The organism is Enterobacter sp. JMULE2 (assembly GCF_013337145.1).
Taxonomy (GTDB): Bacteria; Pseudomonadota; Gammaproteobacteria; order Enterobacterales; family Enterobacteriaceae; genus Enterobacter; species Enterobacter mori.
Genome location: NZ_SGWD01000011.1, coordinates 396532 through 453046, shown reverse-complemented (window position 1 = coordinate 453046; position 56515 = coordinate 396532). Strand labels below are relative to the sequence as shown.

The 56515-nt window shown below is 54.4% G+C and carries 57 protein-coding genes and 2 tRNA genes (2 of these 59 running past the window's edge); 24 read left to right on the top strand and 35 right to left on the bottom strand.

Annotated features, from left to right (window positions below):
* The 3 genes from EXW94_RS10835 to EXW94_RS10825 all read left to right on the top strand — a co-directional run.
* Positions 1-377, top strand: partial view of a peptidase U32 family protein gene (locus tag EXW94_RS10835; RefSeq protein WP_174340076.1) — the 3' end only. It extends 619 nt beyond the left edge of the window; 377 of the gene's 996 nt are visible here — the last part of the coding sequence; the start codon falls outside the window, past its left edge; it ends in the stop codon at positions 375-377.
* Positions 378-384: 7 nt separating this feature from the next.
* Complete coding sequence (locus EXW94_RS10830) at positions 385-1263, top strand: U32 family peptidase (RefSeq protein ID WP_042715089.1); 879 nt, start codon at positions 385-387, stop codon at positions 1261-1263.
* A gap of 78 nt (positions 1264-1341) precedes the next feature.
* Positions 1342-2349 carry a luciferase-like monooxygenase gene (locus EXW94_RS10825; RefSeq protein ID WP_174340075.1) on the top strand — a complete coding sequence of 336 codons (1008 nt, stop codon included), beginning with the start codon at positions 1342-1344 and terminating at the stop codon, positions 2347-2349.
* A gap of 85 nt (positions 2350-2434) precedes the next feature.
* On the opposite strand, the gene mtr is transcribed toward EXW94_RS10825, so the two are convergent.
* From mtr to EXW94_RS10765, 12 genes are all read right to left on the bottom strand, one after another.
* On the bottom strand, positions 2435-3679 hold the full coding sequence (gene mtr, locus EXW94_RS10820) for a tryptophan permease (protein WP_174340074.1): 1245 nt from the start codon (positions 3677-3679) through the stop codon (positions 2435-2437).
* A 141-nt stretch (positions 3680-3820) separates the two neighbouring features.
* On the bottom strand, positions 3821-5716 hold the full coding sequence (locus EXW94_RS10815; RefSeq protein WP_174340073.1) for a DEAD/DEAH family ATP-dependent RNA helicase: 1896 nt from the start codon (positions 5714-5716) through the stop codon (positions 3821-3823).
* Positions 5709-5789 (bottom strand): protein YrbN, encoded by an 81-nt coding sequence (gene yrbN, locus EXW94_RS10810; protein WP_098946273.1) that lies wholly within the window; start codon positions 5787-5789, stop codon positions 5709-5711. Before yrbN ends, EXW94_RS10815 begins: the two co-directional genes overlap by 8 nt.
* Positions 5790-5895: 106 nt before the next feature.
* On the bottom strand, positions 5896-6780 hold the full coding sequence (gene nlpI, locus EXW94_RS10805) for a lipoprotein NlpI (protein WP_003861782.1): 885 nt from the start codon (positions 6778-6780) through the stop codon (positions 5896-5898).
* A 109-nt stretch (positions 6781-6889) separates the two neighbouring features.
* Positions 6890-9022, bottom strand: coding sequence for a polyribonucleotide nucleotidyltransferase (pnp, locus tag EXW94_RS10800; RefSeq protein WP_089599830.1), 2133 nt, complete (start codon positions 9020-9022; stop codon positions 6890-6892).
* Between the two features lie 242 nt (positions 9023-9264).
* Positions 9265-9534, bottom strand: a complete 270-nt coding sequence (rpsO, locus tag EXW94_RS10795) for a 30S ribosomal protein S15 (protein ID WP_003861789.1) — start codon at positions 9532-9534, stop codon at positions 9265-9267.
* Positions 9535-9689: 155 nt separating this feature from the next.
* Positions 9690-10640 (bottom strand): tRNA pseudouridine(55) synthase TruB, encoded by a 951-nt coding sequence (gene truB / locus EXW94_RS10790; protein ID WP_174340072.1) that lies wholly within the window; start codon positions 10638-10640, stop codon positions 9690-9692.
* Entirely contained in the window at positions 10640-11044 is a 405-nt protein-coding gene (gene rbfA, locus EXW94_RS10785; protein ID WP_010435986.1) for a 30S ribosome-binding factor RbfA, read from the bottom strand. Before rbfA ends, truB begins: the two co-directional genes overlap by 1 nt.
* A gap of 89 nt (positions 11045-11133) precedes the next feature.
* Positions 11134-13821 carry a translation initiation factor IF-2 gene (gene infB, locus EXW94_RS10780; protein ID WP_174340071.1) on the bottom strand — a complete coding sequence of 896 codons (2688 nt, stop codon included), beginning with the start codon at positions 13819-13821 and terminating at the stop codon, positions 11134-11136.
* Positions 13822-13845: 24 nt separating this feature from the next.
* Positions 13846-15348, bottom strand: a complete 1503-nt coding sequence (gene nusA, locus EXW94_RS10775; RefSeq protein ID WP_063143573.1) for a transcription termination factor NusA — start codon at positions 15346-15348, stop codon at positions 13846-13848.
* A 28-nt stretch (positions 15349-15376) separates the two neighbouring features.
* Positions 15377-15829, bottom strand: a complete 453-nt coding sequence (rimP, locus tag EXW94_RS10770) for a ribosome maturation factor RimP (RefSeq protein ID WP_032639709.1) — start codon at positions 15827-15829, stop codon at positions 15377-15379.
* Between the two features lie 207 nt (positions 15830-16036).
* Positions 16037-16113: transfer RNA gene (locus EXW94_RS10765), tRNA-Met, on the bottom strand.
* A 287-nt stretch (positions 16114-16400) separates the two neighbouring features.
* Between EXW94_RS10765 and argG the strand changes: the two genes are divergently transcribed.
* The gene (gene argG, locus EXW94_RS10760) at positions 16401-17747 is read left to right on the top strand and encodes an argininosuccinate synthase (protein WP_006178761.1); all 1347 of its coding nucleotides are present in this window, start codon (positions 16401-16403) and stop codon (positions 17745-17747) included.
* Between the two features lie 153 nt (positions 17748-17900).
* Here the strand turns inward: argG and EXW94_RS10755 are convergent.
* The 6 genes from EXW94_RS10755 to rlmE all read right to left on the bottom strand — a co-directional run bounded on the left by EXW94_RS10755 (position 17901) and on the right by rlmE (position 23494).
* A tRNA-Leu gene (locus EXW94_RS10755) sits at positions 17901-17987 on the bottom strand.
* A gap of 9 nt (positions 17988-17996) precedes the next feature.
* A complete protein-coding gene (gene secG, locus EXW94_RS10750; protein ID WP_003861803.1) occupies positions 17997-18329 on the bottom strand; it encodes a preprotein translocase subunit SecG in 333 nt (110 codons plus the stop codon).
* 223 nt (positions 18330-18552) lie between these two features.
* Complete coding sequence (glmM, locus tag EXW94_RS10745) at positions 18553-19890, bottom strand: phosphoglucosamine mutase (RefSeq protein WP_010436000.1); 1338 nt, start codon at positions 19888-19890, stop codon at positions 18553-18555.
* Positions 19883-20731, bottom strand: coding sequence for a dihydropteroate synthase (gene folP / locus EXW94_RS10740; RefSeq protein WP_010436001.1), 849 nt, complete (start codon positions 20729-20731; stop codon positions 19883-19885). Before folP ends, glmM begins: the two co-directional genes overlap by 8 nt.
* Positions 20732-20830: 99 nt before the next feature.
* Entirely contained in the window at positions 20831-22765 is a 1935-nt protein-coding gene (gene ftsH / locus EXW94_RS10735; RefSeq protein ID WP_010436002.1) for an ATP-dependent zinc metalloprotease FtsH, read from the bottom strand.
* Positions 22766-22867: 102 nt separating this feature from the next.
* Positions 22868-23494, bottom strand: a complete 627-nt coding sequence (gene rlmE / locus EXW94_RS10730; protein WP_010436004.1) for a 23S rRNA (uridine(2552)-2'-O)-methyltransferase RlmE — start codon at positions 23492-23494, stop codon at positions 22868-22870.
* A gap of 127 nt (positions 23495-23621) precedes the next feature.
* Here rlmE and yhbY point away from each other — a divergent pair, with 127 nt between their 5' ends.
* Complete coding sequence (gene yhbY / locus EXW94_RS10725; protein WP_003861814.1) at positions 23622-23915, top strand: ribosome assembly RNA-binding protein YhbY; 294 nt, start codon at positions 23622-23624, stop codon at positions 23913-23915.
* A gap of 151 nt (positions 23916-24066) precedes the next feature.
* Here the strand turns inward: yhbY and greA are convergent, their stop codons facing one another.
* Positions 24067-24543, bottom strand: coding sequence for a transcription elongation factor GreA (gene greA, locus EXW94_RS10720; RefSeq protein ID WP_010436008.1), 477 nt, complete (start codon positions 24541-24543; stop codon positions 24067-24069).
* A 228-nt stretch (positions 24544-24771) separates the two neighbouring features.
* Between greA and dacB the strand changes: the two genes are divergently transcribed.
* The 3 genes from dacB to pmrB are packed head-to-tail and all read left to right on the top strand — an operon-like array spanning position 24772 to position 27910.
* Positions 24772-26205 carry a serine-type D-Ala-D-Ala carboxypeptidase gene (gene dacB / locus EXW94_RS10715; protein WP_100166519.1) on the top strand — a complete coding sequence of 478 codons (1434 nt, stop codon included), beginning with the start codon at positions 24772-24774 and terminating at the stop codon, positions 26203-26205.
* A gap of 2 nt (positions 26206-26207) precedes the next feature.
* The gene (gene pmrA / locus EXW94_RS10710) at positions 26208-26870 is read left to right on the top strand and encodes a two-component system response regulator PmrA (RefSeq protein ID WP_042714459.1); all 663 of its coding nucleotides are present in this window, start codon (positions 26208-26210) and stop codon (positions 26868-26870) included.
* Complete coding sequence (gene pmrB, locus EXW94_RS10705; RefSeq protein WP_108416130.1) at positions 26867-27910, top strand: two-component system sensor histidine kinase PmrB; 1044 nt, start codon at positions 26867-26869, stop codon at positions 27908-27910. The genes pmrA and pmrB overlap by 4 nt, the downstream gene beginning before the upstream one ends.
* 33 nt (positions 27911-27943) lie before the next feature.
* Here pmrB and cgtA read toward each other — a convergent pair whose 3' ends face one another.
* From cgtA to rplU, 4 genes are all read right to left on the bottom strand, one after another.
* Positions 27944-29119 (bottom strand): Obg family GTPase CgtA, encoded by a 1176-nt coding sequence (gene cgtA, locus EXW94_RS10700; RefSeq protein ID WP_029739622.1) that lies wholly within the window; start codon positions 29117-29119, stop codon positions 27944-27946.
* A gap of 15 nt (positions 29120-29134) precedes the next feature.
* A complete protein-coding gene (locus EXW94_RS10695; RefSeq protein WP_010436020.1) occupies positions 29135-30100 on the bottom strand; it encodes a DMT family transporter in 966 nt (321 codons plus the stop codon).
* Positions 30101-30195: 95 nt separating this feature from the next.
* Complete coding sequence (gene rpmA, locus EXW94_RS10690) at positions 30196-30453, bottom strand: 50S ribosomal protein L27 (RefSeq protein ID WP_004385076.1); 258 nt, start codon at positions 30451-30453, stop codon at positions 30196-30198.
* A gap of 19 nt (positions 30454-30472) precedes the next feature.
* Entirely contained in the window at positions 30473-30784 is a 312-nt protein-coding gene (rplU, locus tag EXW94_RS10685; RefSeq protein WP_010436026.1) for a 50S ribosomal protein L21, read from the bottom strand.
* Positions 30785-31041: 257 nt separating this feature from the next.
* On the opposite strand from rplU, the gene ispB reads away from it, so the two are divergent.
* Together ispB and sfsB are read left to right on the top strand one after the other, a co-directional pair.
* Entirely contained in the window at positions 31042-32013 is a 972-nt protein-coding gene (gene ispB, locus EXW94_RS10680; protein WP_108416129.1) for an octaprenyl diphosphate synthase, read from the top strand.
* Between the two features lie 229 nt (positions 32014-32242).
* Positions 32243-32530, top strand: coding sequence for a DNA-binding transcriptional regulator SfsB (gene sfsB / locus EXW94_RS10675; RefSeq protein WP_010436030.1), 288 nt, complete (start codon positions 32243-32245; stop codon positions 32528-32530).
* A gap of 64 nt (positions 32531-32594) precedes the next feature.
* Here sfsB and murA read toward each other — a convergent pair whose 3' ends face one another.
* The 7 genes from murA to mlaF all read right to left on the bottom strand — a co-directional run bounded on the left by murA (position 32595) and on the right by mlaF (position 37389).
* Positions 32595-33854 carry a UDP-N-acetylglucosamine 1-carboxyvinyltransferase gene (murA, locus tag EXW94_RS10670; protein ID WP_089597743.1) on the bottom strand — a complete coding sequence of 420 codons (1260 nt, stop codon included), beginning with the start codon at positions 33852-33854 and terminating at the stop codon, positions 32595-32597.
* 51 nt (positions 33855-33905) lie between these two features.
* On the bottom strand, positions 33906-34160 hold the full coding sequence (gene ibaG / locus EXW94_RS10665; RefSeq protein WP_108416128.1) for a BolA family iron metabolism protein IbaG: 255 nt from the start codon (positions 34158-34160) through the stop codon (positions 33906-33908).
* A gap of 126 nt (positions 34161-34286) precedes the next feature.
* Positions 34287-34580 (bottom strand): lipid asymmetry maintenance protein MlaB, encoded by a 294-nt coding sequence (gene mlaB, locus EXW94_RS10660; protein WP_108416127.1) that lies wholly within the window; start codon positions 34578-34580, stop codon positions 34287-34289.
* Positions 34580-35215 carry a phospholipid-binding protein MlaC gene (mlaC, locus tag EXW94_RS10655; RefSeq protein ID WP_010436040.1) on the bottom strand — a complete coding sequence of 212 codons (636 nt, stop codon included), beginning with the start codon at positions 35213-35215 and terminating at the stop codon, positions 34580-34582. Before mlaC ends, mlaB begins: the two co-directional genes overlap by 1 nt.
* Before the next feature lie 18 nt (positions 35216-35233).
* Positions 35234-35782, bottom strand: a complete 549-nt coding sequence (gene mlaD, locus EXW94_RS10650) for an outer membrane lipid asymmetry maintenance protein MlaD (protein ID WP_010436042.1) — start codon at positions 35780-35782, stop codon at positions 35234-35236.
* 4 nt (positions 35783-35786) lie between these two features.
* Positions 35787-36569, bottom strand: a complete 783-nt coding sequence (gene mlaE, locus EXW94_RS10645; protein WP_010436044.1) for a lipid asymmetry maintenance ABC transporter permease subunit MlaE — start codon at positions 36567-36569, stop codon at positions 35787-35789.
* 7 nt (positions 36570-36576) lie between these two features.
* Entirely contained in the window at positions 36577-37389 is an 813-nt protein-coding gene (gene mlaF, locus EXW94_RS10640) for a phospholipid ABC transporter ATP-binding protein MlaF (RefSeq protein ID WP_010436047.1), read from the bottom strand.
* 228 nt (positions 37390-37617) lie between these two features.
* Here mlaF and EXW94_RS10635 point away from each other — a divergent pair, with 228 nt between their 5' ends.
* From EXW94_RS10635 to npr, 11 genes are all read left to right on the top strand, one after another.
* Complete coding sequence (locus EXW94_RS10635) at positions 37618-38595, top strand: calcium/sodium antiporter (protein ID WP_089597745.1); 978 nt, start codon at positions 37618-37620, stop codon at positions 38593-38595.
* Between the two features lie 13 nt (positions 38596-38608).
* The gene (kdsD, locus tag EXW94_RS10630) at positions 38609-39595 is read left to right on the top strand and encodes an arabinose-5-phosphate isomerase KdsD (RefSeq protein WP_010436053.1); all 987 of its coding nucleotides are present in this window, start codon (positions 38609-38611) and stop codon (positions 39593-39595) included.
* 14 nt (positions 39596-39609) lie between these two features.
* Positions 39610-40176, top strand: a complete 567-nt coding sequence (gene kdsC, locus EXW94_RS10625) for a 3-deoxy-manno-octulosonate-8-phosphatase KdsC (protein ID WP_120159693.1) — start codon at positions 39610-39612, stop codon at positions 40174-40176.
* Complete coding sequence (lptC, locus tag EXW94_RS10620; protein WP_148401074.1) at positions 40173-40748, top strand: LPS export ABC transporter periplasmic protein LptC; 576 nt, start codon at positions 40173-40175, stop codon at positions 40746-40748. The genes kdsC and lptC overlap by 4 nt, the downstream gene beginning before the upstream one ends.
* Positions 40717-41271: a lipopolysaccharide ABC transporter substrate-binding protein LptA gene (gene lptA / locus EXW94_RS10615; protein ID WP_010436059.1), complete on the top strand. Its 555-nt coding sequence runs from the start codon at positions 40717-40719 to the stop codon at positions 41269-41271. Before lptC ends, lptA begins: the two co-directional genes overlap by 32 nt.
* Positions 41272-41277: 6 nt before the next feature.
* Entirely contained in the window at positions 41278-42003 is a 726-nt protein-coding gene (gene lptB, locus EXW94_RS10610; protein ID WP_010436061.1) for an LPS export ABC transporter ATP-binding protein, read from the top strand.
* Between the two features lie 47 nt (positions 42004-42050).
* The gene (gene rpoN / locus EXW94_RS10605) at positions 42051-43484 is read left to right on the top strand and encodes an RNA polymerase factor sigma-54 (protein ID WP_042717706.1); all 1434 of its coding nucleotides are present in this window, start codon (positions 42051-42053) and stop codon (positions 43482-43484) included.
* A gap of 22 nt (positions 43485-43506) precedes the next feature.
* Positions 43507-43794, top strand: a complete 288-nt coding sequence (gene hpf, locus EXW94_RS10600; RefSeq protein ID WP_010436063.1) for a ribosome hibernation promoting factor — start codon at positions 43507-43509, stop codon at positions 43792-43794.
* A gap of 82 nt (positions 43795-43876) precedes the next feature.
* Positions 43877-44368: a PTS IIA-like nitrogen regulatory protein PtsN gene (ptsN, locus tag EXW94_RS10595; RefSeq protein WP_010436064.1), complete on the top strand. Its 492-nt coding sequence runs from the start codon at positions 43877-43879 to the stop codon at positions 44366-44368.
* Between the two features lie 45 nt (positions 44369-44413).
* Positions 44414-45268: an RNase adapter RapZ gene (gene rapZ, locus EXW94_RS10590; protein WP_010436066.1), complete on the top strand. Its 855-nt coding sequence runs from the start codon at positions 44414-44416 to the stop codon at positions 45266-45268.
* Complete coding sequence (gene npr / locus EXW94_RS10585; protein ID WP_003861872.1) at positions 45265-45537, top strand: PTS phosphocarrier protein NPr; 273 nt, start codon at positions 45265-45267, stop codon at positions 45535-45537. The genes rapZ and npr overlap by 4 nt, the downstream gene beginning before the upstream one ends.
* 39 nt (positions 45538-45576) lie before the next feature.
* Here the strand turns inward: npr and mtgA are convergent, their stop codons facing one another.
* The 5 genes from mtgA to lptF form a co-directional block, all read right to left on the bottom strand.
* A complete protein-coding gene (mtgA, locus tag EXW94_RS10580; RefSeq protein WP_089597749.1) occupies positions 45577-46302 on the bottom strand; it encodes a monofunctional biosynthetic peptidoglycan transglycosylase in 726 nt (241 codons plus the stop codon).
* Positions 46299-46952, bottom strand: a complete 654-nt coding sequence (gene elbB / locus EXW94_RS10575) for an isoprenoid biosynthesis glyoxalase ElbB (RefSeq protein WP_120159695.1) — start codon at positions 46950-46952, stop codon at positions 46299-46301. Before elbB ends, mtgA begins: the two co-directional genes overlap by 4 nt.
* 231 nt (positions 46953-47183) lie before the next feature.
* Positions 47184-49517 (bottom strand): aerobic respiration two-component sensor histidine kinase ArcB, encoded by a 2334-nt coding sequence (gene arcB / locus EXW94_RS10570; protein ID WP_100166525.1) that lies wholly within the window; start codon positions 49515-49517, stop codon positions 47184-47186.
* 135 nt (positions 49518-49652) lie between these two features.
* Entirely contained in the window at positions 49653-50735 is a 1083-nt protein-coding gene (gene lptG, locus EXW94_RS10565) for an LPS export ABC transporter permease LptG (protein WP_010436079.1), read from the bottom strand.
* Positions 50735-51835, bottom strand: coding sequence for an LPS export ABC transporter permease LptF (lptF, locus tag EXW94_RS10560; protein WP_089597752.1), 1101 nt, complete (start codon positions 51833-51835; stop codon positions 50735-50737). Before lptF ends, lptG begins: the two co-directional genes overlap by 1 nt.
* A gap of 265 nt (positions 51836-52100) precedes the next feature.
* Here lptF and pepA point away from each other — a divergent pair, with 265 nt between their 5' ends.
* The 3 genes from pepA to EXW94_RS10545 form a co-directional block, all read left to right on the top strand.
* The gene (pepA, locus tag EXW94_RS10555; protein ID WP_010436084.1) at positions 52101-53612 is read left to right on the top strand and encodes a leucyl aminopeptidase; all 1512 of its coding nucleotides are present in this window, start codon (positions 52101-52103) and stop codon (positions 53610-53612) included.
* A 118-nt stretch (positions 53613-53730) separates the two neighbouring features.
* Positions 53731-54174, top strand: a complete 444-nt coding sequence (gene holC / locus EXW94_RS10550; RefSeq protein WP_010436086.1) for a DNA polymerase III subunit chi — start codon at positions 53731-53733, stop codon at positions 54172-54174.
* On the top strand, positions 54174-56515 hold the 5' portion of the coding sequence (locus tag EXW94_RS10545) for a valine--tRNA ligase (RefSeq protein WP_174340070.1). 514 nt of this gene lie beyond the right edge of the window; only the first 2342 of its 2856 coding nucleotides appear in the window; the start codon lies at positions 54174-54176; the stop codon falls past the right edge of the window. Before holC ends, EXW94_RS10545 begins: the two co-directional genes overlap by 1 nt.

The following is a 56515-nucleotide window of genomic DNA, read 5'->3' as shown; positions in this document are numbered from 1 at the left end:
GGCTGGAGTCTCGCCTGAATGAGGTGCTGATTGACCGCTATCAGGACGGTGAAAACGCCGGTTATCCAACCCTATGCAAAGGCCGCTACCTGGTCGACGGCGAGCGCTACCACGCGCTGGAGGAGCCAACCAGCCTCAACACGCTGGAACTGCTGCCGGAACTGCTGGCGGCCAATATTGCCTCGGTGAAAATCGAAGGTCGCCAACGCAGCCCAGCCTACGTGAGCCAGGTGGCGAAAGTATGGCGTCAGGCCATCGACCGCTGCATGGCGGACCCGCAGAGCTACGCTCCGCAGGCGGCCTGGATGGAGACGCTCGGTTCGATGTCCGAAGGCACGCAAACCACCCTTGGCGCGTATCACCGTAAATGGCAGTGAGATAACCATGAAATATTCATTAGGACCGGTGCTCTACTACTGGTCAAAAGAGACGCTGGAAGATTTTTACCAACAGGCCGCCGCCAGCAGCGCCGATGTGATTTACCTCGGCGAAGCGGTGTGCAGCAAGCGCCGCGCCACCAAAGTGGGCGACTGGCTGGATATGGCGAAAAGCCTGGCCGGAAGCGGCAAGCAGGTGGTGCTCTCGACGCTTGCGCTGGTGCAGGCGTCTTCCGAACTGGGCGAGCTTAAGCGCTATGTCGAAAACGGCGAATTCCTGCTGGAAGCGAGCGATCTCGGCGTGGTGAACATGTGCGCTGAACGCAAGCTGCCGTTTGTCGCGGGCCATGCCCTGAACTGCTATAACGCCGTGACCCTGCGCCTGCTGCTTAAGCAGGGGATGACGCGCTGGTGCATGCCGGTTGAACTCTCCCGCGACTGGCTGGCAAACCTGCTGAATCAGTGCGACGAGCTGGGCATTCGCAATCAGTTTGAAGTGGAAGTGCTGAGCTACGGGCATCTGCCGCTGGCCTACTCCGCCCGCTGCTTTACCGCGCGCTCGGAAGACCGCCCGAAAGACGAATGCGAAACCTGCTGCATCAAGTACCCGAACGGTCGCAGCATGCTGTCGCAGGAAAACCAACAGGTGTTTGTCCTCAACGGCATTCAGACCATGAGCGGCTATGTCTATAACCTCGGTAACGAGCTGGCGTCGATGGACGGGCTGGTGGATATGGTGCGTTTGTCGCCGCTGGATACCGGCGTGTTCGCGATGCTGGATGCCTTCCGCGCCAATGAAAACGGCGCCGCTCCGCTGCCGCTGACGGCAAACAGCGACTGCAACGGTTACTGGAAACGTCTCGCCGGGCTGGAACTTCAGGCGTAAAAAAGGCTCACTTTGTTAACAACGGTTATCATTTTTTAATGCAGTATTAAAGATTCACCGTCGACAAAGTGAGCTGTTATGACTGACAAAACCATTCCGTTTTCGGTGCTGGATCTGGCGCCGATCCCTCAGGGTTCCTCGGCTCGAGAAGCCTTTTCGCACTCTCTCGATCTCGCTCAGCTGGCCGAAAAGCGTGGCTATCACCGCTACTGGCTGGCCGAGCACCACAACATGGTGGGCATCGCCAGCGCCGCCACCTCGGTACTGATTGGCTATCTGGCAGCCAATACCACTACCCTGCACCTGGGCTCCGGCGGCGTGATGCTGCCAAACCACGCCCCGCTGGTGATTGCCGAGCAGTTTGGCACCCTGAACACTCTCTATCCGGGGCGTATTGATTTGGGCCTTGGTCGTGCGCCGGGCAGCGACCAGCCGACCATGCGTGCCCTGCGCCGCCATATGAGCGGCGATATCGACAACTTCCCGCGCGACGTGGCCGAGCTGGTGGACTGGTTCGACGCGCGCGATCCTAACCCGCACGTGCGCCCGGTCCCGGGCTACGGTGAGAAGATCCCGGTTTGGTTGTTGGGATCAAGCCTGTATAGCGCTCAGCTCGCCGCGCAGCTTGGGCTGCCGTTTGCCTTCGCCTCGCACTTCGCACCGGATATGCTGCATCAGGCGTTGCATCTTTACCGCACGAACTTCAAACCGTCCGAGCGTCTGGAGAAGCCGTACGCGATGGTCTGTATCAACATCATTGCCGCCGACAGCAATCGCGACGCGGAATTCCTGTTTACCTCCATGCAGCAGGCATTTGTGAAGCTGCGTCGCGGTGAGACGGGCCAGCTGCCGCCGCCGGTGGAGAATATGCATCAGCTGTGGTCAGCCTCCGAACAGTATGGCGTTCAGCAGGCGCTGAGCATGTCGCTGGTGGGTGATAAAGCGAAAGTGCGTCACGGGCTGGACGAGGTGCTGCGCGAAACGCAGGCGGATGAAATTATGGTTAACGGCCAGATTTTCGATCACCAGGCGCGTTTGCATTCGTTTGATTTGGCGATGCAGGTTAAAGAAGAGTTGGTGGGGTAGCCTTTTTGCCGGATGGCGGCTTCGCCTTATCCGGCCTACGCGATCCCTGTAGGCCCGGTAAGCGTAGCGCCACCGGGCAATGTATTTACTGGTAAACAGGCAACAGGTTAAAACTCGACAGCACGTGTACCAGCGCGTTGCCAACGCCAAACACCAGAATCAGCACAATCATTGGCTTGCCGCCCCAGACGCGGAATTTAGGGCTGCCGAAGCGTTTACGTGATTTACGCGCCAGCAGCGCTGGCACAATCGCCGCCCAGATGGTTGCCGCCAGTCCGGCATAGCCGATGGCGTACAGGAAACCGTTCGGCCACAGCAGACCACCCACAATCGGCGGCAGGAAGGTCAGCAGCGCGGTTTTGAAGCGCCCCATCGCAGAATCATCAAAGCCAAACAGATCCGCCAGGTAGTCAAACAGCCCCAGGGTCACGCCGAGGAATGAACTCGCCACCGCAAAGTTAGAGAAGACCACCAGCAGCAGATCCAGGCTGCGGCTGTTCAGCACGCCGCTCAGGGCCTGCACCAGCACGTCGATGTTACCGCCCTTCTGTGCAATGCCGATAAATTCTGGACGTGGGATGTTGCCCATCGTCCCCAGCAGCCAAATCACGTACAGCCCCAGCGCCAGCAGCGTACCGTAGACCAGACACTTCACAATGGTGCGCGGATCTTTGCCGTAGTACTTCATCAGGCTCGGCACGTTGCCGTGATAACCAAACGACGCCAGACAGAACGGCAGCGTCATCAGCAGGTACGGCGTGTAGGAGGTGTTCACTTCGGCGACGTTAAACAGCGTGGCGGGCGTCACGTGCCCCAGCAGGCTGCCGAAGGTCAGGAAGAAGGTGATGACCTTAGCGCCCAACACGATCGCCGTCATGCGGCTCACCGCCCTGGTACTCATCCAGACGATAAACGCCACGCCCAGTGCAAAGCAGAGCCCCGCCAGACGCGCCGGAACGTTCAGCGACATCTCAGCAAAAGTGTGATGCAGAATCGAGCCGCTCGCGGAGATATACGCATAGGTCAGGATGTAGAGCACAAACGCGATGGACAGCCCGTTCACCAGGTTCCAGCCTTTGCCCAGCAGATCTTTGGTGATGGTGTCGAAGCTGGAGCCAATGCGATAGTTCAGGTTCGCCTCAAGGATCATCAGCCCGGAGTGGAGCATGCAAAACCAGGTGAACACCAGCGCCGCCAGCGACCAGAAGAACCACGCACCGGACATGACCACTGGCAGGGAGAACATCCCAGCACCAATGATGGTACCGCCGATGATCACCACGCCGCCAAGCAGCGAGGGTGACGTTTGGGTGGTGGTTAGTGTCGCCATACAGCCATTACTCCAGTCAAAAATGTGGTATGCAGTTTAATGTGCAGCACTGTACCAGTACAAGAGTACAAAGGGAATAAAAAAAGCCCCGATAGCAATTATCGGGGCTGTATATATTACTTTACGTCAGTGGCGTAAGGCTTACGCGTCACGGCGACGGCTTGAGCTGTCGTCACGACGTGGGCCACGGCTTTCACGGCGTTCGCCGGAGAAACGACGTGGTTCACCACGACCTTCGCTACGACCGCCTTCACGACGCTCTCCACCGAAGCTGCGGCCACCGCCACGACGTTCGCCACCGCGGTCAGAGCGAGGCTGTGCATCACCCATCAGCTGCATGTTCATCGGCTTGTTCAGGATGCGAGTACGCGTAAAGTGCTGCAGTACTTCGCCCGGCATGCCTTTTGGCAGTTCGATGGTGGAGTGAGTGCCGAACAGCTTGATGTTACCAATGTAACGGCTGCTGATGTCGCCTTCGTTAGCGATCGCGCCAACGATATGACGAACTTCAACACCGTCATCACGGCCAACTTCAATGCGGTACAGTTCCATTTCGCCAGCGTCACGACGCTCGCGACGTGGACGGTCTTCACCACCACGCTCTGGACGGTCACCGCGTGGGCCACGGTCATTGCGGTCATTACGGTCGCCACGACGTTCGAAACGATCGTCACGGTCACGGAATTCACGCTTAGGACGCATTGGCGCATCTGGTGGCACGATCAGGCTACGTTCGCCCTGAGCCATTTTCAGCAGTGCTGCAGCCAGGGTTTCCATATCCAGCTCTTCGCCTTCAGCGGTAGGCTGAATCTGCGACAGCAGCGCACGGTACTGATCCAGATCGCTGCTTTCCAGCTGCTGCTGGACTTTCGCGGCGAATTTTTCCAGACGGCGTTTGCCCAGCAGATCTGCGTTTGGCAGGTCAGCTTCTGGAATGGTCAGCTTCATAGTGCGTTCAATGTTACGCAGCAGACGACGCTCGCGGTTCTCAACGAACAGCAGCGCACGGCCAGCACGGCCCGCACGACCGGTACGACCGATACGGTGAACGTAAGACTCAGAATCCATTGGGATGTCGTAGTTTACAACCAGGCTGATACGCTCAACGTCCAGACCACGTGCTGCCACGTCGGTTGCAATCAGGATATCCAGACGACCGTCTTTCAGACGCTCCAGAGTCTGCTCACGCAGGGCCTGGTTCATGTCGCCGTTCAGCGCTGCGCTGTTGTAGCCGCTACGCTCCAGGGCTTCAGCCACTTCCAGGGTCGCGTTTTTGGTACGAACGAAGATGATCGCCGCATCAAAATCTTCTGCTTCCAGGAAACGTACCAGCGCTTCGTTTTTGCGCATGCCGTACACAGACCAGTAGCTCTGGCTGATGTCCGGGCGAGTGGTCACGCTGGACTGAATACGCACTTCCTGCGGCTCTTTCATGAAGCGGCGGGTAATGCGACGGATAGCTTCTGGCATGGTTGCAGAGAACAGAGCGGTCTGATGACCTTCCGGGATCTGCGCCATGATGGTTTCGACGTCTTCGATGAAGCCCATACGCAGCATTTCATCTGCTTCATCCAGTACCAGGCCGCTCAGTTTAGAGAGGTCCAGAGTACCGCGCTTCAGGTGATCCAGCAGACGGCCCGGCGTACCGACGACAATCTGTGGGCCCTGGCGCAGGGCGCGTAACTGCACGTCATAACGCTGGCCGCCGTACAGGGCTACCACGTTTACGCCGCGCATATGTTTAGAGAATTCCGTCATTGCTTCAGCAACCTGAACAGCCAGTTCACGGGTTGGAGCCAGGACGAGGATCTGCGGAGCACGCAGGTCCGGATCGATGTTGTTCAGCAGCGGCAGCGAGAACGCTGCGGTTTTTCCGCTACCAGTCTGGGCCATGCCCAGCACGTCACGACCGGCGAGTAAATGCGGTATGCATTCTGCCTGGATCGGAGATGGTTTTTCGTAACCCAGATCGTTAAGGGATTCAAGGATAGGAGCCTTCAGGCCCAGATCTGCAAAAGTGGTTTCGAATTCAGCCATGTAGTACAAGTGCCTCGATATTAATGGCGGCCAGTCTACATAACTCATCGTGAAAATTTTCGGTAATTTTCATTGAAAGTGTGAACCGGCTCAAAGTAGGTGTATTGACGAACAACAACGCCCTCACCAGTTAAGGTGATGGCAATCAAAAGATTACGGGCTGATGTTTATGTCGTCAGCTATTGCTGGTCCGATTCTGCCAGGTCGTCTTGCTCCTGGCCCAAGAGCGATAATTCCAACAATGCATAACGGTGCTCAACGAAGTTGTGTACGTTGTTAGCAACCGCTAATTTGAACAGTGCCGTAGCGCTGTCCATATCCCCCAGACTTAGGTAGTACTTACCTAAATAGAAGTTGGTTTCACTGAGATGCTCAGCGAGCGAGGTGTTATCCGTTGCGTCCGCCTTGAGGCGTTCCATTAGCGTTGCTTCGCTAATGTTGCCCAGGTAGAACTCGACAATGTTCCATCCCCATTGTTCCTTGTCCGATTTCTCGAAGCGCTGTTTCAGTGCTTCTTTGGCCTGCTTCTCATCGAGCTTCTGCTCAACGATGTAAAGCCACAGGCTGCGGAAAGGATCATTAGGATCGTCTTGATAAAACGCCAGCAGATCATCTTGCGCTAACTTATCACGACCGCCGTAATACAATGCGATACCGCGATTCAAGTGCGCGTAGTTGTAAGTTGGATCAAGCTCAAGTACAGAATCAAACGCTTCATAGGCAGCATCAAAATTGCCTGCCTGCGTTAAGTAAATGCCTAAGTAATTGAATACTTCAGGCATATCAGGTCGAATTGCCAGCGCTTGTGAAAAATCATTCCGCGCTAATGCCCTCAGACCGAGACTATCATACAACACTCCGCGCTCATATAAAAGCTGTGCGCGTTCGTCATCGGTTAAAGCCCGACTGGCAAGAATTTGTTCCATGCGTGCCAGAATCACTTCCTGCTGCAAAGTCGGTTGCAATGGCACTGCGAGGACTTCGCTCTTACGCCAGGCAGAGTTGCTGCATCCTGCCAGCGTTAAAGCTGTCGCAACGAAACACCAGCGCAAAAAAGGCTTCATTTCCCACTCCCGAAGACAACTATTGGATGAACGTCCTGTCCCCCGGCGGCTTAACAAGGCGTCCTGCCTGATAATAAACCCTCCGCCGAAGCGGAGGGCAAATGCTACCTTACTCGCCTTGTTCTGCGGCTGGCGCTTCTGGCGCAGCGGCAGGAGACTGCTCGGTTGCTTCTTTAATGCTCAGACGGATACGGCCCTGACGGTCAACTTCCAGAACCTTAACCGGCACTTCCTGACCCATCTGCAGGTAATCGGTCACTTTCTCAACACGCTTGTCAGCGATCTGAGAGATGTGAACCAGACCTTCTTTACCGCCACCGATGGCAACGAATGCGCCAAAGTCAACGATACGGGTCACTTTACCGGCATAGATACGGCCCACTTCGATCTCTGCAGTGATCTCTTCGATGCGGCGGATAGCGAATTTCGCTTTTTCGCCGTCGGTTGCTGCGATCTTCACAGTACCGTCATCTTCGATTTCGATCGTGGTGCCAGTCTCTTCGGTCAGCGCACGGATTACGGAACCGCCCTTACCGATAACGTCTTTGATCTTGTCTGGATTGATCTTGATGGTGTGGATACGCGGAGCGAACTGAGAAATGTCGCCACGTGGCGCGTTAATCGCCTGTTCCATCACGCCCAGGATGTGCAGACGCGCACCTTTAGCCTGGTTCAGAGCAACCTGCATGATCTCTTTGGTGATACCTTCAATTTTGATATCCATCTGCAGCGCAGAGATACCTTCGCGGGAACCCGCGACTTTGAAGTCCATATCGCCCAGGTGGTCTTCGTCGCCCAGGATGTCAGACAGAACAACAAAGTTGTCGCCTTCTTTCACCAGACCCATAGCGATACCAGCCACAGCGGCTTTGATTGGTACGCCTGCATCCATCAGCGCCAGAGAGGCACCACACACGGAAGCCATGGAAGAAGAACCGTTAGATTCGGTGATTTCAGAAACCACACGAACGGTGTACGGGAATTTGTCAGCTTCTGGCATCACTGCCAGTACGCCGCGCTTCGCCAGACGACCGTGACCAATTTCACGACGCTTCGGCGAGCCAACCATACCGGTCTCACCTACGGAGTACGGAGGGAAGTTGTAGTGGAACAGGAAGCTGTCAGTACGCTCGCCCATCAGTTCGTCGATGTTCTGTGCGTCACGTGCGGTACCCAGGGTCGCGGTAACCAGCGCCTGCGTTTCGCCACGGGTGAACAGTGCGGAACCGTGAGTACGTGGCAGTACGCCAGTACGAACGTCCAGACCACGGATCATGTCTTTTTCGCGGCCATCGATACGCGGTTCGCCTGCCAGTACGCGGCTACGAACGGTGTTTTTCTCGATAGCGTGCAGAATTTCGCTCAGCTCGTTAGCATCCAGGGATTCATCTTCAGCCAACAGCGTCGCGATGGTTTCAGATTTGATGACGTCAACCTGAGCGTAACGCTCTTGTTTGTCGGTGATGCGGTATGCATCGCTCAGACGTGCGCCTGCCAGTGCAGCAACGCGAGCATTCAGCGCGTCGTTAACCGCTTCTGGCTGCCAGTCCCAACGTGGTTTACCGGCTTCTTTCACCAGGTCGTTGATGTTCTGGATAACGATCTGCTGCTGGTCGTGGCCAAATACCACAGCGCCCAGCATCTGGTCTTCGCTCAGCAGTTCAGCTTCGGATTCAACCATCAGAACCGCTGCTTCAGTACCGGCAACCACCAGGTCCAGCTTACTTTCTTTCAGCTCTTCCTGGGTTGGGTTCAGCACGTACTGGTCATTGATGTAGCCAACGCGCGCGGCACCGATTGGGCCATTGAATGGAATACCAGACAGTGACAGGGCAGCAGATGCGCCGATCATCGCAACGATGTCCGGGTTAACCTGTGGGTTAACGGAAACAACGGTCGCGATAACCTGTACTTCGTTAACGAAGCCTTCCGGGAACAGTGGACGAACCGGGCGGTCAATCAGACGCGCGATCAGGGTTTCGCCTTCGCTTGGACGGCCTTCACGACGGAAGAAACCACCCGGGATTTTACCGGCAGCGTAGGTACGCTCCTGGTAGTTAACGGTCAGCGGGAAGAAGTCCTGACCTGGTTTAGCTTTTTTCTGGCCAACAACGGTAACGAATACCGCGGTGTCATCCATGCTTACCATAACGGCAGCAGTAGCCTGACGTGCCATCATGCCGGTTTCCAGCGTGACGGTATGTTGACCATACTGGAATTTACGAACGATCGGATTCAGCAAAGTTCTGTCCTTTCTTAAATGTATGACAGCACACCACAGGTGTGCTGACGATTTAACCCGACCTTCTTCGCATCCTCGCGACTAATGACAACCGACACCCCCATGGGTGAAGCCTCTCATTAGCCGCGCGAACCTCTGCAATGAAGATCATTTATAGCAACAATACAATAGTTTCCAGTGAATTGCTGCCGTCTGGTTGAAAAAAGGGGCCATCAGGCCCCCTTTTCTGAAACTCGCAAGACTTAGCGACGCAGACCCAGACGCTCGATCAGCGCGGTGTAACGTGCAACATCTTTACGTTTCAGGTAGTCGAGCAGTTTACGACGCTGAGAAACCATACGCAGCAGACCACGACGGCTGTGGTGATCTTTTTTGTGCTCTGCAAAGTGACCCTGCAGGTGGTTAATCTGTGCAGTCAGCAGTGCAACCTGAACTTCGGTAGAACCGCTGTCGTTAGTACCACGACCAAACTCAGAAACGATTTTAGCTTTAGCTTCAACGCTTAGAGACATTTTCAAACTCCAGAATATAAAGAATGTAAGGATGCCGATCTCTAATTCAGCAATCCCAGTATACGACCAACAAATTGTTAAACAATTTGCAGATCGTTAAGCGGCGATATTCTACTCGTCTCCCCTGCTTATCGCAAGGTGAGGTGTTATCGCCGTCACGCTTCGATCGGATACTCGACGACCAGACGACGCGGCGCAACGCGCCCTTCACCGTCCATTTCGCCCATACCGATGAATTTCCCGTCGTCACCTTCCGTCACGCGTACCAGCCCTTCAAGCGGCGCATCCGCCGTACGAACCGGGTTGCCGTTCTTAAAGTAAACGGACGATGTTAAAGGAAGATTAACGATCGGGAAGTCCGCCGCCGGACTGTCCATTGGCATCAGCAAGGAATCGAGCAAATCTGCCGGCGCGATCCCCTGCGCTTCCGCCTGTTCAACCAGCGCGTGCAGATGTTCCAGGGTCACCATCCGCTCCACCGGGTACTTGCTCACCGCCAGACGACGCAAGTAAATCACATGCGCCCCGCAGCCCAGCTTTTCACCGAGGTCATCGATGATGGTACGAATATAGGTGCCTTTCGAACAGTGTACTTCCAGCTCCAGCTCATCGCCTTCATGGCGAATGAACAGCAGTTCATACACGGTAATCGGACGGGCTTCACGCGGAACGTCGATGCCCTGGCGCGCATATTCGTAGAGCTTCTTGCCCTGATATTTCAGCGCCGAATACATCGACGGCACCTGCATCGTGTCACCACGGAAGCTTTCCAGCGCCGCATCAAGCTGCTCTGCGCTGAAGGTCACCGGGCGCTCTTCGACTACCTGGCCATCCGCGTCGGAGGTATCCGTGCGCTGGCCCAGTTTAGCGATAACGCGATAACGCTTATCGGAATCCAGCAGATACTGGGAGAACTTTGTCGCCTCTCCCAGGCAAACCGGCAGCATACCGGTCGCCAGCGGATCCAGCGCGCCCGTATGGCCCGCACGGTTGGCGTTAAAAATACGCTTCACTTTTTGCAGTACGTCGTTGCTGGATGCGCCCTGCGGTTTATCCAGCAGCAGTACGCCATGCACGTCGCGACCGCGACGACGAGGACGACTCATCAGTCCTCCTTGCTGTCGTCCGCTGGGTTCACACGACGCTCATCGTCATGTTTCACCACGCTGGTCACCAGGTTGGACATGCGCATACCTTCTACCAGCGAGTTATCGTAGAAGAAGGTCAGCTCAGGCACGATACGCAGACGCATCGCTTTGCCGAGCAGAGAGCGGATGAAACCAGAGGCTTCCTGCAGCGCTTTAATGCCGTTTTTCACCGCGGCTTCGTCCTGATCGTTCAGGAAAGTCACGAACACTTTGGCATACGCCAGATCGCGGGACATCTCAACGCCAGACACGGTGGTCATCATACCAATACGCGGGTCTTTAATTTCACGTTGCAGAATGAGTGCGATCTCTTTCTGCATTTCCTGCGCTACGCGCTGAGGGCGACCAAATTCTTTCGCCATAATAAATTCTCCAGACAAAAAAGGGGCTAAAAGCCCCTTTTAAAATTATTGCCGGGTGGCGCGAGGCGATCCCGGCTTACAATCGGTAATTAAGCGATGGTACGCTGAATTTCGATGATCTCGAACACTTCGATCATATCGCCAACGCGAACGTCGTTGTAGTTCTTCACGCCGATACCACATTCCATGCCGTTACGGACTTCGTTAACGTCATCTTTGAAGCGGCGCAGGGATTCCAGCTCGCCTTCGTAGATAACCACGTTGTCACGCAGTACGCGGATTGGGTTGTGACGCTTGATGTTACCTTCGGTAACCATACAGCCCGCGATCGCACCGAATTTCGGTGATTTGAACACGTCACGTACTTCAGCCAGACCGATGATCTGCTGTTTCAGCTCAGGAGACAGCATGCCGCTCATCGCTGCTTTCACTTCGTCGATCAGGTTATAGATGACGGAGTAGTAGCGCAGATCCAGGCTTTCAGCTTCAATCACTTTACGCGCAGACGCATCCGCACGAACGTTGAAGCCAACCAGGATAGCGTTGGAGGCAGCAGCCAGGGTTGCGTCGGTTTCGGTGATACCACCTACGCCAGAACCGATGATCTTCACTTTCACTTCGTCGGTAGACAGTTTCAGCAAGGAGTCGGAGATCGCTTCCACAGAACCCTGAACGTCAGCTTTCAGAACAACGTTCACTTCGTGAACTTCGCCCTCGGTCATGTTCGCGAACATGTTCTCGAGTTTAGATTTCTGCTGACGAGCCAGTTTAACTTCACGGAATTTACCCTGACGATACAGTGCAACTTCACGCGCTTTCTTCTCGTCACGCACAACGGTCACTTCGTCACCGGCAGCCGGAACACCGGACAGGCCCAGGATTTCCACTGGAATGGACGGACCCGCTTCCAGGACTTCCTGACCCAGTTCGTTACGCATCGCACGAACGCGGCCGTATTCGAAACCACACAGAACGATGTCGCCTTTGTTCAGCGTGCCTTCGCGAACCAGAACGGTTGCAACCGGACCACGACCTTTATCCAGGAAGGATTCGATAACCGCGCCGCTTGCCATACCTTTACGAACCGCTTTGAGCTCCAGAACTTCAGCCTGCAGCAGGATAGCGTTCAGCAGGTCGTCAATACCGGTACCTGCTTTTGCAGATACTGGGATGAACTGTGCTTCACCGCCCCACTCTTCCGGCATAACGCCGTACTGAGACAGTTCGTTCTTCACGCGATCCATATCGGCTTCTGGCTTATCGATTTTGTTGACTGCAACAACCAGAGGTACCTGCGCCGCTTTTGCGTGCTGGATAGCTTCAATGGTCTGTGGCATCACGCCATCGTCTGCCGCAACAACCAGTACAACGATATCCGTTGCCTGAGCACCACGAGCACGCATTGAGGTAAACGCTGCGTGGCCTGGGGTATCCAGGAAGGTGATCATGCCGTTTTCGGTTTCTACATGGTAAGCACCGATGTGCTGGGTAATACCACCCGCTTCGCCGGATGCCACTTTAGTCGAGCGAATGTAGTCAAGCAGAGAGGTTTTACCGTGGTCAACGTGACCCATGATGGTCACAACAGGTGCACGCGGTTCAGCCGCTGCGCCAGTGTCACGGTCGCTCATTACTGCTTCTTCCAGTTCGTTTTCACGACGCAGGATAACTTTGTGGCCCATCTCTTCAGCAACCAGCTGTGCGGTTTCCTGGTCGATGACCTGGTTGATGGTCGCCATTGCACCCAGCTTCATCATCGCTTTGATGACCTGAGAGCCTTTAACGGCCATCTTGTTCGCCAGATCGCCAACGGTGATGGTTTCACCAATCACAACGTCACGGTTAACGGCCTGAGCTGGCTTCTGGAAGCCCTGCTGCAGAGCGGAACCTTTACGCTTGCCGCCTTTACCACCGCGAACGGCTGCACGCGCTTCTTCACGGTCAGCTTTAGATTCAGCGTGCTTGTTACCTTTTTTCGCTGGACGCGCGGCTTTGGTGTTACGACCACGGCCACGGCCGCCTTCAACTTCACGGTCGTTGTCGTCTTCAGCCTGACGCGCGTGCTGAGAAGTGGTCACATGATAGTCGCTGGTGTCTTCAGTCGTTTCAGCGGTATTCACGCCATTCTTCTCGTTTTCTTCTGCCATACGGCGCGCTTCTTCAGCAACACGGCGAGCTTCTTCTTCCAGCTTACGGCGGGCTTCTTCTTCCGCTTTACGCTTAAGCTCGGCAGCTTCATTTTCACGGCGGGCTTTTTCAGCCTGGGCGGTTTTTGTCATTTCGTCTGTCTGTTGATTGCTCACTTTGTCTTTTTCCGCAGCGTCACGCTTCACTTTATCACTTGCGTCGCGTTTCGCTTTTTCTGCGGCCTCACGTTCAGCTTTTAATTCTGCTTCACGTTTGGCGGTTGCTTCCGCCTCACGCTGAGCTTGTTCTTCCGCTTCACGCTGTGCCTGCTCTTCCGCGGCAAGGCGTTCTGCCTCTTGCGGATCACGTTTTACAAAGGTGCGCGTCTTGCGGACTTCAATTTGTACCGATTTGCTTTTGCCACCGGTACCAGGGATGTTTAACGTGCTACGCGTTTTGCGCTGCAGCGTTAACTTGTCAGGCGTAGAGCCGTGTTCACGGTTCAGGTGCGTTAACAAGGTTTGTTTTTCTTGCGCGGTCACCGAGTCATCAGCGGACTTCGGGATCCCTGCATCAGCAAATTGCTGTACCAGGCGGTCCACGGAGGTCTGAATCTCAGCAGCCAGCGATTTTACAGTTACATCAGTCATGCTGTTCCTTCCTGCTACAGTTTATTACGCTTCGTCGCCGAACCAGCAAATATTACGTGCGGCCATGATGAGCTCGCCGGCTTTCTCGTCGGTTAAACCTTCGATATCAGCCAGGTCATCAACGCCTTGCTCAGCGAGATCTTCCAGCGTACAAACACCACGGGCAGCCAGCTTGAACGCAATCGCACGATCAAGACCTTCCAGATTCAGCAGGTCATCAGCCGGCTTCTTATCGCCAAGGCTTTCTTCCTGAGCCAGTGCCAGGGTGGTCAGTGCGTTTTTAGCGCGTTCACGCAGGGCTTCAACTGTCTGTTCATCCAGACCGTCAATTTCCAGCAGCTCTTTCATTGGCACATAGGCCAGTTCTTCCAGCGTAGAGAAACCTTCTTCAACCAGAACAGTGGCGAAATCTTCGTCAATGTCGAGGTATTTAGTGAAGGTATCGATCGCCGCGTGGGCTTCAGCCTGATGCTTAGCCTGCAGGTCGTCAACGGTCATCACGTTGAGTTCCCAGCCGCTCAGCTGTGACGCCAGACGTACGTTCTGACCGTTACGGCCAATCGCCTGCGCCAGGTTGCCCGCTTCTACAGCGATATCCATGGTGTGTTTGTCTTCGTCAACAACGATAGACGCCACATCAGCTGGAGCCATTGCGTTGATCACGAACTGCGCCGGGTTGTCGTCCCACAGAACGATATCGATACGCTCGCCGCCCAGTTCGGTCGAAACCGCCTGAACACGCGCGCCGCGCATACCGACGCAAGCACCGACCGGGTCGATACGCTTGTCGTTGGTTTTCACCGCGATTTTCGCACGGGAACCCGGATCGCGAGCCGCCGCTTTGATCTCGATAACTTCTTCACCGATTTCCGGCACTTCGATACGGAACAGTTCAACCAGCATTTCTGGTTTAGAACGGGTCACGAACAGCTGTGCACCACGCGCTTCAGGGCGAACGGCGTACAGAACACCACGAATACGGTCGCCTGGACGGAAGTTTTCACGCGGCAGCATATCTTCACGCAGGATCACGGCTTCAGCGTTACCCGGCAACCCTTCGGATTTGATCTCCAGGGAGATGTTGTCGCGGTTCACTTTCTTCACCACGCCGGTGATGATCTCGCCTTCCTGATCGCGGAACTGATCGACAACCAGCGCGCGCTCGGCTTCGCGAACTTTCTGCACGATAACCTGTTTAGCGGTCTGAGTCGTGATACGGTCGAAGGTGACAGATTCAATCTGATCTTCAACGTACTCACCCACGTTCAGACTTTCGTCTTCAAAACGGGCGGCTTCCAGCGTGATCTCTTTGGTCGGCTGGGTCACTTCTTCAACGATTACCCAACGACGGAATGTATCGAAGTCACCGCTTTTACGATCGATTTCTACGCGAACATCGATCTCTTGTTCGTATTTTTTCTTGGTTGCTGTAGCCAGTGCACTTTCCAGCGCTTCGAAAATCTTCTCACGCGGCAGTGATTTCTCGTTGGAGACGGCTTCAACAACAGCCAAAATTTCTTTGTTCATCGCGGGCTTTTCACCTCAATCCAGACTGTTAAAAGTGGGGAACCAGGTTCGCCTTCTGGATATTACTCAGCGCGAACACTTCATCTTTGCCGTCGACTGTCACCGTGATCATTTCACCATCAACGGCTTTGATAATTCCCTGCCATTTACGGCGGTTCTGTACGGCCATACGCAGAACGAGAGCCACTTCTTCACCGGTAAAGCGCACATAGTGCTCGGCCGTGAACATCGGGCGATCGAGGCCAGGTGAGGAAACTTCCAGGTTGTACGCAACGGTAATCGGGTCTTCAACATCAAGAACCGCACTCACCTGGTGGCTAACATCAGCACAATCATCAACATTGATGCCATCTTCACTATCAATATAGATGCGCAGCGTCGATGTACGGCCGCGAACGAATTCGATGCCGACCAGTTCGTAGCCCAGTGCTTCGACCGGTGCAGTAATCATCTCTGTTAATTTTTGCTCTAATGTGGACAAGCCCACCCCCAAGACATAAAAAAAGGGCGTAAAGCCCAGTTATTCTGTAGTCAGATAACAAAAAACCCCGATAAATCGGGGCTTTAGATAACTGAACCCTATAGCCACAACTGTGGCCTGGAGCACTCTCCGAAAGAATTTTTTCAAATCCAGCTACGAAGGCTCTAAGTCTTCACAGTATATTTGAAAAAGAACTTTATGGGAAAGTGGTTGCGGGGGCCGGATTTGAACCGACGACCTTCGGGTTATGAGCCCGACGAGCTACCAGGCTGCTCCACCCCGCGCCTGAAACGTGGCAAATTCTACGCGTTTTAGGTAGAAAATGCAAATAATGCTGGGATTTGGTACCGAAGACGGGACGTAAAATCGGCGTTCAGTATATTGATAGTTGACCCCGCCTGTCAAGGCGACTTCCGCCAGATCGATTAGACCAAATTTTTTACAAAAAACGCATGAGTCTCTTCCGGTCTTCGGCAAAAGATGATTAAATGAATACTCACTTATTTTGCATAAAAATGCACAAGAGAGCGAAAGCGGTCTCTAATCAGTCAATCAAGCAGGGTTTTATTATATGACGACGATTCTCAAGCATCTTCCGGTAGGACAACGTATTGGCATCGCTTTCTCAGGCGGCCTGGATACCAGCGCTGCACTGCTGTGGATGCGCCAAAAGGGAGCGGTTCCGTATGCATATACTGCGAACCTGGGACAGCCAGATGAGGAAGATTATGACGCGATCCCTCGTCGTGCCATGGAGTATGGCGCAGAGAACGCACGACTGATTGACTGCCGCAAGCAACTGGTAGCCGAAGGTATCGCTGCGATTCAGTGCGGTGCTTTTCATAACACCACTGGCGGCCTGACCTATTTCAATACCACTCCGCTGGGCCGCGCCGTGACGGGCACCATGCTGGTTGCCGCCATGAAAGAAGATGGCGTGAATATCTGGGGTGACGGCAGTACCTATAAAGGCAACGATATCGAACGTTTCTATCGTTATGGCCTGCTGACCAACGCCGAGCTGCAGATTTACAAACCGTGGCTGGATACCGACTTCATCGACGAACTGGGTGGTCGTCATGAGATGTCTGAATTCATGATTGCCTGCGGTTTTGACTATAAGATGTCCGTCGAAAAAGCGTACTCCACCGACTCCAATATGCTGGGTGCAACGCACGAAGCGAAAGACCTGGAATTCCTGAACTCCAGCGTGAAGATCGTTAACCCGATCATGGGCGTGAAGTTCTGGGACGAGAACGTCAAAATTCAGGCTGAAGAAGTCACCGTACGCTTCGAGCGCGGCCATCCGGTTGCGCTGAACGGTAAAACTTTCTCAGACGACGTTGAGCTGATGCTGGAAGCTAACCGCATTGGCGGTCGTCACGGTCTGGGCATGAGCGATCAGATTGAAAACCGTATCATCGAAGCGAAAAGCCGTGGCATCTATGAAGCCCCGGGAATGGCGCTGCTGCACATCGCTTACGAGCGCCTGCTGACCGGTATTCATAACGAAGACACTATCGAACAGTATCACTCTCATGGTCGTCAGTTGGGTAAACTGCTGTACCAGGGCCGCTGGTTCGATCCGCAGGCGCTGATGCTGCGTGATGCACTTCAGCGTTGGGTGGCAAGCGCGATCACCGGTGAAGTAACGCTGGAACTGCGTCGCGGCAATGACTACTCCATCCTGAATACCGTGTCTGACAACCTGACCTATAAAGCAGAACGTCTGACCATGGAGAAAGGTGATTCGGTCTTCTCTCCGGATGACCGTATCGGTCAACTGACCATGCGTAACCTGGACATCACCGATACCCGCGAGAAGCTGTTCAACTATGTTGAGAATGGCTTGCTCTCCGCCAGTTCCGGTAACGGCCTGCCGCAGGTTGAAAACCTGGAACACAGCGATAAGAAGTAATCGACAGCAAGACATGCAAAAGGCGCCCGACAGGCGCCTTTTTTATTTGGTATTTGTAGGGCGGGTAAGCGCAGCGCCACCCGCCATTTCGGCCGCCACCACAATATACAGACGAAAAAAAAGACGTCTTGCGACGTCTTTCTTCTGGAATATTGGTACCGAGGATGGGACTCGAACCCACAAGCCCGTTAGGGCACTACCACCTCAAGGTAGCGTGTCTACCAATTCCACCACCTCGGTACTGAATACTTACTGCGGGATATCGCTGGTCGGCTTAGCCGGTGCAGCTGGCTGAGTTTGCTCAGTTTTCGCTGGCGCGCTCAAATTTTCCCACTCGCTTCCTTTGCTGGTCTTGTTGCTGTTGATATTACCCAGCACCAGACTGATGATGAAGAACAGCGTAGCCAGAATCGCCGTTGTACGGGTCATGAAGTTCGCAGAACCACTTGAACCAAACAGCGTACCTGAAGCGCCTGCTCCGAAGGAGGCTCCCATATCAGCGCCTTTACCTTGCTGCAGCATGATCAGCGCTACAAGAGCGATGGCTACAATAAGGAAAATAACTAAAAGAGCTTCGTACATAATCAACCTGTTCCTTGCGGATTTGCCGCATACCAATGCTTCGACCAATTAGCAGGATTTTTGTTTCCCACTGAAGCGGGTGTGAATACTAACCAAAGCGAATGACCTTCGCAAGGGCATTTTCGACGCATTGTATCAACTGCGGAAAAAAACAGCAAAAAGCCATTAAATGCTTAAAACAAAGGCGGCAAGCGCCGCCTTTTTAAACACTTACTGTGAAAAGTTATGCAGCTTTCACCGCATCCGCAATGCGATGCGCGAATTCAGTCACCTGCGCTTCGTCTTCGCCTTCAACCATCACGCGAATCAGTGGCTCGGTACCCGATTTACGCAGCAGTACACGGCCACGATTGCCCAGGGCCGCTTCAACGTCAGCCATCACCGCTTTCACGTTGTCATTTTCAAGCGGATCGCCTTTACCCGCTGTGAAACGCACGTTAACGAGGATTTGCGGGAACATCTTCATACCGCTGCAGAGATCGTGCAGGCTCATGTGGTTGCGCGCCATGGCAGCAACAACCTGCAGACCCGCCACGATGCCGTCACCGGTGGTGGTTTTATCGAGCAGGATCACGTGACCGGAGTTTTCCGCACCGATTCGCCAGCCCTTCTCCTGCAATTTTTCCAGCACATAGCGGTCTCCCACTTTCGCGCGGACAAACGGAATACCGAGCTGTTTCAGCGCCAGTTCCAGGCCCATGTTGCTCATCAGCGTACCTACCGCGCCGCCACGCAACTGCCCCTGACGCAGACCTTCACGTGCAATGATGTAGAGGATCTGATCGCCGTCGACCTTGTTACCTTCGTGGTCGACCATGATCACACGGTCACCGTCGCCATCGAGGGCAATACCCAGATCGGCTTTTTCCGCCAGCACGCGCGCCTGCAGGGCACGCACGTCCGTCGCCCCCACTTCTTCGTTGATGTTAAGACCATCCGGCTCACAGCCGATGGTGATGACTTTCGCACCCAGCTCGCGGAAAACATTCGGAGCAATGTGGTAGGTCGCGCCGTTTGCACAGTCCACCACAATTTTAAGATGGGCCAGACTCAGCTCATTCGGGAAGGTTCCTTTGCAGAATTCGATATAGCGACCCGCGGCATCGACGATACGGTTCGCTTTACCCAGCTCAGCGGAGTCGACACAGGTGATCTCTTTTTCCATTTCCGCTTCAATGGCCTCTTCAACATCATCCGGCAGCTTGGTGCCGTCAATGGAGAAGAACTTGATGCCGTTGTCGTAGAACGGGTTATGGGAAGCCGAGATAACAATCCCCGCTTCCGCACGGAAGGTGCGCGTCAGGTAAGCCACAGCAGGCGTTGGCATTGGGCCTGTAAAGGAGGCAGAAAGCCCCGCCGCTGCCAGACCGGCTTCCAGCGCAGATTCCAGCATATAGCCTGAAATACGGGTGTCTTTACCGATGATGATCTTACGGGAACCATGACGTGCCAGCACCTTGCCAGCAGCCCAGCCCAGCTTCAGGACAAAATCAGGGGTGATTGGAGCATCGCCTACGCGCCCACGGATACCATCGGTACCAAAATATTTACGATTACTCATAGCGTTTGTTTTCCTTCGCTGCCAGTGTGGCTTCCACCACACGCATGGCTTCTACTGTTTCTTTTACGTCATGGACACGAATAATGTGCGCGCCTTGCATCGCTGCGATCACCGCGCAGGCCAGGCTACCACTCAGGCGTTCACTCGGCCCCACATTCAGCAACTGCCCAATCATCGACTTTCTCGACATCCCCACCAGCAACGGCAGGCCGAAGTGATGAAATTCTGATAAGCGCGCAAGCAGCGCATAATTGTGAGAGAGATTTTTACCGAAACCGAACCCCGGGTCGAGCAGCAATTTCTCTTTTGCGATACCCGCACGCTCGCAGCGTGCAATATGCTCAATAAAGAAGCGATTCACGTCGGCAAAAACATCGTCGTACTTCGGCGCTTCCTGCATGGTTTTCGGCTGCCCCTGCATGTGCATCAGGCAGACCGGCAGGCCAGTTTCCGCAGCCGCCTCAATCGCCCCAGGCTCAGTCAGTGAGCGAATGTCATTGATAATGTGAGCGCCCACTCTCGCCACTTCACGAATCACCTCAGGCTTGGAGGTGTCAACGGAGATCCACACCTCAAATCGCTGAGCAATGGCCTCAACCACGGGCACCACGCGCGCCAGCTCTTCTTCCACAGAAACGTCCGCCGCGCCTGGGCGCGTCGATTCCCCACCGACATCAATGATGGTGGCACCTGCATTGATCATTAAATTTGCGTGCTTAACCGCCTCGATAAGCGTGTTATGCGTGCCGCCGTCAGAGAAGGAGTCAGGGGTAACATTCAGGATCCCCATCACATGCGGATGCGAGAGATCGAGATGCGAGTCCTGGGCGAAGAGTTTCATGGCTAAAATCCCTGGTATTTATAAGGTTTAACGGATAAGAAAAACCCCGGAGCAAGCTCCAGGGTTTGAGGTACAGACAAACATTTCAACAGAAGAGACTTACTTGTCGCCCAACTGTTCTGACATGGTATTACCCGGGTTTGGCGTACGCGGTTCATCAACCGGGCGCGGCGCACGCGGGGTGCCATTGTTGTCAGAATTGTTGGAAGCACCTGGATCTTCCCAGCCAGCTGGCGGACGCACTTCACGGCGCGCCATCAGGTCGTCAATCTGCGGTGCATCGATGGTCTCATATTTCATGAGCGCATCTTTCATCGAATGCAGGATGTCCATATTGTCGTTCAGGATCTGGCGAGCGCGTGCATAGTTACGCTCTACCAAAGATTTTACTTCCTGGTCGATGATACGTGCCGTCTCATCGGACATATGTTTCGCTTTAGCCACAGAACGGCCCAGGAACACTTCACCCTCTTCCTCTGCATACAGCAGCGGACCGAGTTTGTCGGAGAAGCCCCACTGCGTCACCATGTTACGTGCCAGGTTTGTCGCGACTTTGATGTCGTTGGACGCACCGGTAGAAACATGTTCCACACCATAGATAATCTCTTCTGCCAGACGACCGCCGTACAGGGTCGAGATCTGGCTTTCCAGCTTCTGACGGCTGGCGCTGATCGCGTCGCCTTCAGGCAGGAAGAAGGTCACACCCAGCGCGCGACCACGTGGGATAATCGTCACTTTATGCACCGGATCGTGTTCCGGTACCAGGCGACCGATAATCGCGTGACCGGCTTCGTGGTATGCCGTGGACTCTTTCTGCGCTTCCGTCATCACCATGGAGCGACGTTCCGCACCCATCATGATTTTGTCTTTCGCTTTCTCGAACTCCACCATGGACACCACGCGCTTGTTACCGCGAGCGGCAAACAGGGCAGCTTCGTTGACCAGGTTAGCCAGGTCCGCACCGGAGAAGCCCGGGGTACCGCGCGCAATAATTGCTGCGTCGATATCTGGCGCCAGCGGTACGCGACGCATGTGGACTTTCAGAATCTGTTCACGACCGCGAACATCCGGCAGCCCCACCACGACCTGACGGTCGAAACGGCCTGGACGCAGCAGCGCTGGGTCAAGTACGTCCGGACGGTTAGTCGCCGCGATAACGATAATACCTTCGTTACCTTCGAAGCCGTCCATTTCAACCAGCATCTGGTTCAGCGTCTGCTCACGTTCATCATGACCACCGCCCAGACCTGCGCCACGCTGGCGGCCTACGGCGTCGATTTCATCGATGAAGATGATGCACGGTGCTGCCTTCTTGGCCTGTTCGAACATGTCACGCACACGAGATGCACCCACACCCACGAACATTTCGACGAAGTCAGAACCTGAAATAGTAAAGAACGGCACCTTCGCTTCACCCGCGATAGCTTTCGCCAGCAGGGTTTTACCGGTACCCGGAGGACCCACCATCAGAACGCCTTTCGGGATCTTACCGCCCAGTTTCTGGAAACGGCTCGGCTCACGCAGGTATTCAACCAGCTCGCCCACTTCTTCTTTTGCTTCGTCACAACCTGCAACGTCAGCAAACGTGGTCTTGATCTGATCTTCCGTCAGCATACGCGCTTTGCTCTTACCGAACGACATGGCACCTTTGCCACCGCCGCCCTGCATCTGACGCATAAAGAAGATCCAGACGCCGATAAGAAGCAGCATCGGGAACCAGGAAATGAAGATAGAAGCCAGCAGGCTTGGTTCTTCTGGCGGCTCGCCGACCACTTTGACGTTTTTAGTCAGAAGGTTATCGAGCAGCTTAGGATCGTTCACCGGGATGTAGGTCGTGTAACGGTTACTATCTTTCTTGGTAACGTTTATCTCACGTCCGTTGATACGCGCTTCGCGAACCTGGTCCTGATTGACCTCCTGCAGGAAGGTAGAATAATCCACCTTGCGGCCATTCGACTCGCTGGGCCCAAAGCTCTGGAATACTGACATCAGCACGACGGCAATGACCAGCCAGAGAATTAGGTTTTTCGCCATGTCACTCAAGGGATTAACCTCACATTACAACTGTGTTAAAAACAGCGTCAGGATACTCTATATCCAGTTTCATTCAAACTTTCGCCTGAAATCTACCGGTTATCATTTTCGCCCGGTCGCTACAATATACACTTCACGGGAACGCGCCCGGGAAGAGTCCGGCTTACGAACTTTAACCTTCGCAAACAGGGAGCGAATTTCCTTAAGGTACTCCTCGAAACCTTCGCCCTGAAACACCTTCACAACAAAACTACCACCAGGCGCTAGTACATCACGACACATTTCTAACGCTAGCTCCACCAGATACATGCCGCGGGGGATATCCACCGCCGGTGTTCCGCACATATTTGGTGCCATATCAGACATGACAACCTGGACCTTACTGTCACCCACACGTTCAAGTAACGCTTTTAGCACTAATTCATCACGAAAATCGCCCTGAAGGAAGTCGACACCGACGATGGGATCCATTGGTAAAAGATCGCATGCGATGATTCGACCCGCTCCGCCGATCTGCGTTACCGCATACTGGGACCATCCGCCAGGGGCAGCACCGAGGTCAACAACCGTCATCCCCGGTTTAAAAAGTTTGTCACTTTGCTGTATTTCATCAAGTTTAAACCAGGCGCGGGAACGTAACCCCTTTTTCTGCGCCTGCAGAACATATTTATCGCTAAAGTGTTCCTGAAGCCAGCGGCTGGAACTGGCAGAACGCTTTTTACCTGTCATTTAACTTTTCCGTCCGGGTTCATCGTTGCTTACCTTTGACGTAAATTTCTACGCTGCTATTTGGCGATATTAGGGAGATGGCGGTAGAATGAACCGTTTTCAATCCCAACGTAAGCAAAAATATACGATGAATCTGAGTACTAAACAAAAACAGCACCTTAAAGGTCTGGCACATCCGCTCAAGCCTGTAGTTATGCTTGGCAACAATGGTTTGACCGAAGGGGTGCTTGCCGAGATTGAACAAGCGCTGGAACACCACGAGCTGATCAAGGTGAAAATCGCCTCTGAAGACAGAGACACTAAAAACCTGATCGTGGAAGCCATCGTGCGCGAAACCGGCGCCTGTAATGTACAGGTCATCGGTAAAACGCTGGTGCTCTACCGCCCATCTAAAGAGCGCAAAATCTCGCTGCCACGTTAAGGATATCCCTAATCGAACACATTTTCTGTGTAAAACGAGGGATTTCTGTCAGCAGGTGAGCAAAATGCCACGCTCCTTGAGTTGTTAAAAGGCCGCTATGCGGCCTTTTTCTTTTCTTTACAATGTATCAACATCTCAGTGGAGAAGCGAATTACAGGTACTCGACCTTAATAATTTCGTATTCCACTTCACCACCAGGGGTACGGATCACGACTACATCGTCTTGCTCTTTGCCAATCAGGCCACGCGCGATGGGTGAGTTCACTGAAATCAGGTTCTGCTTAAAGTCAGCCTCATCGTCACCCACGATGCGATACGTTTGCTCTTCGTCGTTGTCCAGGTTCAGGACGCTCACGGTAGAACCAAAGATCACGCGGCCATTGTTTGGCATCTTAGTGATGTCGATCACCTGCGCATTAGACAGCTTTGCTTCGATGTCTTTAATACGCCCTTCACAGAAGCCCTGCTGCTCACGCGCCGCATGGTATTCAGCGTTCTCTTTCAGGTCGCCATGCTCGCGCGCATCCGCGATAGCGGCGATGATTTCAGGGCGACGCACGGATTTCAGAAAATCCAGCTCTTCGCGCAGTTTTTCGGCACCACGTAAGGTCATCGGAATAGCTTGCATTTGTTATACCTCTTAAACATTCCTGTTGGGAGCAGTGTTCCCTGCTCCTGCCCCCCTAAGCGGGCAAGAAGCAAAAAGAAAACCGACCCGGGAGCAACGCCCCAGGTCAGCAGCAATTTTTCAATTTGATACGCATTTTACCGCGAAGTTCACTATGGGTCATCGTTTACTTTGCAGTGCTATGCACCGTAGTATGACGGTTTGTTTTCGGGTTGTTAGCGCGAGATTATGCGATTTTCCAGTTTTATCATCGGATTGACTACCAGTATGGCGTTCGCCGCTCAGGCCGCGAACGTTGATGAGTACATTAATCAGCTGCCCGCAGGCGCTAACCTTGCGCTAATGGTGCAGAAGGTTGGCGCCCAGGCCCCTGACATTGACTTTCACAGTCAACAGATGGCGCTGCCTGCCAGTACCCAGAAGGTGATCACTGCGCTCGCCGCCCTGCTTCAGCTTGGCCCTGACTTCCGGTTTACTACCACGCTTGAGACTAAAGGTAACGTCGAAGGTGGCGAACTGAAAGGCGATCTGATTGCCCGCTTTGGGGGTGATCCAACCTTCAAGCGCCAGGATATCCGCAATATGGTGGCGGTGCTGAAAAAATCCGGCGTAACAAAAATCGATGGCAACGTGCTGATCGATACCTCCATTTTCGCCAGCCACGATAAAGCGCCCGGCTGGCCGTGGAATGACATGACGCAGTGCTTTAGCGCCCCGCCTGCTGCGGCCATCGTTGACCGTAACTGCTTCTCCGTGTCGCTCTACAGCGCCCCCAAGCCGGATGATTTAGCCTTTATACGCGTGGCATCCTACTACCCGGTCACGATGTTCAGCCAGGTACGCACATTAGCAAAAGGATCGCCGGATGCGCAGTATTGCGAACTGGACGTCGTGCCGGGCGATCTTAACCGTTTCACACTCACCGGCTGCCTGACGCAGCGTGCCGATCCGTTGCCGCTGGCCTTCGCCATTCAGGACGGAGCGGGTTATGCGGGTGCGATACTGAAAGACGAACTGAAACAGGCTGGCATCACCTATTCTGGCTCACTGATGCGTCAGACACAGGTTAATCAACCGGGTACCATCATCGCCAGCAAACAGTCTGCGCCGCTACATGACCTGCTTAGGATTATGCTGAAAAAGTCAGATAACATGATTGCTGACACCGTGTTCCGCATGATTGGTCACGCCCGTTTCGGCGTACCCGGTACCTGGCGTGCGGGGTCAGACGCCGTTCGTCAGATCCTGCGCCAGCAGGCGGGGATCGATCTTGGTAATACCATCGCCGTCGATGGCTCCGGGTTATCGCGTCACAATCTGATCTCCCCAGCCACCATGATGCAAGTGCTTCAGTACATTGCCCAACATGACACTGAGCTAAACTTTATTTCGATGCTGCCACTTGCCGGGCATGACGGTTCGCTTCAGTATCGGGCAGGGCTTCATGCTGCGGGTGTTGATGGCAAAGTGTCAGCGAAAACAGGTTCGCTGCAGGGGGTTTATAACCTTGCAGGCTTTATCACCACAGCCAGCGGACAACGCATGGCATTCGTGCAGTATCTTTCCGGCTATGCCGTCGAACCGACCGATCAGCGTAATCGCCGTATTCCGCTGGTGCGCTTCGAAAGCAGGCTATACAAGGACATCTACCAGAATAACTAACGATGAAACTACTCATAGTTGAAGACGATTTGTTATTGCAGGAAGGGTTGGCGCTCGCGCTGGCGAATGAAGGATACGCGCTCGATTGCGCCGCTACGGCGGCAGAAGCCGATGCGCTGATCCAGAGCGGTGAATATAGCCTGGTGATCCTCGATTTAGGTTTACCGGATAAAGACGGCGCGACGCTGCTCAGCCAGTGGCGCCGCCGTGGCGTTGAAAATCCAGTGCTGATCCTCACGGCGCGCGATGCCATTGAAGACCGCATTCACGGTCTGGACTCCGGTGCGGATGATTATCTGGTGAAACCTTTTGCCCTCGCAGAACTTCAGGCGCGCGTGCGGGCATTGATCCGCCGCTATCAGGGACACAGCGATAACATGCTGACTGACGGTGATATTACGCTGAATCTTCAGACGCAACAGGTGTTGCGTAAGTCCCAGCCTGTCGAAGTGACCCCAAAAGAATTTGCCCTCCTGACGCGTCTCATCATGCGGAGCGGTCAAACGGTACATCGCGAGACGCTGCAGCAGGATATCTACTCCTGGCAGGACGATCCGGGTTCAAATACCCTTGAAGTTCATATTCACAATCTGCGCCGCAAGCTCGGCAAAGAACGGATCAAAACAGTCCGTGGCGTCGGATACCGCCTGGAGAGCCAGAAATGAACAGTATGCGTCGGCGATTAATGGTTTTGCTGGCGATTATCCTATTGTTTTTTCAACTTATCAGCGTGATTTGGTTATGGCATGAAAGCCGTGAACAGATTGGCTTTCTGGTGAATGAAACACTCTCGGCGAAAGCACGTAACAAGCACGTTGAGAAAGAGATCCGTGAAGCGATTGCGTCTCTGCTGGTCCCTTCTCTGGTGATGGTCGGTTTTACCCTGCTCTTCTCCTTCTGGGCGGTGACCTGGATAACCCGGCCGCTTAACAAATTACGTGCCAGCCTGGCCAACCGGTCAGCCGACAATCTAACGCCGCTGCCCATGTATTCCGATATGGAAGAAATTGGCGCAGTGACGACATCGCTAAACCAACTGCTGGCGCGTCTTGATCATACCTTACAGCAGGAGCGTCTTTTCACCGCTGATGCCGCACACGAGCTACGCACACCGCTTGCCGGGATTCGGTTGCATCTGGAATTAATGGCCCAGTCTGGCTCACCACAAGCCACCACGTTGATTAGTCGTATCGATCAGTTGATGCACACCGTTGAACAGCTGCTGATGCTGGCGCGAGCCGGACAGGCGATGGCAAGCGGTCACTACGATACGGTCCACTGGACAGAGAATATTATTGCGCCGCTGGGTCTTGAGCACGAAGCCAAAGACCATACGGTGATATGGCCCGCTGAAAGCACTCTTACCGTGCAGGGAGACGCCGTACTCCTGCGCCTGATGCTCAGAAATTTGCTGGAGAATGCCGCCCGCTATAGCCCAACGGGGACGACCATCGAAGTCAAATTAGTGGAAATTGACGGCGGAACGCAGGTCAGCGTGGTGGATCAGGGCCCTGGAATCGATGAGGCACATCGACAGTCCATTACCGAGCCTTTCCGTCGGCTCGACCAGCGCTACGGTGGCAGCGGCCTGGGGCTGAGTATTGTTCAGCGTATCGTTCAACTCCACCATGGTAATTTAATGCTGGAGAACGGCGCTGAGGGCGGCTTAATCGCCAGCTGCTGGTTGCCGTCGACGTTAGGATAAAAAAAAGCCCCTTAGCGGGGCTTCTTTCAGGTATTAATGCTTGTAGATGAACTCAACGCCTTCTTCGTCGTCTTCATCCCAGTCATCGTCCCAGTCTTCATCATCGTCTTCCGCTTCCAGCTCTTCGAGCTGCTGACGGTGGTAGTCATCCCACATGAATTCGACTTTTTCAGGCTGTTTAGCCTCTTCCGCCTGAACGATTGGGTTCTCGATGATAAAGGTCATCACATCCCAGCAGAGATCTTTCACGCCAACCTGGCTTGCCGCAGAGATCAGGTAATATTTATCTTCCCAACCCATCGCTTCAGCAATGGCTTTCGCTTTTGCTTCAGCTTCGGCTTTATCCATCAGGTCGATCTTGTTAAAGACCAGCCAGCGTGGCTTACCTGCGAGTTTTTCGCTGTATTTTTCAAGTTCGCCAATGATGATACGGGCGTTTTCGACCGGATCGGACTCATCGATTGGATTAATGTCAACGATGTGCAGCAATACGCGGCAGCGCTCAAGGTGTTTCAGGAAGCGAATACCCAGTCCTGCGCCTTCTGCCGCGCCCTCGATCAAACCAGGGATATCAGCGACAACAAAGCTCTTTTCGTGGTCCATACGGACAACGCCCAAGCTTGGCACCAGCGTCGTAAACGGATAATCCGCCACTTTTGGCTTAGCGGCTGATACAGCACGGATAAACGTCGATTTACCGGCGTTAGGCATACCCAGCATACCGACGTCAGCCAGCAGCATCAGTTCCAGCTGCAGCTCGCGCGTATCGCCCGGTGTCCCCATGGTTTTCTGACGCGGAGCACGGTTAACCGATGATTTGAAACGGCTGTTACCCAGACCGTGCCAGCCACCTTTAGCAACCAGCAGGCGCTGACCGTGTTTGGTCATATCACCCATGGTTTCACCGGTGCCCTGATCAATCACTCGCGTACCGACCGGAACCTTGATGTTGACGTCTTTACCACGTTTACCCGTACAGTCACGGCTCTGGCCGTTCTGGCCGCGCTCGGCACGGAAAGATTTTTCGAAACGGTAGTCGATCAGCGTGTTGAGGTTTTCATCCGCCTCCAGCCACACGTCACCACCATCGCCACCGTCACCGCCGTCAGGGCCGCCACGAGGAATATATTTTTCACGGCGGAAGCTTACACAACCGTTACCGCCATCACCTGCCACGACCAGAATCGTCGCTTCATCAACAAACTTCATTTTACTCTCCGTAACTCATTCGCCTGAGCGGGGGACTACTACGACCGCTTCATTTTTGCGCCAACGCCCCCAGAGACGATGACCAATGGCGGAATACATCGCACCCGCAACCACGACAAACGCACCGAGATAACCCAACAAGTTGAGCATCGGCTTGACGAAGACATCGGGCCAGGCCATTGATAACAAATCTGAAAATAACAGCGTAAACAGCGGAGTCAGCGTGATTAACGCACTTACCTGCGCTGCCTGCCAGCGCGCCATTGCCTCAGCCAGCGCGCCATAACCGACCAGCGTATTAAGCCCACAAAAGATGAGGCACGCCAGTTGCCAGTCGCTAAGCTGAGTAATCACACCCGGCTTTGCTAACGGCAGTAATGCTATTGTACACAAAGTGTACAACAAAAGGAGGATCTGCTGTGAGGCCAGACGACGCAATAACACCTTTTGCGCGACGCCATAACTCACCCAGACCGTTGCTGCCCCGACACCGAAAATCACACCCCAGGTGTAATCCGTCAGGCGGGTGAAAATCTCAACCAGGCTGGTGTTGAAAAACATCACCAGACCACAGAGCAGCATGCTCGCCCCGATAATCTGCGTTCCGCGCATCTTCTCCTTGAGGATAAAGACGCTGGCGACCATCATGCCGACCGGTGAAAGCTGGCCGATCACCTGCGACGCCGTGGGGCTGAGATATTGCAGGGAGGAGCTAAACAGGATGAAGTTACCGAACAGGCCGCCCGTCGCAATAGCCAGTAAAACCAGCCAGCGCGGCTTTCGGAAGAGACGCAGCGGTGGAAGCTTACCTTTGATCGCCAGAATGGCACCGAGGCCTATGCTTGCCATCAGGAAGCGATAAAACACTACCGTCGGCGGCTCCATCACGTCCAGTACCTGCTTCATTGCAATTGGCAGTGCACCCCAGCACATTGCGGTGGTGAGCGCCAAAAGAATACCTATGCCGGCCTGCTGCTTCATGCCCGTTTTCCCTACAGAAAATTTTCCGGGTTTCCAATGTAAAAAGCCCCGCAACACGTTGCGGGGCTTTAATCCGTTACCGGACCGAGAAAACCTTACTCAGCAACGATGCTGATGTATTTACGGTTGTTCGGGCCTTTAACTTCAAATTTCACTTTACCGTCTGCTTTAGCAAACAGAGTGTGGTCACGACCGCAACCTACGTTGTTGCCAGCGTGGAATTTGGTACCACGTTGACGAACGATGATGCTACCCGCCAGAACGGATTCGCCACCGAAACGCTTAACGCCAAGGCGTTTAGCTTCTGAATCGCGACCGTTACGTGTGGAGCCGCCAGCCTTTTTATGTGCCATTTAAATCTCTCCTCAGGTCTTAGGCGCTGATGCCAGTAATTTTCACATCAGTGAACCACTGACGGTGGCCCTGCTGCTTACGGTAGTGCTTACGACGACGAAACTTAACGATTTTAACTTTCTCGCCACGACCGTGTGCAACAACTTCAGCTTTGATCACGCCGCCATCAACGAAAGGAACGCCGATTTTGACTTCTTCACCGTTTGCGATCATCAGAACTTCAGCGAATTCAACAGATTCGCCAGTTGCGATGTCCAGCTTTTCCAGGCGAATGGTCTGACCTTCGCTTACTCGGTGTTGTTTACCACCACTTTGGAAAACCGCGTACATATAAACTCCGCTTCCGCGCACATCCTCGTATGAATCAGAGTGCGCTATAAATATTCACAATAGGGCGCGAATATTACGCAAAACGCGAGCCTTTGACAAGTGCTACCATCAATACATGAAGAAAAAAAACACAACACGTACGGTAACGTTTATCTGAGCCGTTTTTTCAGTACAATCAGCGATACTATTGATAAACCGAAACCCTTTGTGAACCCACACTCCGTGGGATAAACAGGATAAAAAGCCCGGCTTTTGCGATGAATTTAGAAAAAATCAACGAGTTAACCGCGCAAGATATGGCGGGTGTGAATGCAGCAATCCTGGAGCAACTCAACTCTGATGTTCAGCTGATCAATCAGTTGGGCTATTACATCGTTAGCGGCGGCGGTAAACGCATTCGCCCGATGATTGCCATTCTGGCCGCTCGCGCCGTTGGCTATCAGGGAAATGCCCACGTCACGATTGCGGCCCTGATCGAATTTATCCACACAGCCACGCTGCTGCATGATGACGTGGTGGATGAATCAGACATGCGCCGTGGCAAAGCAACCGCGAACGCAGCATTTGGCAACGCAGCCAGCGTTCTGGTGGGGGATTTCATCTATACCCGTGCTTTCCAGATGATGACCAGCCTCGGCTCGCTGAGAGTGCTGGAAGTGATGTCTGAAGCGGTAAACGTTATCGCTGAAGGTGAAGTTCTGCAGTTGATGAACGTTAACGACCCGGATATCACCGAAGAAAACTACATGCGCGTGATTTACAGCAAGACGGCGCGCCTGTTTGAAGCGGCGGCGCAATGCTCTGGCATCCTTGCTGGCTGCACTGAAGCCCAGGAAAAAGGGCTTCAGGATTATGGCCGTTATCTGGGGACTGCCTTCCAGCTGATCGATGATTTGCTGGACTACAGTGCCGACGGCGAAACGCTCGGCAAAAACGTTGGGGATGACCTGAACGAAGGCAAACCGACGCTGCCGCTGCTCCATGCAATGCGTCACGGCACCCCCGAGCAGGCGAAACTGATCCGTGAAGCGATCGAGCAAGGAAATGGTCGCCATCTTCTGGAACCTGTTCTGGAAACAATGGCACTCTGCGGATCGCTGGAATGGACGCGTCAGCGTGCTGAAGAAGAGGCAGATAAAGCCATCGAAGCACTTCAGGTGATTCCGGACAGCCCGTGGCGTGACGCGCTGATTGGCCTTGCCCACATCGCCGTACAACGCGATCGTTAATCCTTCCCTCTTCTCCCCGTGGCCACACGGGGAGATTCTAATAAGCACCAATAAATTCCCTAATCACGTTAAATCATCGGCTTACATTCCGCATGAATAAAGCCATGTCATATTCTGAATATTGCTTCCAGTAACGCGAACTTTTTAGAACACATGTTCGAAGAAGGTATAGTAGCCCTGTCATTTCAGGAGAAATGGCGTGGGTGAAAACGAACACAAGGACAGCTTTATGGATATGAAACTGATCGACTGGCACTCAGCGGATATTATTGCGGCACTGCGCAAAAAAGGGACATCACTGGCGGCGGAATCGCGCCGTAACGGGTTGAGCTCATCGACGCTGGCAAACGCACTGACTCGCCCGTGGCCGAAGGGAGAATTGATTATTGCGACGGCGCTGGAAACGCACCCGTGGATCATCTGGCCGTCACGCTATCACGACCCCATAACTCACGAATTTATCGACAGAACGCGCACGATGCGCCAGAAGAAGTTGCAGAAGGAGCAGTCGAAGTAACACTGCAAATTTAACAGCATCAGCAATCCCCCGGCCTTTACAGGCCAGGGGGGTGCAAGAACGATTACTCGCCTTTCACACGCTCGATATTTGCACCCAGCGCGCGCAGTTTGTCTTCGATACGCTCATAGCCACGATCGATGTGGTAGATACGGTCAACAACGGTCGTCCCTTCCGCGATACAGCCCGCCAGCACCAGGCTTGCAGATGCGCGAAGATCGGTTGCCATCACCTGCGCACCAGACAGTTTTTCCACGCCGTGGCAAATGACCGTGTTGCTTTCGATCTCAGCGTGTGCGCCCATACGGATGAGTTCCGGTACGTGCATGAAGCGGTTCTCGAAGATGGTTTCAGTGATGAAGCCAGTGCCTTCAGCAACCAGGTTTAACAGCGTAAACTGAGCCTGCATGTCCGTCGGGAACGCAGGATGCGGTGCAGTACGCACATTGACGGCTTTTGGACGCTGGCCGTGCATATCAAGGCTGATCCAGTCTTCACCGATTTCGATATCCGCACCCGCATCGCGCAGTTTAGCCAGCACCGCATCCAGGGTATCAGGCTGTGCGTTGCGACAAACAATCTTTCCGCCAGAGATCGCCGCAGCGACCAGGAAGGTACCGGTTTCGATACGGTCCGGCAGAACGCGATAGACACCGCCGCCCAGGCGTTCAACACCTTCGATGGTGATACGGTCAGTCCCCTGGCCGGAAATCTTCGCACCCAGCGCCACGAGGAAGTTTGCGGTATCTACAATTTCCGGTTCACGCGCGGCGTTTTCAATGATGGTCGTGCCTTCTGCCAGCGTCGCCGCAGACATAATGGTGACGGTAGCGCCCACGCTCACTTTGTCCATGACAATGTGCGCACCTTTCAGACGACCGTTAACGGACGCCTTGACGTAACCTTCCTCCAGTTTGATCTCCGCGCCCAGTTTCTCCAGGCCAAAGATGTGCAGGTCAACCGGACGCGCGCCGATGGCGCAGCCGCCCGGCAGTGATACCTGACCCTGACCAAAACGCGCCACCAGCGGGCCAAGCGCCCAGATGGATGCGCGCATGGTTTTCACCAGATCGTATGGCGCAGAGAAGTTGTTGACGTTGCTGGCGTCGATCCAGACGGAGCCGTTACGCTCGACTTTCGTGCCCAACTGGGTGAGCAACTTCATGGTGGTGTCGATATCTTTCAGCTTAGGTACGTTCTGAATTTCTACCGGCTCTTCCGCGAGCAATGCAGCAAAGAGGATGGGCAGCGCAGCGTTTTTTGCGCCAGAAATTGTGACTTCGCCCTGGAGACGCGTTGGCCCCTGTACACGAAATTTGTCCATGTAATTGCTCTCTTATAAATTCAACCGTGCTGCGGGCGTCTCGCCCTCAGCTCAAAAACCGTTTAGTTTGCGATCGCGTGCCCACTCTTGCGGGGTGAACGCTTTAATCGACAGGGCGTGGATGCGGTTATCCGCAATGTATTCCATCAGCGGCGCATAGACAGCCTGCTGTTTCTTCACACGACTCATCCCGTCAAAGATCTCACCCACAGCAATAACCTGGAAGTGACTGCCATCGCCAGAGACGTGGGCTTCCTGAAGGGTGAGCGCATTCATCAGCACTGCCTGGATTTCATTATTTTCCATGGGGTCTATATCATCTGATAGTGAAAACAAGCCCAACATCTTAGAGCAAAGTGGCGTCGTCTTAAACAAGCAAAAAGCCCCGACGATGAAACTGTCAGGGCTTTCAGAAGTAACGCACTGAAAATATTAGTGCGGTAAAACGTCCTGAGGCAGATTATAAAGCTGCGCCAGGGTCATGACGTTATCGCTCGCGCCGTGAAGCCTGACGTTTGCCCCCTGCGTTTTACCCACTGCGATCAGATGGGTGAGCAGCGCAACACCCGCCGTATCGACCCGCGAGACATCGCTTAAATCAATCAGCGTCACGCCCTGCATGGCTTCGTGGCGTTTATCCCACAGCGGGTTCAGCAGATCCTGATCGAGCTCACCCGACAGCTTTAACGTCTCGCCTTCACGCGACCAGCTCAGTTGCTGCGACATTACTTCTTCTCGTCCAGGGTAATTTTCTGACGAGAGATAGACTGCAGCTGTGCGGTCAGGCCATCAATGCCTTTCGTGCGCAGCAGGTCGCTCCACTCGTTCTGTTTGGTGGTGATCATGCTCACCCCTTCGGCAATCATGTCATACGCCTGCCAGTTTCCAGTCTGGCTGTTTTTACGCCACTGGAAGTCCAGACGAACCGGCGGACGGCCGTTAGGATCGTTAATCGTCACGCGGATAGGCACGATGGTGGCATCGCCCAGCGGCTGTTCAGGCGCAATCTGGTAGGTCTGGCCGTGGTACATCGCCAGCGCCTGGCCATAAGCCTGTTTCAGGTATTCACGGAACGCAGCAAAGTAAGCCTCACGCTGTGCAGGGGTCGCATCTTTGTAGTAGCGGCCCAGCACCAGCGCGCCTGCATATTTGATCTGCACATACGGCAACAGTTCCTGATCGACCACATCACGCAGGTAATCAGGATTAGCACGAATCTTCGGCTGTTCGTTTTTAAGACGATCGAAGGTTTTCTTCGCGGCCGCGTCCATCTGTTTGTACGGGTTGCTCTGATCTGCAGCCTGCGCCGCAGTGAGAGGGGCAATGACCAGCATGGCAACCATTAGCAGTCGTTTAAACATGAATGACTTCTCCTGAAATTAATTCGCAGCACCAGGGGTTGGCGCAACATTGGTAGGGTCTTCACTCTGCGCAGGGGCAGCGTCAGACTTTTTATCATCCCCCTTACTGTTGTAAAGGAACTGACCAATCATATCTTCCAGCACCATCGCGGACTTCGTATCCTGGATCACGCTCCCGTCTTTAAGGATAGTCGTTCCCAGCTCAGGATCTTCAAAGCCAACGTTAAGTGCCAGATATTGTTCGCCAAGCAGACCGGAGGTACGGATGGAGAGCGAGCTGGTATCAGGAATGTGGTTATAACGCTCTTCAATATCCATCGCTACGCGCGGCAGATAGGTTTTCTCATCCAGCGTAATGTCTGATACGCGTCCAATCACCACGCCGCCAATACGGACCGGTGAGCGCGCCTTCAGGCCACCGATGTTATCGAAGGTGGCATAAACGCGATACGTCGGCTCGGTGCGGACAGAGGTGATATCCGCCGCTCTCAGGCAGATAAACAGGGCTGCCAGCAGCGCCAGTAACAGGAATACGCCAACCCAAATTTCATTTTTTCTCGTTTGCATGAACTCAATTCCCAAACATCAGTGCGGTGAGCACAAAATCCAGACCCAGTACGGCCAGCGACGAATGAACGACGGTACGTGTCGTTGCACGGCTGATGCCTGCCGAGGTTGGAATAGCATCATACCCGTTGAATAACGCAATCCAGGTAACCGTAATGGCAAAGACCACGCTCTTGATTAGACAGTTCACAAGATCCATCCGCAGGTCGATGGCGTCCTGCATCGCGGACCAGAAGAAACCGGCATCAATACCTTTCCAGTGCACGCCGACTAACGACCCACCCCAGATACCGACCGCCACAAAGAGGATAGTCAGCAACGGTAACGAAATCACACCCGCCCAAAAACGCGGTGAGATAACGCGACGCAGCGGATCGACCGCCATCATTTCCATACTGGAAAGTTGCTCGGTGGCGCGCATCAATCCGATTTCTGCCGTTAAGGCAGAGCCCGCGCGTCCGGCGAACAGCAGCGCAGCAACAACCGGCCCCAGCTCACGCAGCAGCGAGAGCGCCACCAGCATTCCGAGGCTGGTTTCCGCACTGTAGGTTGTCAGCACCAGGTAGCCTTGCAGTCCAAGCACCATACCAATAAACAGACCGGACACGATGATGATCAGCATCGACAACACGCCGACATTATAAAGTTGCCGCACCAGCAAAGGCGCGTGCTTGCGGAATTCCGGTTTGCCGACCAGCGCGTTGAATAACATCAATCCGGCACGCCCGAACGTCCTGATGGTTTTTATGCCACGGTGTCCGAGCGCAGCCAACGCATTTAACAGCATGAGTGGCTTAACTCCCTATTCCCAGTAAATCGTCACGATAGTCGCCAGCCGGGTAGCGGAATGGCACGGGGCCATCTGCAATACCGTCGAGGAACTGCCGCACCCGCGGATCGCAATTTTCCTGCAGCGCCTGGGCGCTACCGTGTGCGACGATCTTTTTGTCCGCCACGATGTAGGCGTAATCGGCAATGCTCAACACTTCCGGCACATCGTGAGATACCACAATGCAGGTGACGCCCAGCGCGCTGTTTAATTCAGAAATTAACTTCACCAGCACGCCCATGGTGATAGGGTCTTGTCCCACAAACGGTTCGTCAAACATGATTAAATCGGGTTCAAGCGCAATGGCACGCGCCAGCGCGGCACGGCGCGCCATACCGCCAGAGAGTTCAGACGGCATCAATTTCGCCGCGCCCCGCAGACCAACGGCTTCAAGCTTCATCATGACGGTGCTTTTCAGCAGTTCGGGCGGTAGATGGGTATGTTCACGCAGCGGGTACGCCACATTGTCAAAGACGTTCATATCCGTGAACAAAGCCCCCGACTGAAAGAGCATGCTCATGCGTTTGCGGACGGTATACAGACGCGAGCGCGACATCTCCGGGACGTTCTCGCCGTCGAAGAGGATTTCGCCACCGTCCGGGGGAATTTGCCCCCCAATAAGACGCAGCAACGTCGTTTTACCGATCCCTGACGGGCCCATAATGGCGGTGATTTTGCCATGCGGCACGGTCAGCGAAATATCATCAAATATCAATCGGTTGCCGCGAGAGAAACTGACACCACGGACATCGACTAAATTCGCCATCGTTTGGCTCATTTATGGTTCCTTTCTTACCCTGCCTCAGGCTAAGCATGAGGCTTAAATCAGCCCTAAACGCCACATTTTTACAGAATATTGCCTGTAGAGGTTAGCGAAAGCTGGCATTTGTTTTACTTTTCCGGCGCATAAAGTCAAAATTAGGAATTCGTTACGACTCAGGCTGTATGCAGCGCCAACAATTCCTGCGCGGTGGACCGGCAAGTATACCTGAAGAAAGGACTTTTGATGCTTTTAGCAACAGCACTGTTAATAATTGGTTTACTTTTGGTGGTCTACAGTGCTGACCGTTTAGTGTTTGCCGCATCAATTTTGTGCCGACTGATTGGCGTCCCCCCTCTCGTCATCGGAATGACGGTGGTTAGCGTCGGCACCTCACTCCCTGAAATCATCGTCTCTGTCACGGCATCGCTGCATGACCAGACGGACCTTGCTATTGGCACCGCGATTGGCTCCAACATCGTCAATATCCTACTGATTTTAGGTTTAGCCGCATTGCTGCACCCATTTCGCGTGCATTCCGATGTTCTGCGCCGTGAATTGCCGCTAATGTTAATCGTAAGTTTGCTGGCGGGCTATGTGCTGTATGACGGGGTGCTGAGCTACGATGATGGCATTTTCTTGCTCGCTCTCGCCGCGATATGGCTGCTGTATAGTGTTAAAATCGCCCGTCAGGCAGAAAAACAGGGACATGACAGCCTGACCCGAGAACAGGTTGCCGAACTCCCGCGTGAAGGTACGCTGCCTGTGGCGTTATTGTGGCTGGGCGTCGCGCTAATCATTATGCCGATGGCAACGCGCATGGTCGTCGATAACGCGACGGTGCTGGCAAACTATTTCGCCATGAGCGAACTGACAATCGGCCTGACGGTGATTGCTATCGGTACCAGTCTGCCTGAGCTGGCCACCGCCATCGCGGGCGCGCGCAAAGGTGAAGATGATATCGCCATTGGTAATATCATCGGCTCGAATATTTTCAATATCGCGATCGTGACGGGCCTGCCCGCCCTGATCTCACCGGGGCCGTTTAACCCGATGGCGTTCACGCGCGATTACGGAGTGATGTTGCTTGTCAGCGTCATTTTTGCCCTGCTCTGCTGGCGGCGGCAAAGACAAATTGGCAAAGGCGCAGGCGCACTGCTGACGGGTGGATTTATCGTATGGATGGCGATGCTGTACTGGCTCTCGCCGCTTCTCTCTGGGTAAACGGAAACGCATTATGTCGCAAATAGAATTGCAGCCGGGTTTTGACTTTCAGAAAGCAGGAAAAGAGGTTCTGGAGATTGAACGTGAAGGTCTGGCGCAGTTAGATCAGTACATTAATCAGGATTTTAGTCTGGCATGTGAGAAGATTCTCTACTGTGCCGGTAAAGTCGTGGTAATGGGAATGGGCAAGTCCGGCCACATTGGACGCAAAATGGCGGCGACCTTTGCCAGCACGGGAACGTCATCGTTCTTCGTGCACCCAGGGGAAGCGGCGCATGGCGACCTCGGGATGGTCACCCCGCAGGACGTGGTTATCGCACTGTCGAATTCCGGTGAATCCAATGAGATCCTGGCCCTGATCCCGGTACTGAAGAGACTACAGGTCCCGCTTATCTGTATGACCAGCCGCCCGGAAAGCAGCATGGCGCGTGCGGCGGATATTCATCTGTGCGTAAAAGTGCCCAAAGAAGCCTGCCCGCTTGGCCTTGCGCCAACGTCCAGCACGACGGCAGCACTGGTGATGGGCGATGCCCTTGCCGTTGCGCTGCTTGAAGCCCGTGGTTTTACCCCTGAGGATTTTGCGCTTTCTCACCCAGGCGGTGCGCTGGGCCGTAAGCTGCTGCTCAGGGTCAACGATATTATGCACACGGGCGATGAGATCCCTCACGTCAGCAAAGAGGCTTCCCTGCGCGACGCGTTACTGGAAATTACCCGTAAAAATCTGGGTATGACGGTGGTGTGCGACGATCTGATGAAAATTCAGGGAATATTCACCGACGGCGACTTACGCCGGGTGTTCGATATGGGCGTGGACGTTCGCACATTGGGTATCGCAGACGTCATGACGCCAGGCGGAATTCGCGTGCGTCCGGGCATCCTTGCGGTAGATGTCCTGAACCTGATGCAGTCCCGTCATATTACCGCAGTGATGGTTGCCGATGGCGACCAGTTGCTGGGTGTGGTACATATGCATGATCTTCTGCGCGCAGGCGTAGTGTAATGAAGGATAAGACAATGAGTAATGCGGGTGCATCTCTTGCAACCTGTTATGGTCCGGTAAGCGCGCACATGATGGCAAAGGCGGAAAACATCCGTCTGTTGATCCTTGATGTGGATGGCGTGCTCTCCGATGGCCTGATTTATATGGGCAATAGCGGCGAAGAGCTGAAAGCATTTAACGTTCGCGATGGGTACGGCATTCGTTGCGCGCTCACGTCCGGCATTGAAGTTGCTATTATCACCGGACGGAAAGCTAAACTTTTAGAAGACCGCTGCGAAACGCTGGGCATTACCCATCTGTATCAGGGGCAGTCCGACAAACTGGTCGCCTTTAACGATTTGCTGGCGAAGCTGGCAGTCGCACCTGAGAACGTGGCCTATGTTGGCGATGATTTGATCGACTGGCCGGTGATGGCGGAAGTGGGTCTGAGCGTAGCGGTTGCTGACGCACACCCGCTGCTTCTCCCACGCGCGGATTACGTCACCCGGATCAACGGTGGACGTGGGGCGGTCCGTGAAGTCTGCGATCTGCTTCTGCTCGCGCAGGGCAAGCTTGATGAGGCCAAAGGGCAATCGATATGAGTAAAACCAGACGTTGGGTTATCATTCTGCTTTCGCTTGTCGCATTGGTACTGATTGGCGTGAACCTTGCCGACCGTGACGATGCACAAACAGAAGTGGTTAATACGAGCGACCCAACCTATAAAAGCGATCACAGTGATACTGTGGTGTACAGCCCTGAAGGTGCGCTGAACTATCGCCTGATTGCCCAGCACGTGGAATATTTTTCCGATGACGGTATCTCGTGGTTTACCCAACCGGTGATGACCACCTTTGATACTGACAAAACCCCGACATGGTCAATTAAGTCAGACCGGGCAAAACTGACAAATGACCGTATGCTTTATCTGTACGGCCACGTTGAAGTCAACGCCCTGACCGCTGACTCACAGCTGCGCAAAATTACGACGGATAACGCCCAGATCAACCTGGTGACACAGGACGTGACTTCGCAAGATTTGGTCACACTGTATGGCACAACATTTAATTCCAGCGGTTTAAGAATGCGCGGGAACTTACGCAGCAAAAACGCCGAGCTGATTGAAAAGGTTAGAACCTCCTATGAAATTCAAAACAAACAAACTCAGCCTTAAAGCCATTATCGCCAGCGCACTGCTGGCGGCCAGTCTTCCCGCGATTGCTGTGACTGGCGATACCGAACAGCCGATTCATATCGAATCCGACACTCAGTCCCTTGATATGCAAGGTAACGTCGTCACCTTCACCGGTAACGTCGTGATGACCCAGGGCACCATCAAAATTAACGCCGATAAAGTGGTCGTTACCCGTCCGGGCGGCGAGCAGGGCAAAGAGATTATTGATGGCTATGGTAATCCGGCCACGTTCTACCAGATGCAGGACAACGGCAAACCGGTGAAAGGCCGCGCGTCGCATATGCACTATGAGCTGGCGAAGGATCTGGTCATCCTGACCGGTAATGCCTATCTGGAACAGCTGGACAGTAATATTACCGGCGACAAGATCACCTATCTGGTCAAAGAGCAGAAAATGCAGGCCTCCAGCGAGAAAGGCAAACGCGTCACCACCGTGCTGGTTCCATCGCAGCTGCAGGATAAAGGCAAAGGCCAGGCTCCGGCACAAAAGAAGAGTAACTAATTCGTTATGGCAACATTAACTGCAAAAAACCTCGCGAAAGCGTATAAGGGCCGCCGTGTCGTCGAAGATGTCAGCCTGACCGTCAACTCCGGCGAAATTGTGGGTTTGCTTGGCCCTAACGGTGCAGGGAAAACCACCACCTTCTACATGGTGGTGGGCATTGTGCCGCGTGATGCTGGCAACATCATCATTGATGACGAAGACATTAGCCTGCTGCCGCTGCACGCGCGCGCGCGCCGTGGTATCGGCTACCTGCCGCAGGAAGCCTCAATCTTTCGTCGTTTGAGCGTCTACGACAACCTGATGGCCGTGCTGCAGATCCGTGACGACCTGACCAGCGAGCAGCGCACCGACCGCGCCAACGAGCTGATGGAAGAGTTTCATATCGAACATCTTCGCGACAGTCTTGGTCAGGCGTTGTCCGGGGGTGAGCGTCGTCGTGTCGAGATTGCACGTGCGCTGGCCGCCAACCCGAAATTCATCCTGCTGGATGAACCCTTCGCGGGCGTTGACCCGATCTCCGTTATTGATATCAAACGCATTATCGAACACCTGCGCGACAGCGGGCTTGGCGTGCTGATCACCGACCACAACGTCCGTGAAACGCTGGCCGTCTGTGAACGCGCCTACATTGTGAGCCAGGGCCATCTGATTGCCCACGGTACACCGCAGCAAATCCTCGAAGATGAGCATGTTAAGCGCGTGTACCTTGGGGAAGACTTCAGACTCTGATAGGGTAGAGGTAACGTAACGCCGAACCGGAGAAAAATGCTCTGAACATGAAGCAAGGTTTGCAATTAAGACTCAGCCAACAACTGGCGATGACGCCGCAGCTACAGCAGGCGATTCGTCTGTTGCAGCTGTCCACGTTAGAACTCCAGCAGGAGCTCCAGCAGGCGCTGGACAGTAATCCGTTGCTGGAGCAAACCGATCTTCATGACGAGGTAGAAACCCAGCAAACGCAGGACACTGAAACGCTCGACACCGCTGATGCGCTCGAACAAAAAGAGATGCCGGACGAGCTGCCGCTGGACGCCAGCTGGGATGAAATCTACACCGCCGGAACCCCTTCCGGCACGCGTGCAGACTACCAGGACGACGAGCTACCGGTTTACCAGGGTGAAACCACCCAGTCACTGCAGGATTACCTGATGTGGCAAGTGGAGTTGACCCCCTTCTCTGATACCGACCGCGCCATTGCGACCTCGATTGTCGATGCCGTTGACGATACGGGTTATTTAACCGTAACCCTGGACGACATCCTGGAAAGTATCGGCGACGACGAGATCGAACTCGAAGAGATCGAAGCGGTTCTGAAGCGCATTCAGCGTTTCGACCCGGTCGGAGTGGCCGCGAAAGATCTCCGCGATTGCCTGCTGATCCAACTGTCGCAGTTCGCCAAAGAGACGCCGTGGATTGAAGAAGCCCGCTTAATCATCAGCGATCATCTTGATCTGCTGGCGAATCACGATTTCCGCACCCTGATGCGCGTCACGCGCCTGAAGGAAGAGGTGCTGAAAGAGGCGGTGAATCTGATCCAGTCTCTCGATCCGCGTCCCGGCCAGTCGATCCAGACCAGCGAACCGGAATATGTCATTCCGGATGTGTTAGTCAGAAAACACAACGGTCGCTGGGTGGTCGAGCTGAACTCAGACAGCATTCCTCGCCTGCAAATCAACCAGCAGTATGCCTCCATGTGCACCAGCGCGCGCAATGACTCCGATAATCAATATATTCGTAGCAATTTGCAGGAAGCACGCTGGCTGATTAAAAGTCTGGAGAGTCGAAATGACACGCTGCTGCGCGTGAGCCGCTGTATTGTTGAACAACAGCAGGCCTTTTTTGAGCAGGGCGAAGAGTTTATGAAACCGATGGTACTGGCGGACATCGCCCAGGCCGTCGAGATGCATGAATCAACCATTTCTCGCGTGACCACGCAGAAGTATCTGCACAGTCCACGCGGTATTTTTGAGCTTAAGTATTTCTTCTCCAGTCATGTGAATACCGAAGGCGGCGGCGAAGCCTCGTCAACGGCCATTCGCGCACTGGTGAAGAAGTTGATCGCCGCGGAGAACCCCGCGAAGCCACTGAGTGACAGTAAGTTAACCACCATGCTGTCCGACCAGGGTATTATGGTGGCACGTCGTACTGTTGCGAAGTATCGAGAGTCTTTATCCATTCCGCCGTCTAACCAGCGTAAACAACTGGTTTGACACAACCGATAAGGAAGACACTATGCAGCTCAACATCACAGGACACAACGTCGAGATTACTGAGGCTTTACGCGAGTTTCTGAACACGAAGTTCGCGAAGCTCGAACAGTATTTCGAAAGGATCAATCAGGTCTATATTGTGTTGAAAGTGGAGAAAGTGACTCATATCTCGGATGCAACCCTGCACGTTAACGGGGGTGAACTCCATGCCAGTGCGGAAGGGCAAGACATGTACGCGGCTATCGACGGCTTGATTGATAAGCTTGCGCGACAGCTCAATAAACATAAAGATAAACTGAAACAACACTAATTGTCCGGGCAGTTAACGGGTGCAGGACGGCCTGTTGTGCGACACAACAGGCCATTTGTACAGTTAGCGCTTAGGTGAAATTATGATGAACAACGATTCGGCTCTTCAACTGAGCAATGTCCTTAACCAGGAATGTACCCGCAGTGGTGTTCACTGCCAGAGCAAAAAACGTGCGCTGGAGATCATCAGTGAACTGGCCGCAAAACAGCTGGGCCTGCCGCCACAAGTGGTGTTCGAAGCTATCCTGACCCGTGAAAAAATGGGCAGTACCGGCATCGGCAACGGCATCGCGATCCCGCATGGCAAACTCGAAGAAGACACCTTGCGTGCCGTCGGCGTGTTTGTGCAGCTTGAAACACCCATCGCCTTTGATGCCATTGATAACCAGCCCGTCGATCTCCTCTTCGCGCTGCTGGTGCCAGCAGACCAGACAAAGACCCATTTGCATACGTTGTCGCTGGTCGCTAAACGCCTGGCCGATAAAACCATTTGCCGTCGACTGCGTTCAGCGCAAAGTGATGAAGAGCTCTTCCAGATTATCACTGAAGCAGAAGGCAATCAGGATGATGCGTAACCGGGAGATGGCCTTCACATCTGTTGTCCTGAGGAGAAACGGAACATGGTGCTGATGATCGTCAGCGGTCGCTCGGGGTCGGGGAAATCCGTCGCCCTGCGCGCGCTGGAAGATATGGGGTTTTACTGCGTAGATAACCTGCCGGTGGTGCTGTTGCCCGATCTGGCGCGGACGCTAGCGGACAGACAAATTTCTGCCGCCGTCAGCATCGATGTCCGTAACATGCCAGAATCACCTGAGGTCTTTGAACAGGCCATGAGCAATCTGCCAGAGTGCTTCTCGCCTCAGCTGTTGTTCCTTGATGCCGATCGTAACACCCTGATCCGTCGCTACAGCGATACCCGTCGTTTGCACCCGCTTTCCAGTAAAAACCTTTCGCTGGAAAGTGCCATCGACGAAGAGAGCGATCTGCTGGAACCACTGCGCTCCCGGGCCGACCTGATTGTTGACACCTCCGAAATGTCCGTGCACGAACTGGCGGAAATGCTGCGAACCCGTCTGCTGGGTAAACGCGAGCGTGAATTGACGATGGTGTTTGAATCCTTCGGCTTTAAGCACGGCATTCCTATCGATGCGGATTATGTTTTCGACGTGCGCTTCCTGCCGAACCCGCACTGGGATCCCAAACTGCGTCCAATGACCGGTCTGGATAAGCCCGTAGCGGCCTTCCTCGACAGACACACAGAAGTTCACAATTTTATCTACCAGACGCGAAGCTACCTTGAGCTATGGTTACCTATGCTGGAGACAAACAATCGTAGCTATCTGACGGTAGCGATTGGCTGTACCGGCGGTAAACATCGTTCGGTTTATATCGCCGAACAGCTGGCCGACTACTTCCGCTCACGCGGAAAGAACGTTCAGTCCCGTCATCGCACGCTGGAAAAACGTAAAACATGACCGTAAAACAAACCGTTGAGATCACCAACAAGCTGGGCATGCATGCACGCCCGGCAATGAAATTGTTTGAACTGATGCAAGGTTTTGATGCGGAGGTTCTGCTGCGTAACGATGAAGGTACAGAGGCAGAGGCCAACAGCGTGATCGCACTGCTGATGCTGGACTCTGCCAAAGGTCGCCAGATTGAAGTCGAGGCCACCGGCCCCCAGGAAGAGGAAGCGCTGGCGGCGGTGATTGCCCTGTTCAACGCAGGGTTCGACGAAGATTAAGGTCTGCCAGTCAGGCGGGTGGCGCTGCGCTTACCCGCCCTACATAAGATTATTTCGCTGCATAAACCCTTCCCCACCTAGCTGACGCATCTGGCGCATGATCCACGCCTGACGGCTTCGCACGTACCCTGACGGCGCACTCGCTTTAAAACGGATGGGATTCGGTAAAACAGCGGCCAATAGCGCCGCTTCTGACATACTCAGACGGCTGGCTGGCTTATTAAAATAACGCTGCGCGGCAGCTTCCACGCCAAATATGCCGTCGCCAAACTCAGCGACGTTGAGATAGACGGTCAGAATGCGCTTTTTGCTCCAGACCGTTTCCATCCCCAGGGTTAACCCCGCTTCCAGCCCTTTTCGCACCCAGCTTCGACCATCCCATAAAAACAGGTTTTTGGCCGTCTGCTGCGACAACGTCGACGCACCGCGCACGCGATTCTCGTGACGCTCGTTGTGGGCGAGCGCCTTCTCGATGGCCGCCATGTCAAAACCCCAGTGCTCCGGGAATTTCTGATCTTCTGCCGCAATCACGGCCAGCCCCATGAACGGTGAGATCTCATCCATGCTTACCCAGTCCGAATGGGCGACATAGCCGAAATCACCGGTCAACCACGCGCTGAGCTGGCGCTCAACCATCACGGCGGAAAAGGGTACCGGCAGAATGCTGAATAAGGCAATCCCGCCGCCCCAGAAGACGGCCAGTACAAGCACAACGCGTAACAGGGTACGTTTTATCCACGTACCCGCAGCAAATTTACGGCTCATTGCGAGAGAACCAGCACTCTGTCCACCAGCTTATCAATGCCCGTGGCTGCTTCAGCGATGGATTGCGCCAGCATATAGGCGGGCGTGGTGACAATCTTGTTGTCTTCATCGACCACAATATCATCCACCGGACAAGGAACATGCTCGCCGCCCATATCTTCGACGATCTCTGCGGTATCAATATCGGTCCCGATGGTCAGGCGCAGCGGGAAGTCAAAGATCCGGGGCAGCATGGCCGGGGCAATACAGATGAAACCCAGCGGCTTGCCTGCTGCATGCATCGCCTGGGCGAGCCGTTTTAAATCGGGATCGACAAGGCACTCTGCCCCTTCTGAAGCAAAGGTGCTGAGATTCTTGGCTGCGCCAAAGCCACCCGGCACGATCAACGCATCCAGTGTTGAGGCATCAGCCTGCGCCAGGGGTTGGACAGCACCCCGGGCGATACGCGCGGCTTCAATCAGGACGTTACGCGTTTCCGCCATCGGCTCGCCGGTAAGATGGTTGATCACATCCGCCTGGCTTTTATCCGGCGCGAAGCAGATCGCTTCAGCGCCCTGACGAGATAATGCCAGCAGCGTTAATACGGCTTCATGTATCTCTGAACCGTCGTAAACACCACAACCGCTCAGCACGACACCAATCTTTTTCATTATGACGTTCCTTCTTTGCAACCTGCTGAAGCACATTAAAAATTCTGATTAAACCGCTATGCTTCACACATTTCACTGATTCATGTAACAAACCATTTAAGATTTGCTATCTTATCTGCGTGCGGCCTCAATATTCAGGCGGCGTCCAAGCGAAAACAACACGAAAAATCAGGCGCAGCCACGATTTCCCTGGTGTTGGCGCAGTATTCGCGCACCCCGGTTAAGCCGGGGTCATTTTTTTCTGGCATCCACCCAGGCTTTCAGTACCGCCACATCGTTTTGCCACTCTTGTTTCATCTCTTCAACCCATTCACCAACATTATCTTCCCACGCAGGTAAATCAGGCGATTGAATCTGTTGACCCAGCTGCTGAAGATGGCGTAGCCCCACCGAGCCGGCCGCACCTTTGATTTTGTGCCCTTCTTCAACGATACCTTTCCGATCGCGCGCCGTCAGGTTGGACTCAAGCACGCTCAAGTAGCCCGGCATCATTTTTTCGAATACCGCCAGACCATCGGTAATCAGTTTTGGCCCCACCAGATCGATATACTGCTCCAGCATCGCGGTATCGAGTAGGGTATGTGCTTTCGCGCTATCAACAGACGTCATGGTGCTCTCCTCTTCATCACGGGTATCCCAGAACTTCTTGATCATGGCGGTCAGGGCAGGCACCGCCAGCGGCTTGCTGAGCACATCATCCATACCGGCATCGAGGTACTCTTTTTTGTCTTTCAGTACGTTCGCCGTCAGCGCCACCAGCGGCGGCAGCTCATCGGCAGCATATTTGCGCGTAAGCTCACGGGAGATATCCAGCCCGGTCATGTCCGGAAGCTGAATATCCAGCAGGACCAGGTCATACTCGCCAGGCGTAAACATCTCCAGCGCCGCTTTACCGGTCATCGCCACATCCACGCTGTTACCGAGTTTTTCCAGTACGGAACGCGCCACAATCACGTTCAGTTCGATGTCCTCCACCAACAGAACGTGCAGAGCGGGCAGCGGCATATCGTCGTTCTCAAAGGTATCCTCCACCTCTTCAGCCACCGCGGGCGCATGCACCGTCAGGGTAAAGGTTGAACCTTTGCCCGGGTGGCTGGCAACCGTGATATCACCGCCCATGCTTTTCGCCAGACGTTTCGACACCGCCAGACCAATACCGGTCCCGGTCGCCGGTTTACCGCCGTTACTGTCTTTTACCTGGTAGTACATGGCAAAGATCTTATCCTGCTCTTCCTGCGGAATGCCGATACCCGAGTCCTCAACCTCGAAGTGCAGCATGTCCCCTTCGTCATAGCGAATACGCACCGCAACCCGCCCCTTCTGGGTAAACTTCACGGCATTGCTGATAAGGTTCCACAGGATCTGGCGCAGGCGCGTGCCGTCTGTCACCACCTTATGCGGCAGCGGCAGGGTTGGCTCCATCACAAAGCTCAGCCCTTTTTGCTGGGCCTGCAGGCCGGAGAGGTTCTCCAGATCGGCCAGGAATCCGGTGAAATCCACCGGCTGGTTATCAAGCTGCACCTTACGGCGCTCCATTTTATCCATGTCGATAATATCGTTAAAGATATTGCCCAGCGTGACCGCCGAGACATGGATCGTTTTGAGGTATTTTTCCTGCTCGCCGGTCAGGTCGGTGTCGAGCAGAATACGGCTCAGCCCAACGATGCCGTTCAGCGGCGTACGCAGTTCGTGGCTGATGGTTGAGATAAAGGTGGTCTTGTCGCGGCTGGCGCGTTCCAGCGCATCCTGATAGCGCTTACGCTCGGTGATATCGCGGCCAAAGCCCATCAGCCCGTGGCGTTTCCCCACGCGGTCGTAATACGGCACTTTGCGGATCTCAAAGCAGGCTTTACGCCCGTCGGGATAATCCAGCCACTGTTCATAGGTGAGCGACACGTTGTGGCGGAAGACTTTTTCATCCGTCTCCATCACTTTGGCAGCCGCTTCTTCGGAATAGACATCCTGCGGTTTGAGGTTAACCAGCTGTTTTTCACTTTTGCCGGTCAGCAGCTCCATTGCGCGGTTACAGCCGGAGAATTCTTTATCTTCGTTACGATAGAAAACCAGATCCGGCGAGGCATCCAGGAAGGAGCGCAGGAAAGAGGATTGTTGTTCGAGCTGGATCTGCGTCACTTCGCGCTCTTTCATCTCGATTTTCAGTTGCTCCAGCGTAGCCTGACGTTCAGCTTCAGCCTTCTCGCGGTCCGAAATCTCCTGATTCAACTGCGCAATATTATCCTTGAGCTGGACATTAAGCTTGAGATCGCGCTCGCGCATCTCTTCCAGCTTATCCACCAGTTTTGATAAACGCTGACGGGACTCCTCCAGTTGCTCCACTACCACCGACAGGAAATAGACCGCCCACGGCGTGATCAACAGGCCGAAGAAAATAGAGCGGATCACGTCGATGCTTTCAACCTGACCATGCAGAACCATAGTCACGGCCATTTGCACGACAATCGCCAGAACGACCAGCGCCAGTGCCAGCAGTAAGGAGAAACGCACCAGCCCGAGCTTCATCATCAGGTCGACGTAATACTGGGCCAGCATTCGAATTTGCTTCATAGGGGATCCCTTCACGACGTTATCGCTCAATAATACTCAAATTCGCAGCGAGGCGTTGAAGGTTGTGAGAAAAAGTGCGGGGTGAAACAGGAGATTAGCCTCGCTTCCGGCAAACCGGAAGCGAGGAGAGAACAATCAGGAACGTTTTAGCAGCAGCCAGAGGCTAATCAGGAAGAAGCTGGCGCTTGGCAGCAGCGCGCCGATAATCGGCGGGATACCGTAAACCAGCGTCAACGGACCGAAGATCTGGTCGAGGACGTAGAACACAAAGCCGAAGCTGATACCGGTCACGACGCGCACGCCCATCGGCACGCTACGCAACGGACCGAAGATAAACGACAGCGCCATCAGCATCATTACCGCGACAGACATCGGCTGGAAAATTTTGCTCCACATATTGAGCTGATAACGCCCGGCGTCTTGTCCACTCGACTTCAGATACTTCACGTAGTTATGCAGGCCGCTGATAGAGAGCGCATCAGGATCCAGCGCAACCACGCCCAGCTTGTCCGGCGTCAGGTTGGTCTTCCAGGTACCGGAAACCGTCTGCGTCCCGGTGATCTGTTTCGGATCGTTCAGGTCAGATTCATCCACCTGAGAGAGACGCCACTGTTTGTGTTCAGCATCAAATTTTGCAGAGGAGGCGTGACGCACAGACTTCAAACGACGTTCATCGTTAAAGGTGTAAATACTCACACCGCCCAGTTCGTCATCACCTTTCACGCGCTCGATATAGACGAAGCTATTACCGTCTTTCGCCCACAGACCTTGCTGCGTTGAGAGCAGTGAGCCGCCGTACATGGCCTGAGCGCGGTAGTTACGCGCCATCTGTTCGCCCTGCGGCGCCACCCACTCGCCAATCGCCATGGTCAACAGCACCAGTGGGATCGCGGTTTTCATGACGGACAGCGCAACCTGCATACGGGTAAAGCCGGAAGCCTGCATCACCACCAGTTCGCTACGCTGCGCCAGCATCCCCAGCCCCAGCAGCGCGCCGAGCAAGGCCGCCATCGGGAAGAAGATTTGCACGTCTTTTGGCACGCTGAGCAAGGTATACATCCCCGCGCCCAGCGCGTCATAGCTCCCCTGCCCGGCTTTTTTCAACTGGTCGACAAACTTGATAATGCCGGAGAGCGACACCAGCATGAACAGGGTCATCATGATGGTGGTAAAAATCGTTTTACCGATATAGCGGTCAAGAACGCCAAATGCCTGCATTAGATGGCTCCTTTACGCGTAAACCGGGCACGGATTCGACGCATTGGCACCGTATCCCACAAGTTGAGGCCCACCGCCAGCAGCAGATACAGACCATTCACTACCCAGGTCCAGACAACCGGGTCAATTTTCCCTTTGCCACCGTTGGACTTAATTGACGTCTGGAGCAGGAAGAACACCAGATACAGCAGCATGGCCGGAAGCATCGACAGTACACGTCCCTGACGCGGATTCACCACGCTCAGCGGAACAACCATCAATGCCATCATAAACACGGTGAATACCAGCGTGATGCGCCAGTGCAGTTCAGCACGCGCACGATCGGTATCGGTGTTGATCAGGGTACGCATATCCATCTGTTCGGTGTCAGTCGGATCGAGCGCGACGGCCTGATGACCAATAATCGCCTGGTAGTTCTGGAAATCGGTGATACGGAAATCGCGCAGCATCGCTGTGCCTTCAAAGCGCGTCCCTTTGTTCAGGGTCACAACCTGGGAACCATCTTTACGCTGTGCCAGTTGACCAGAATCGGCGACCACCACGGAAGGACGGGCGTTACCTTTAGTACGCAACTGAGCAAGAAACACATCGTTGAAGCGGCTGCCGTCAACGCTTTCGATAAAGAGAACAGAGTTACCGTCGGTGGCCTGCTGGAACTGACCCTGTGCCAGCGCGGCCAACCCCGGGTTAGCTTTTGCTTCCGCCAGCACTTCGTCCTGGTGACGAGATGACGCCGGGCCTGCCCACATGACGTTTACGGCAGCAACGATCCCCGTGAACAACGCCAGCACCATAGCCGCTTTCACCAACACGGCTTTGCTTAAGCCGCAGGCGTGCATCACCGTGATTTCACTTTCGGTATACAGCTTACCGAGCGTCATCAGTAAACCGAGGAAAAGGCTTAACGGCAGAATGAGCTGCGCCATTTCAGGCACGCCTAATCCGAGCAGAGAAAGCACCAGATTTGTTGGGATTTCACCGTCAACCGCCGCGCCGAGGATCTTGACCAGCTTCTGACAGAAAAAGATCAGAAGAAGGATAAAGAGGATCGCCAGTTGGCTCTTCAGCGTCTCCCGCACCAGATATCTTATGATTATCACTTTAAATACGCCCGTTAAAACTCGTCTTTTGCAGGAATTTAGCTTGTTTCATGGCTTAAACGTCATTTATTCTCTTGAGTCGTCGAAATCATCGCTAAGATTAAAAAACCCGGCGGATTCGCGCTTCAGAACATTTAATGACGTGCCGAAACCGTAGTAACGTAAGATTAACACGAAGTCACCACAACCGCGGACATGAGTTACGAAAGGTTTCAATTCTATCCGTAGCTGCCGCCGTTGTCTTTAAGATTCAGGAGCGTAGTGCATGGAGTTCAGTGTAAAAAGCGGTAGCCCGGAGAAACAGCGGAGTGCCTGCATCGTTGTGGGCGTGTTTGAACCGCGCCGACTCTCCCCGATCGCCGAACAACTCGATAAAATCAGTGACGGCTACATCAGCGCCCTGCTGCGCCGTGGCGAACTGGAAGGTAAACCTGGGCAGACGCTGTTACTGCACCATGTTCCGAACGTCCTGTCCGAACGCATTCTGCTGATTGGCTGCGGCAAAGAGCGTGAGCTGGATGAGCGTCAGTATAAGCAGGTGATTCAGAAAACGATTAATACCCTGAATGATACCGGCTCAATGGAAGCCGTCTGCTTCCTGACTGAACTGCACGTCAAAGGCCGTAACACCTACTGGAAAGTGCGCCAGGCCGTCGAAACCGCAAAAGAGAGCCTGTACAGCTTCGACCAGCTCAAGACCAATAAAAGCGAGCCGCGCCGTCCGCTGCGTAAAATGGTCTTCAACGTGCCTACACGCCGTGAGCTGACCAGCGGCGAGCGCGCTATTCAGCACGGTCTGGCGATTGCCGCCGGTATTAAAGCCGCTAAAGATCTCGGCAACATGCCGCCAAACATCTGTAACGCCGCGTACCTGGCCTCTCAGGCGCGTCAGCTGGCGGATTCCTACAGCAAGAATGTCATCACTCGCGTCATCGGCGAACAGCAGATGAAAGAGCTGGGAATGCACTCTTATCTGGCAGTCGGCAACGGCTCGCAGAACGAATCCCTGATGTCGGTGATTGAGTACAAGGGCAACCCGTCCGAAGACGCGCGCCCGATCGTACTGGTCGGTAAAGGCCTGACCTTCGACTCCGGCGGTATCTCCATCAAGCCTGCCGAAGGCATGGACGAGATGAAGTACGACATGTGCGGTGCGGCGGCGGTTTACGGCGTCATGCGCATGGTCGCTGAGCTTCAGCTGCCGATTAACGTCATCGGCGTGCTGGCGGGCTGTGAAAACATGCCAGGCGGTCGCGCTTACCGTCCGGGTGACGTCCTGACCACCATGTCCGGCCAGACTGTTGAAGTGCTGAATACCGACGCCGAAGGCCGTCTGGTGCTGTGCGACGTGCTGACCTACGTTGAGCGCTTCGAACCTGAAGCGGTGATCGACGTGGCAACGCTAACCGGCGCCTGCGTGATTGCGCTGGGTCACCACATCACCGGCCTGATGTCGAACCACAACCCGCTGGCACACGAGCTTATCGGCGCGTCCGAACAGGCCGGTGACCGCGCGTGGCGACTGCCGCTGGGCGATGAGTTCCAGGAGCAGCTAGAGTCCAACTTTGCGGATATGGCGAACATCGGCGGTCGTCCTGGCGGTGCGATCACCGCGGGCTGCTTCCTGGCGCGCTTCACCCGCAAGTACAACTGGGCGCACCTGGACATCGCGGGCACCGCATGGCGTTCCGGTAAAGCCAAAGGCGCAACCGGTCGTCCGGTCGCGCTGCTGTCGCAGTTCCTGCTTAATCGTGCGGGTTTTAACGGCGACGAGTGATGAAAAACGCCGGGTGGCGGCTTCGCCTTACCCGGCCTACAGCGTCACTCAACCGTAGGCCGGGTAAGCGTAGCGCCACCCGGCTTTGCATTTAAATCCACGACAAGAAGCCCCATATATGAAGAATGCAACGTTCTACCTTCTGGACAACGACACGCATCAGGATGGCCTCAGCGCCGTCGAACAGCTGGTGTGTGACATTGCCGCAGAACGTTGGCGCGCAGGTAAACGCGTGTTGATTGCCTGTGAAGATGAGCAGCAGGCGATTCGCCTTGATGAAGCGCTGTGGGCCCGCCCGCCGGAGAGTTTTGTGCCGCATAACCTGTCGGGCGAAGGCCCGCGCGGTGGCGCACCGGTCGAAATTGCCTGGCCGCAGAAGCGCAACAGCAGCGCGCGCGATATTCTCATTAGCCTGCGGGTAGACTTTGCAGATTTTGCCACCGCTTTCACAGAAGTGGTAGACTTTGTCCCTTACGAAGAATCTTTAAAACAACTGGCGCGCGAACGCTATAAAGCGTACCGCCTGGCTGGTTTTAACCTGAATACGGCAACCTGGAAATAATGGAAAAGACATATAACCCACGCGATATCGAACAGCCGCTTTACGAGCACTGGGAACAGCAGGGCTATTTCAAGCCTAACGGCGACGAAAGCAAAGAGTCCTTCTGCATCATGATCCCGCCGCCGAACGTCACCGGCAGTTTGCATATGGGACATGCTTTCCAGCAGACCATCATGGACACCATGATCCGCTACCAGCGCATGCAGGGTAAAAACACCCTGTGGCAGGCGGGGACTGACCACGCGGGTATCGCAACCCAGATGGTGGTTGAGCGTAAAATTGCCGCTGAAGAAGGTAAAACCCGCCACGACTACGGTCGCGACGCGTTCATCGACAAAATCTGGCAGTGGAAGGCAGAATCCGGCGGTACCATTACCCGCCAGATGCGCCGTCTCGGCAACTCCGTGGACTGGGAGCGCGAGCGCTTCACCATGGACGAAGGCCTGTCCAACGCAGTGAAAGAAGTCTTCGTGCGCCTGTATAAAGAAGACCTGATTTACCGCGGCAAGCGCCTGGTAAACTGGGATCCGAAACTGCGCACCGCCATCTCTGACCTGGAAGTGGAAAACCGCGAGTCTAAAGGCTCCATGTGGCACATCCGCTATCCGCTGGCCGACGGCGCGAAAACCGCCGACGGCAAAGATTACCTGGTGGTCGCCACGACCCGTCCGGAAACCCTGCTGGGCGATACCGGCGTAGCCGTTAACCCGGAAGATCCGCGTTATAAAGATCTGATCGGCAAATTCGTGGTGCTGCCGCTGGTAAACCGCCGTATTCCGATTGTGGGCGACGAACACGCCGACATGGAAAAAGGCACCGGCTGCGTAAAAATCACCCCGGCGCACGACTTCAACGACTACGAAGTCGGCCGTCGTCACGCCCTGCCGATGATCAACATCCTGACCTTTGACGGTGATATCCGTGAAAGCGCAGAAGTGTACGACACCAAAGGCGAAGAGTCTGACGTTTACTCCAGCGACATCCCGGCTGAGTTCCAGAAGCTGGAACGTTTTGCCGCGCGTAAAGCGATTGTGGCTGCCGTCGACGCGCTCGGCCTGCTGGAAGAGATAAAACCTCACGATCTGACCGTGCCGTACGGCGACCGTGGCGGCGTGGTTATCGAGCCGATGCTGACTGACCAGTGGTACGTGCGTGCCGACGTGCTGGCGAAACCGGCTGTGGAAGCGGTTGAGAACGGCAGCATCCAGTTCGTGCCGAAGCAGTATGAAAACATGTACTTCTCCTGGATGCGCGACATTCAGGACTGGTGTATCTCCCGTCAGCTGTGGTGGGGTCACCGCATCCCGGCATGGTACGACAACGAAGGCAATGTCTACGTTGGCCGCACCGAAGACGAAGTGCGTCAGGAAAACAACCTGAGCGCTGACGTTGCCCTGCGTCAGGACGAAGACGTGCTGGACACCTGGTTCTCCTCCGCGCTGTGGACCTTCTCCACGCTCGGCTGGCCGGAAAACACCGACGCGCTGCGTCAGTTCCACCCAACCAGCGTGATGGTGTCCGGTTTCGACATTATCTTCTTCTGGATCGCCCGCATGATCATGATGACCATGCACTTCATCAAAGACGAAGACGGCAAGCCGCAGGTTCCGTTCCATACCGTCTACATGACCGGTCTGATCCGCGACGACGAAGGGCAGAAAATGTCCAAGTCCAAGGGTAACGTTATTGACCCGCTGGACATGGTTGACGGTATCTCTCTGGAAGACCTGCTGGAAAAACGTACCGGCAACATGATGCAGCCGCAGCTGGCTGAGAAAATCCGCAAGCGCACCGAGAAGCAGTTCCCGAACGGGATCGAGTCTCACGGTACCGACGCCCTGCGCTTCACCCTGGCGGCGCTGGCCTCTACCGGCCGTGACATCAACTGGGACATGAAGCGTCTGGAAGGTTACCGTAACTTCTGTAACAAGCTGTGGAACGCCAGCCGCTTCGTGCTGATGAACACCGAAGATCAGGATTGCGGCTTCAACGGCGGCGAAATGACCCTGTCGCTGGCGGACCGCTGGATCCTGGCGGAATTCAACCAGACGGTGAAAGCATTCCGCGACGCGCTGGACAGCTACCGCTTCGATATCGCCGCGGGCATCCTGTACGAATTTACCTGGAACCAGTTCTGTGACTGGTATCTGGAGCTGGCGAAGCCGGTGATGAACGGTGGTTCTGAGGCGGAGCTGCGCGGCACGCGCAACACGCTGATTACCGTTCTGGAAGGTCTGCTGCGCCTGGCGCATCCGGTCATTCCATTCATCACCGAAACCATCTGGCAGCGCGTGAAGGTGATTGCAGGCATCAACGCTGACACCATCATGCTGCAGCCGTT

What these genes read in the sequence shown, in the direction of transcription:
- EXW94_RS10830 (WP_042715089.1), top strand. Translation starts at nt 385, where the DNA reads ATGAAATATTCATTAGGACCGGTGCTCTACTACTGGTCAAAAGAGACG.
- EXW94_RS10825 (WP_174340075.1), top strand. Translation starts at nt 1,342, where the DNA reads ATGACTGACAAAACCATTCCGTTTTCGGTGCTGGATCTGGCGCCGATC.
- mtr (WP_174340074.1), bottom strand. Translation starts at nt 3,679, where the DNA reads ATGGCGACACTAACCACCACCCAAACGTCACCCTCGCTGCTTGGCGGC.
- EXW94_RS10815 (WP_174340073.1), bottom strand. Translation starts at nt 5,716, where the DNA reads ATGGCTGAATTCGAAACCACTTTTGCAGATCTGGGCCTGAAGGCTCCT.
- yrbN (WP_098946273.1), bottom strand. Translation starts at nt 5,789, where the DNA reads ATGAAAATTACCGAAAATTTTCACGATGAGTTATGTAGACTGGCCGCC.
- nlpI (WP_003861782.1), bottom strand. Translation starts at nt 6,780, where the DNA reads ATGAAGCCTTTTTTGCGCTGGTGTTTCGTTGCGACAGCTTTAACGCTG.
- rpsO (WP_003861789.1), bottom strand. Translation starts at nt 9,534, where the DNA reads ATGTCTCTAAGCGTTGAAGCTAAAGCTAAAATCGTTTCTGAGTTTGGT.
- truB (WP_174340072.1), bottom strand. Translation starts at nt 10,640, where the DNA reads ATGAGTCGTCCTCGTCGTCGCGGTCGCGACGTGCATGGCGTACTGCTG.
- rbfA (WP_010435986.1), bottom strand. Translation starts at nt 11,044, where the DNA reads ATGGCGAAAGAATTTGGTCGCCCTCAGCGCGTAGCGCAGGAAATGCAG.
- infB (WP_174340071.1), bottom strand. Translation starts at nt 13,821, where the DNA reads ATGACTGATGTAACTGTAAAATCGCTGGCTGCTGAGATTCAGACCTCC.
- nusA (WP_063143573.1), bottom strand. Translation starts at nt 15,348, where the DNA reads ATGAACAAAGAAATTTTGGCTGTTGTTGAAGCCGTCTCCAACGAGAAA.
- argG (WP_006178761.1), top strand. Translation starts at nt 16,401, where the DNA reads ATGACGACGATTCTCAAGCATCTTCCGGTAGGACAACGTATTGGCATC.
- secG (WP_003861803.1), bottom strand. Translation starts at nt 18,329, where the DNA reads ATGTACGAAGCTCTTTTAGTTATTTTCCTTATTGTAGCCATCGCTCTT.
- glmM (WP_010436000.1), bottom strand. Translation starts at nt 19,890, where the DNA reads ATGAGTAATCGTAAATATTTTGGTACCGATGGTATCCGTGGGCGCGTA.
- folP (WP_010436001.1), bottom strand. Translation starts at nt 20,731, where the DNA reads ATGAAACTCTTCGCCCAGGACTCGCATCTCGATCTCTCGCATCCGCAT.
- ftsH (WP_010436002.1), bottom strand. Translation starts at nt 22,765, where the DNA reads ATGGCGAAAAACCTAATTCTCTGGCTGGTCATTGCCGTCGTGCTGATG.
- rlmE (WP_010436004.1), bottom strand. Translation starts at nt 23,494, where the DNA reads ATGACAGGTAAAAAGCGTTCTGCCAGTTCCAGCCGCTGGCTTCAGGAA.
- yhbY (WP_003861814.1), top strand. Translation starts at nt 23,622, where the DNA reads ATGAATCTGAGTACTAAACAAAAACAGCACCTTAAAGGTCTGGCACAT.
- greA (WP_010436008.1), bottom strand. Translation starts at nt 24,543, where the DNA reads ATGCAAGCTATTCCGATGACCTTACGTGGTGCCGAAAAACTGCGCGAA.
- dacB (WP_100166519.1), top strand. Translation starts at nt 24,772, where the DNA reads ATGCGATTTTCCAGTTTTATCATCGGATTGACTACCAGTATGGCGTTC.
- pmrA (WP_042714459.1), top strand. Translation starts at nt 26,208, where the DNA reads ATGAAACTACTCATAGTTGAAGACGATTTGTTATTGCAGGAAGGGTTG.
- pmrB (WP_108416130.1), top strand. Translation starts at nt 26,867, where the DNA reads ATGAACAGTATGCGTCGGCGATTAATGGTTTTGCTGGCGATTATCCTA.
- cgtA (WP_029739622.1), bottom strand. Translation starts at nt 29,119, where the DNA reads ATGAAGTTTGTTGATGAAGCGACGATTCTGGTCGTGGCAGGTGATGGC.
- EXW94_RS10695 (WP_010436020.1), bottom strand. Translation starts at nt 30,100, where the DNA reads ATGAAGCAGCAGGCCGGCATAGGTATTCTTTTGGCGCTCACCACCGCA.
- rpmA (WP_004385076.1), bottom strand. Translation starts at nt 30,453, where the DNA reads ATGGCACATAAAAAGGCTGGCGGCTCCACACGTAACGGTCGCGATTCA.
- rplU (WP_010436026.1), bottom strand. Translation starts at nt 30,784, where the DNA reads ATGTACGCGGTTTTCCAAAGTGGTGGTAAACAACACCGAGTAAGCGAA.
- ispB (WP_108416129.1), top strand. Translation starts at nt 31,042, where the DNA reads ATGAATTTAGAAAAAATCAACGAGTTAACCGCGCAAGATATGGCGGGT.
- sfsB (WP_010436030.1), top strand. Translation starts at nt 32,243, where the DNA reads ATGGATATGAAACTGATCGACTGGCACTCAGCGGATATTATTGCGGCA.
- murA (WP_089597743.1), bottom strand. Translation starts at nt 33,854, where the DNA reads ATGGACAAATTTCGTGTACAGGGGCCAACGCGTCTCCAGGGCGAAGTC.
- ibaG (WP_108416128.1), bottom strand. Translation starts at nt 34,160, where the DNA reads ATGGAAAATAATGAAATCCAGGCAGTGCTGATGAATGCGCTCACCCTT.
- mlaB (WP_108416127.1), bottom strand. Translation starts at nt 34,580, where the DNA reads ATGTCGCAGCAACTGAGCTGGTCGCGTGAAGGCGAGACGTTAAAGCTG.
- mlaC (WP_010436040.1), bottom strand. Translation starts at nt 35,215, where the DNA reads ATGTTTAAACGACTGCTAATGGTTGCCATGCTGGTCATTGCCCCTCTC.
- mlaD (WP_010436042.1), bottom strand. Translation starts at nt 35,782, where the DNA reads ATGCAAACGAGAAAAAATGAAATTTGGGTTGGCGTATTCCTGTTACTG.
- mlaE (WP_010436044.1), bottom strand. Translation starts at nt 36,569, where the DNA reads ATGCTGTTAAATGCGTTGGCTGCGCTCGGACACCGTGGCATAAAAACC.
- mlaF (WP_010436047.1), bottom strand. Translation starts at nt 37,389, where the DNA reads ATGAGCCAAACGATGGCGAATTTAGTCGATGTCCGTGGTGTCAGTTTC.
- EXW94_RS10635 (WP_089597745.1), top strand. Translation starts at nt 37,618, where the DNA reads ATGCTTTTAGCAACAGCACTGTTAATAATTGGTTTACTTTTGGTGGTC.
- kdsD (WP_010436053.1), top strand. Translation starts at nt 38,609, where the DNA reads ATGTCGCAAATAGAATTGCAGCCGGGTTTTGACTTTCAGAAAGCAGGA.
- kdsC (WP_120159693.1), top strand. Translation starts at nt 39,610, where the DNA reads ATGAGTAATGCGGGTGCATCTCTTGCAACCTGTTATGGTCCGGTAAGC.
- lptC (WP_148401074.1), top strand. Translation starts at nt 40,173, where the DNA reads ATGAGTAAAACCAGACGTTGGGTTATCATTCTGCTTTCGCTTGTCGCA.
- lptA (WP_010436059.1), top strand. Translation starts at nt 40,717, where the DNA reads ATGAAATTCAAAACAAACAAACTCAGCCTTAAAGCCATTATCGCCAGC.
- lptB (WP_010436061.1), top strand. Translation starts at nt 41,278, where the DNA reads ATGGCAACATTAACTGCAAAAAACCTCGCGAAAGCGTATAAGGGCCGC.
- rpoN (WP_042717706.1), top strand. Translation starts at nt 42,051, where the DNA reads ATGAAGCAAGGTTTGCAATTAAGACTCAGCCAACAACTGGCGATGACG.
- hpf (WP_010436063.1), top strand. Translation starts at nt 43,507, where the DNA reads ATGCAGCTCAACATCACAGGACACAACGTCGAGATTACTGAGGCTTTA.
- ptsN (WP_010436064.1), top strand. Translation starts at nt 43,877, where the DNA reads ATGATGAACAACGATTCGGCTCTTCAACTGAGCAATGTCCTTAACCAG.
- rapZ (WP_010436066.1), top strand. Translation starts at nt 44,414, where the DNA reads ATGGTGCTGATGATCGTCAGCGGTCGCTCGGGGTCGGGGAAATCCGTC.
- npr (WP_003861872.1), top strand. Translation starts at nt 45,265, where the DNA reads ATGACCGTAAAACAAACCGTTGAGATCACCAACAAGCTGGGCATGCAT.
- mtgA (WP_089597749.1), bottom strand. Translation starts at nt 46,302, where the DNA reads ATGAGCCGTAAATTTGCTGCGGGTACGTGGATAAAACGTACCCTGTTA.
- elbB (WP_120159695.1), bottom strand. Translation starts at nt 46,952, where the DNA reads ATGAAAAAGATTGGTGTCGTGCTGAGCGGTTGTGGTGTTTACGACGGT.
- arcB (WP_100166525.1), bottom strand. Translation starts at nt 49,517, where the DNA reads ATGAAGCAAATTCGAATGCTGGCCCAGTATTACGTCGACCTGATGATG.
- lptG (WP_010436079.1), bottom strand. Translation starts at nt 50,735, where the DNA reads ATGCAGGCATTTGGCGTTCTTGACCGCTATATCGGTAAAACGATTTTT.
- pepA (WP_010436084.1), top strand. Translation starts at nt 52,101, where the DNA reads ATGGAGTTCAGTGTAAAAAGCGGTAGCCCGGAGAAACAGCGGAGTGCC.
- holC (WP_010436086.1), top strand. Translation starts at nt 53,731, where the DNA reads ATGAAGAATGCAACGTTCTACCTTCTGGACAACGACACGCATCAGGAT.